The organism is Microbacterium sp. HD4P20 (assembly GCF_019449275.2).
Taxonomy (GTDB): Bacteria; Actinomycetota; Actinomycetes; order Actinomycetales; family Microbacteriaceae; genus Microbacterium.
The window spans coordinates 115,132-170,410 of sequence record NZ_JAHZQZ020000017.1 but is presented as its reverse complement, the minus strand read 5'-3'; the positions used below and the strand labels follow the sequence as shown (position 1 = coordinate 170,410).

General features: G+C 70.2%; 57 protein-coding genes and 1 riboswitch (2 of these 58 running past the window's edge). Of the genes, 25 read left to right on the top strand and 32 right to left on the bottom strand.

What is annotated here, in order from left to right; genetic code table 11:
* Window positions 1-875, bottom strand: the 5' portion of a protein-coding gene (gene rsgA, locus K0817_RS12945; protein ID WP_219981915.1) for a ribosome small subunit-dependent GTPase A. The gene continues 172 nt to the left of window position 1, outside the view; 875 of the gene's 1,047 nt are visible here — the first part of the coding sequence; the start codon lies at window positions 873-875; its stop codon lies off the left edge, out of view.
* A 33-nt stretch (window positions 876-908) separates the two neighbouring features.
* Window positions 909-2,282, bottom strand: a complete 1,374-nt coding sequence (aroA, locus tag K0817_RS12940; RefSeq protein WP_219981914.1) for a 3-phosphoshikimate 1-carboxyvinyltransferase — start codon at window positions 2,280-2,282, stop codon at window positions 909-911.
* A gap of 87 nt (window positions 2,283-2,369) precedes the next feature.
* Between aroA and K0817_RS12935 the strand changes: the two genes are divergently transcribed.
* Both K0817_RS12935 and K0817_RS12930 read left to right on the top strand, forming a co-directional pair.
* Window positions 2,370-3,077: a sigma-70 family RNA polymerase sigma factor gene (locus tag K0817_RS12935; protein WP_219981913.1), complete on the top strand. Its 708-nt coding sequence runs from the start codon at window positions 2,370-2,372 to the stop codon at window positions 3,075-3,077.
* Window positions 3,074-3,316 carry a zf-HC2 domain-containing protein gene (locus K0817_RS12930; RefSeq protein ID WP_219981912.1) on the top strand — a complete coding sequence of 81 codons (243 nt, stop codon included), beginning with the start codon at window positions 3,074-3,076 and terminating at the stop codon, window positions 3,314-3,316. Before K0817_RS12935 ends, K0817_RS12930 begins: the two co-directional genes overlap by 4 nt.
* Window positions 3,317-3,323: 7 nt before the next feature.
* Here the strand turns inward: K0817_RS12930 and K0817_RS12925 are convergent, their stop codons facing one another.
* The 3 genes from K0817_RS12925 to K0817_RS12915 are packed head-to-tail and all read right to left on the bottom strand — an operon-like array spanning window position 3,324 to window position 5,906.
* A complete protein-coding gene (locus K0817_RS12925) occupies window positions 3,324-4,229 on the bottom strand; it encodes a diacylglycerol kinase (protein ID WP_219981911.1) in 906 nt (301 codons plus the stop codon).
* Complete coding sequence (locus tag K0817_RS12920; protein ID WP_253735384.1) at window positions 4,226-4,966, bottom strand: FAD-linked oxidase C-terminal domain-containing protein; 741 nt, start codon at window positions 4,964-4,966, stop codon at window positions 4,226-4,228. The genes K0817_RS12925 and K0817_RS12920 overlap by 4 nt, the downstream gene beginning before the upstream one ends.
* Entirely contained in the window at window positions 4,911-5,906 is a 996-nt protein-coding gene (locus K0817_RS12915) for an FAD-binding oxidoreductase (protein WP_253735372.1), read from the bottom strand. The genes K0817_RS12920 and K0817_RS12915 overlap by 56 nt, the downstream gene beginning before the upstream one ends.
* A gap of 69 nt (window positions 5,907-5,975) precedes the next feature.
* On the opposite strand from K0817_RS12915, the gene K0817_RS12910 reads away from it, so the two are divergent.
* From K0817_RS12910 to K0817_RS12900, 3 genes are all read left to right on the top strand, one after another.
* On the top strand, window positions 5,976-7,097 hold the full coding sequence (locus tag K0817_RS12910) for an FAD-dependent oxidoreductase (protein ID WP_253735371.1): 1,122 nt from the start codon (window positions 5,976-5,978) through the stop codon (window positions 7,095-7,097).
* Window positions 7,094-7,537: a hypothetical protein gene (locus K0817_RS12905; RefSeq protein ID WP_253735370.1), complete on the top strand. Its 444-nt coding sequence runs from the start codon at window positions 7,094-7,096 to the stop codon at window positions 7,535-7,537. The genes K0817_RS12910 and K0817_RS12905 overlap by 4 nt, the downstream gene beginning before the upstream one ends.
* 95 nt (window positions 7,538-7,632) lie before the next feature.
* Complete coding sequence (locus tag K0817_RS12900; RefSeq protein WP_219981910.1) at window positions 7,633-8,982, top strand: APC family permease; 1,350 nt, start codon at window positions 7,633-7,635, stop codon at window positions 8,980-8,982.
* 18 nt (window positions 8,983-9,000) lie between these two features.
* On the opposite strand, the gene K0817_RS12895 is transcribed toward K0817_RS12900, so the two are convergent.
* Window positions 9,001-12,747 carry a multifunctional oxoglutarate decarboxylase/oxoglutarate dehydrogenase thiamine pyrophosphate-binding subunit/dihydrolipoyllysine-residue succinyltransferase subunit gene (locus K0817_RS12895; protein ID WP_219981909.1) on the bottom strand — a complete coding sequence of 1,249 codons (3,747 nt, stop codon included), beginning with the start codon at window positions 12,745-12,747 and terminating at the stop codon, window positions 9,001-9,003.
* A gap of 177 nt (window positions 12,748-12,924) precedes the next feature.
* On the opposite strand from K0817_RS12895, the gene K0817_RS12890 reads away from it, so the two are divergent.
* Window positions 12,925-14,442, top strand: a complete 1,518-nt coding sequence (locus K0817_RS12890) for an IMP dehydrogenase (protein WP_219981908.1) — start codon at window positions 12,925-12,927, stop codon at window positions 14,440-14,442.
* 36 nt (window positions 14,443-14,478) lie between these two features.
* On the opposite strand, the gene K0817_RS12885 is transcribed toward K0817_RS12890, so the two are convergent.
* Window positions 14,479-14,679 (bottom strand): hypothetical protein, encoded by a 201-nt coding sequence (locus tag K0817_RS12885; RefSeq protein ID WP_219981907.1) that lies wholly within the window; start codon window positions 14,677-14,679, stop codon window positions 14,479-14,481.
* 102 nt (window positions 14,680-14,781) lie between these two features.
* Here K0817_RS12885 and K0817_RS12880 point away from each other — a divergent pair, with 102 nt between their 5' ends.
* Together K0817_RS12880 and K0817_RS12875 are read left to right on the top strand one after the other, a co-directional pair.
* A complete protein-coding gene (locus K0817_RS12880) occupies window positions 14,782-16,113 on the top strand; it encodes a hemolysin family protein (protein ID WP_219981906.1) in 1,332 nt (443 codons plus the stop codon).
* Window positions 16,110-17,168 carry a hemolysin family protein gene (locus K0817_RS12875; RefSeq protein ID WP_219981905.1) on the top strand — a complete coding sequence of 353 codons (1,059 nt, stop codon included), beginning with the start codon at window positions 16,110-16,112 and terminating at the stop codon, window positions 17,166-17,168. Before K0817_RS12880 ends, K0817_RS12875 begins: the two co-directional genes overlap by 4 nt.
* 15 nt (window positions 17,169-17,183) lie before the next feature.
* Here the strand turns inward: K0817_RS12875 and K0817_RS12870 are convergent, their stop codons facing one another.
* Entirely contained in the window at window positions 17,184-18,251 is a 1,068-nt protein-coding gene (locus K0817_RS12870) for an NADH:flavin oxidoreductase/NADH oxidase (protein ID WP_219981904.1), read from the bottom strand.
* Between the two features lie 62 nt (window positions 18,252-18,313).
* Here K0817_RS12870 and K0817_RS12865 point away from each other — a divergent pair, with 62 nt between their 5' ends.
* The 4 genes from K0817_RS12865 (at window position 18,314) to K0817_RS12850 (ending at window position 21,991) form a co-directional block, all read left to right on the top strand.
* Entirely contained in the window at window positions 18,314-19,234 is a 921-nt protein-coding gene (locus K0817_RS12865) for an ADP/ATP-dependent (S)-NAD(P)H-hydrate dehydratase (protein WP_219981903.1), read from the top strand.
* 10 nt (window positions 19,235-19,244) lie between these two features.
* Window positions 19,245-20,453 (top strand): hypothetical protein, encoded by a 1,209-nt coding sequence (locus tag K0817_RS12860; protein ID WP_219981902.1) that lies wholly within the window; start codon window positions 19,245-19,247, stop codon window positions 20,451-20,453.
* Window positions 20,454-20,477: 24 nt separating this feature from the next.
* Entirely contained in the window at window positions 20,478-20,795 is a 318-nt protein-coding gene (locus tag K0817_RS12855; RefSeq protein ID WP_219981901.1) for a thiamine-binding protein, read from the top strand.
* Between the two features lie 386 nt (window positions 20,796-21,181).
* A complete protein-coding gene (locus tag K0817_RS12850) occupies window positions 21,182-21,991 on the top strand; it encodes an NUDIX domain-containing protein (RefSeq protein WP_219981900.1) in 810 nt (269 codons plus the stop codon).
* On the opposite strand, the gene K0817_RS12845 is transcribed toward K0817_RS12850, so the two are convergent.
* The 7 genes from K0817_RS12845 to K0817_RS12815 all read right to left on the bottom strand — a co-directional run bounded on the left by K0817_RS12845 (window position 21,988) and on the right by K0817_RS12815 (window position 28,215).
* Complete coding sequence (locus K0817_RS12845) at window positions 21,988-22,350, bottom strand: iron chaperone (RefSeq protein ID WP_219981899.1); 363 nt, start codon at window positions 22,348-22,350, stop codon at window positions 21,988-21,990. The genes K0817_RS12850 and K0817_RS12845 overlap by 4 nt on opposite strands.
* On the bottom strand, window positions 22,347-23,039 hold the full coding sequence (locus tag K0817_RS12840; protein ID WP_219981898.1) for a DUF998 domain-containing protein: 693 nt from the start codon (window positions 23,037-23,039) through the stop codon (window positions 22,347-22,349). Before K0817_RS12840 ends, K0817_RS12845 begins: the two co-directional genes overlap by 4 nt.
* The gene (locus tag K0817_RS12835; RefSeq protein ID WP_219981897.1) at window positions 23,036-23,851 is read right to left on the bottom strand and encodes an SRPBCC family protein; all 816 of its coding nucleotides are present in this window, start codon (window positions 23,849-23,851) and stop codon (window positions 23,036-23,038) included. Before K0817_RS12835 ends, K0817_RS12840 begins: the two co-directional genes overlap by 4 nt.
* On the bottom strand, window positions 23,848-24,408 hold the full coding sequence (locus K0817_RS12830; protein WP_219981896.1) for a helix-turn-helix domain-containing protein: 561 nt from the start codon (window positions 24,406-24,408) through the stop codon (window positions 23,848-23,850). The genes K0817_RS12835 and K0817_RS12830 overlap by 4 nt, the downstream gene beginning before the upstream one ends.
* A 115-nt stretch (window positions 24,409-24,523) precedes the next feature.
* A complete protein-coding gene (locus tag K0817_RS12825; RefSeq protein ID WP_219981895.1) occupies window positions 24,524-25,729 on the bottom strand; it encodes a homoserine O-acetyltransferase in 1,206 nt (401 codons plus the stop codon).
* Between the two features lie 57 nt (window positions 25,730-25,786).
* Window positions 25,787-26,812, bottom strand: a complete 1,026-nt coding sequence (locus tag K0817_RS12820) for a DUF2332 domain-containing protein (protein ID WP_253735369.1) — start codon at window positions 26,810-26,812, stop codon at window positions 25,787-25,789.
* An 80-nt stretch (window positions 26,813-26,892) separates the two neighbouring features.
* Window positions 26,893-28,215, bottom strand: a complete 1,323-nt coding sequence (locus K0817_RS12815) for a bifunctional o-acetylhomoserine/o-acetylserine sulfhydrylase (RefSeq protein WP_219981894.1) — start codon at window positions 28,213-28,215, stop codon at window positions 26,893-26,895.
* Between the two features lie 132 nt (window positions 28,216-28,347).
* On the opposite strand from K0817_RS12815, the gene K0817_RS12810 reads away from it, so the two are divergent.
* Genes K0817_RS12810 through K0817_RS12795 form a run of 4 tightly spaced genes read left to right on the top strand, consistent with a single transcriptional unit; the run spans window position 28,348 to window position 31,407 of the window.
* Window positions 28,348-29,133 carry an SDR family oxidoreductase gene (locus K0817_RS12810; protein ID WP_219981893.1) on the top strand — a complete coding sequence of 262 codons (786 nt, stop codon included), beginning with the start codon at window positions 28,348-28,350 and terminating at the stop codon, window positions 29,131-29,133.
* A complete protein-coding gene (locus tag K0817_RS12805; protein ID WP_219981892.1) occupies window positions 29,130-29,990 on the top strand; it encodes a metal-dependent hydrolase in 861 nt (286 codons plus the stop codon). The genes K0817_RS12810 and K0817_RS12805 overlap by 4 nt, the downstream gene beginning before the upstream one ends.
* A gap of 43 nt (window positions 29,991-30,033) precedes the next feature.
* Window positions 30,034-30,783 carry a uracil-DNA glycosylase gene (locus K0817_RS12800; RefSeq protein WP_219981891.1) on the top strand — a complete coding sequence of 250 codons (750 nt, stop codon included), beginning with the start codon at window positions 30,034-30,036 and terminating at the stop codon, window positions 30,781-30,783.
* Between the two features lie 9 nt (window positions 30,784-30,792).
* Window positions 30,793-31,407, top strand: a complete 615-nt coding sequence (locus K0817_RS12795) for a GNAT family N-acetyltransferase (RefSeq protein ID WP_219981890.1) — start codon at window positions 30,793-30,795, stop codon at window positions 31,405-31,407.
* Here K0817_RS12795 and K0817_RS12790 read toward each other — a convergent pair whose 3' ends face one another.
* From K0817_RS12790 to K0817_RS12755, 8 genes are all read right to left on the bottom strand, one after another.
* Window positions 31,408-31,875 carry a protealysin inhibitor emfourin gene (locus K0817_RS12790; RefSeq protein WP_253735368.1) on the bottom strand — a complete coding sequence of 156 codons (468 nt, stop codon included), beginning with the start codon at window positions 31,873-31,875 and terminating at the stop codon, window positions 31,408-31,410. It abuts the gene before it with no gap.
* Window positions 31,847-32,923 (bottom strand): M4 family metallopeptidase, encoded by a 1,077-nt coding sequence (locus K0817_RS12785; RefSeq protein ID WP_219981889.1) that lies wholly within the window; start codon window positions 32,921-32,923, stop codon window positions 31,847-31,849. The genes K0817_RS12790 and K0817_RS12785 overlap by 29 nt, the downstream gene beginning before the upstream one ends.
* Before the next feature lie 67 nt (window positions 32,924-32,990).
* Window positions 32,991-33,836, bottom strand: a complete 846-nt coding sequence (locus K0817_RS12780) for an ABC transporter ATP-binding protein (protein WP_253735367.1) — start codon at window positions 33,834-33,836, stop codon at window positions 32,991-32,993.
* Window positions 33,833-34,621, bottom strand: a complete 789-nt coding sequence (locus tag K0817_RS12775) for an ABC transporter ATP-binding protein (protein ID WP_219981888.1) — start codon at window positions 34,619-34,621, stop codon at window positions 33,833-33,835. The genes K0817_RS12780 and K0817_RS12775 overlap by 4 nt, the downstream gene beginning before the upstream one ends.
* Window positions 34,618-35,469 (bottom strand): ABC transporter permease, encoded by an 852-nt coding sequence (locus K0817_RS12770; protein ID WP_219981993.1) that lies wholly within the window; start codon window positions 35,467-35,469, stop codon window positions 34,618-34,620. The genes K0817_RS12775 and K0817_RS12770 overlap by 4 nt, the downstream gene beginning before the upstream one ends.
* Window positions 35,470-35,588: 119 nt before the next feature.
* Window positions 35,589-36,539 carry an ABC transporter permease gene (locus tag K0817_RS12765; RefSeq protein ID WP_219981887.1) on the bottom strand — a complete coding sequence of 317 codons (951 nt, stop codon included), beginning with the start codon at window positions 36,537-36,539 and terminating at the stop codon, window positions 35,589-35,591.
* Window positions 36,536-38,047 (bottom strand): ABC transporter substrate-binding protein, encoded by a 1,512-nt coding sequence (locus tag K0817_RS12760; RefSeq protein WP_219981886.1) that lies wholly within the window; start codon window positions 38,045-38,047, stop codon window positions 36,536-36,538. The genes K0817_RS12765 and K0817_RS12760 overlap by 4 nt, the downstream gene beginning before the upstream one ends.
* A 195-nt stretch (window positions 38,048-38,242) precedes the next feature.
* Window positions 38,243-39,208, bottom strand: coding sequence for an alpha/beta fold hydrolase (locus K0817_RS12755; protein WP_253735366.1), 966 nt, complete (start codon window positions 39,206-39,208; stop codon window positions 38,243-38,245).
* Window positions 39,209-39,269: 61 nt separating this feature from the next.
* On the opposite strand from K0817_RS12755, the gene K0817_RS12750 reads away from it, so the two are divergent.
* From K0817_RS12750 to K0817_RS12735, 4 genes are all read left to right on the top strand, one after another.
* On the top strand, window positions 39,270-39,779 hold the full coding sequence (locus tag K0817_RS12750; RefSeq protein WP_219981884.1) for a carboxymuconolactone decarboxylase family protein: 510 nt from the start codon (window positions 39,270-39,272) through the stop codon (window positions 39,777-39,779).
* Window positions 39,776-40,525 carry a tyrosine-protein phosphatase gene (locus tag K0817_RS12745; protein WP_253735365.1) on the top strand — a complete coding sequence of 250 codons (750 nt, stop codon included), beginning with the start codon at window positions 39,776-39,778 and terminating at the stop codon, window positions 40,523-40,525. The genes K0817_RS12750 and K0817_RS12745 overlap by 4 nt, the downstream gene beginning before the upstream one ends.
* Before the next feature lie 73 nt (window positions 40,526-40,598).
* Window positions 40,599-41,075: an SIP domain-containing protein gene (locus K0817_RS12740; protein ID WP_219981883.1), complete on the top strand. Its 477-nt coding sequence runs from the start codon at window positions 40,599-40,601 to the stop codon at window positions 41,073-41,075.
* A gap of 69 nt (window positions 41,076-41,144) precedes the next feature.
* Complete coding sequence (locus K0817_RS12735) at window positions 41,145-41,711, top strand: hypothetical protein (protein WP_219981882.1); 567 nt, start codon at window positions 41,145-41,147, stop codon at window positions 41,709-41,711.
* Here K0817_RS12735 and K0817_RS12730 read toward each other — a convergent pair.
* The 4 genes from K0817_RS12730 to K0817_RS12715 all read right to left on the bottom strand — a co-directional run bounded on the left by K0817_RS12730 (window position 41,687) and on the right by K0817_RS12715 (window position 45,914).
* Window positions 41,687-42,145, bottom strand: coding sequence for a Fe-S oxidoreductase (locus tag K0817_RS12730; RefSeq protein ID WP_219981881.1), 459 nt, complete (start codon window positions 42,143-42,145; stop codon window positions 41,687-41,689). The genes K0817_RS12735 and K0817_RS12730 overlap by 25 nt on opposite strands.
* Entirely contained in the window at window positions 42,142-42,963 is an 822-nt protein-coding gene (locus tag K0817_RS12725) for an arginase family protein (protein WP_219981880.1), read from the bottom strand. The genes K0817_RS12730 and K0817_RS12725 overlap by 4 nt, the downstream gene beginning before the upstream one ends.
* Window positions 42,964-43,051: 88 nt before the next feature.
* Window positions 43,052-43,789 (bottom strand): PspA/IM30 family protein, encoded by a 738-nt coding sequence (locus tag K0817_RS12720; protein ID WP_219981879.1) that lies wholly within the window; start codon window positions 43,787-43,789, stop codon window positions 43,052-43,054.
* A gap of 106 nt (window positions 43,790-43,895) precedes the next feature.
* Window positions 43,896-45,914, bottom strand: a complete 2,019-nt coding sequence (locus K0817_RS12715; protein WP_219981878.1) for a TPM domain-containing protein — start codon at window positions 45,912-45,914, stop codon at window positions 43,896-43,898.
* A 194-nt stretch (window positions 45,915-46,108) separates the two neighbouring features.
* Here K0817_RS12715 and K0817_RS12710 point away from each other — a divergent pair, with 194 nt between their 5' ends.
* From K0817_RS12710 to K0817_RS12690, 5 genes are all read left to right on the top strand, one after another.
* Complete coding sequence (locus tag K0817_RS12710) at window positions 46,109-46,951, top strand: DUF3097 family protein (RefSeq protein ID WP_219981877.1); 843 nt, start codon at window positions 46,109-46,111, stop codon at window positions 46,949-46,951.
* A 64-nt stretch (window positions 46,952-47,015) separates the two neighbouring features.
* A complete protein-coding gene (gene trmB, locus K0817_RS12705; protein WP_253735364.1) occupies window positions 47,016-47,756 on the top strand; it encodes a tRNA (guanosine(46)-N7)-methyltransferase TrmB in 741 nt (246 codons plus the stop codon).
* Window positions 47,756-48,658 carry a CPBP family intramembrane glutamic endopeptidase gene (locus K0817_RS12700; protein ID WP_219981876.1) on the top strand — a complete coding sequence of 301 codons (903 nt, stop codon included), beginning with the start codon at window positions 47,756-47,758 and terminating at the stop codon, window positions 48,656-48,658. The genes trmB and K0817_RS12700 overlap by 1 nt, the downstream gene beginning before the upstream one ends.
* Before the next feature lie 42 nt (window positions 48,659-48,700).
* A riboswitch (guanidine-III (ykkC-III) riboswitch) is annotated at window positions 48,701-48,765 on the top strand.
* Between the two features lie 10 nt (window positions 48,766-48,775).
* Window positions 48,776-49,096: a multidrug efflux SMR transporter gene (locus K0817_RS12695; RefSeq protein ID WP_219981875.1), complete on the top strand. Its 321-nt coding sequence runs from the start codon at window positions 48,776-48,778 to the stop codon at window positions 49,094-49,096.
* Between the two features lie 163 nt (window positions 49,097-49,259).
* Window positions 49,260-50,831, top strand: a complete 1,572-nt coding sequence (locus K0817_RS12690) for a M20/M25/M40 family metallo-hydrolase (protein ID WP_219981874.1) — start codon at window positions 49,260-49,262, stop codon at window positions 50,829-50,831.
* 129 nt (window positions 50,832-50,960) lie between these two features.
* Here the strand turns inward: K0817_RS12690 and K0817_RS12685 are convergent, their stop codons facing one another.
* The 5 genes from K0817_RS12685 to K0817_RS12665 form a co-directional block, all read right to left on the bottom strand.
* Window positions 50,961-51,305 (bottom strand): ATP-dependent DNA ligase, encoded by a 345-nt coding sequence (locus K0817_RS12685; protein ID WP_219981873.1) that lies wholly within the window; start codon window positions 51,303-51,305, stop codon window positions 50,961-50,963.
* Window positions 51,306-51,490: 185 nt separating this feature from the next.
* Window positions 51,491-52,693, bottom strand: a complete 1,203-nt coding sequence (locus K0817_RS12680) for a hypothetical protein (RefSeq protein WP_219981872.1) — start codon at window positions 52,691-52,693, stop codon at window positions 51,491-51,493.
* Window positions 52,694-52,755: 62 nt separating this feature from the next.
* Window positions 52,756-53,757 carry a hypothetical protein gene (locus K0817_RS12675; protein ID WP_219981871.1) on the bottom strand — a complete coding sequence of 334 codons (1,002 nt, stop codon included), beginning with the start codon at window positions 53,755-53,757 and terminating at the stop codon, window positions 52,756-52,758.
* A 98-nt stretch (window positions 53,758-53,855) separates the two neighbouring features.
* Window positions 53,856-54,824, bottom strand: coding sequence for an alpha/beta hydrolase fold domain-containing protein (locus K0817_RS12670; RefSeq protein ID WP_219981990.1), 969 nt, complete (start codon window positions 54,822-54,824; stop codon window positions 53,856-53,858).
* A 158-nt stretch (window positions 54,825-54,982) separates the two neighbouring features.
* On the bottom strand, window positions 54,983-55,279 hold the 3' portion of the coding sequence (locus K0817_RS12665) for a hypothetical protein (RefSeq protein ID WP_253735363.1). The gene runs 870 nt beyond the window's last position; only the last 297 of its 1,167 coding nucleotides appear in the window; its start codon lies off the right edge, out of view — the gene reads right to left on this strand; its stop codon occupies window positions 54,983-54,985.

The window sequence follows — 55,279 nt, the reverse complement described above, 5'->3', positions numbered from 1 at the left end:
AACGCGCGCAGGATGTTGGCGACATCGACATGCCCGAGCCCGAACGAGCGCACACCGGGGGTGTCGATCACCCACCCCTTGCCGTGTTCGCCGACGTAGCGCAGCGAGACGGTGGAGCTCGACGTGTGACGTCCGCGACCTGTGACGACATTGACGTGTCCGGTCGCGCGGTGCGCCTCGGGAACGAGTGCGTTGACGAGTGTCGACTTGCCGACGCCGGAATGGCCGACGAACACGGTCGAGTGCCCGGCAAGGGCCACGCCGATGCGATCGAGGGGCATCTCTTCGCGGCCGCTCGTGAACACCTCGAGATCCAGCCCATCGAAATGCGCAAGGAACTCGGACGGGTCGGCCAGATCGGTCTTCGTCACCACGAGGAGCGGACGGATGCCGGCATCCAGTGCCGCGACCAGATAGCGGTCGACGAGCCTCGGGCGCGGCTCGGGATCGGCGGCGGCGACGACCACGAGCATCTGATCCGCGTTGGCCACGACGATCCGCTCCACCTGGTCGGTGTCGTCCGCACTGCGCCGGAGCAGCGACGTGCGCTCCTCGATGCCGACGATGCGGGCCAGCGTGCCATCCGAGGCCGAGGTGTCGCCGACGACACGTGCGCGATCGCCGGTCACGATAGGCATCTTGCGTAGCTCGCGGGCGCGCGTGGCGAGCACGCTGCGCTCGGCGGGGAGGTCCTCGTCTACGAGCACCGTGTACCGCCCGCGGTCCACGCCGAGCACTCGGGCGGTCTGGGCGTCCGCGTGTGCCGGGCGGCGCTTGGTGCGCGGTCGGTTCGCCTTCGGGTTGGGCCGCACCCGCACATCGGCCTCGTCGAACTCGGGCTCGTCGTCGTCTTCGAGGTCGTCGAGCCAGCTCACAGCATCCTCAAGACAGCACCCGGGCAAGCCTCGTCACGAGGCCTGCATCGTCTCCTCGGTCATCGAGCCCGGCGCCCCCTGGCCGGCCAGCATCCGCTGCCACATCTGCGGGAACTCGGGCATCGTCTTGGCAGTGGTGCCGATGTCGTCGACCTCGACTCCCGGCACGCCCAGGCCGAACAGCGCACCGGTCGTGGCCATGCGGTGGTCGTGATAGGCGTGCCAGGTGCCGCCGTGGAGCGGGCGGGGGACGATACGGATGCCGTCGGGGAGCTCGTGCGCCTCGCCGCCGAGTCCGCGCAGCTCGGCCACGAGGGCCGCGATCCGGTCGGTCTCGTGGCCGCGGATGTGTCCGATGCCGTGCAGCGTCGAGGGAGCGTCGGCGAAGGCCGCCAACGCGAAGATCGTCGGAGCGAGCTCCCCCGCCGCCGAGAGGTCGAGGTCGATCCCCTGGATGCCGGCACCCGCCGTGATCGTGAGCGCTCCGCCGCGGCGCACGGCGCGCGCGCCCATCAGCGTGAGGATCTCGGTGAGCATGGCACCGGGCTGGGTCGAGTGGGCGGGCCAGCCCGGAACCGACACCGAGCCTCCGGCGATCATGGCCGCCGCCAGGAACGGTGCCGCGTTCGACAGGTCGGGCTCGATCGCGACGTCCTTGCCGCGCACCGGTCCTGCGGGCACGATCCATTCGCCGGCGGCGGGCCGCTCGACGTGGACGCCGCGGTGGGCGAGCGTCTCGACCGTCATGTCGATGTGCGGGATGCTGGGCAGTCGCGCGCCCTCGTGGACGAGATGCAGCCCCACATCGAAGCGGGGCGCCGCCAGCAGCAGTCCCGAGACGAATTGGCTCGACGCGCTGGCGTCGATCGTCACCTCGCCGCCGCGGACGTGTCCGTGTCCGCGCACGATGAACGGCAGCGCCCATCGGCCGCCGTCGTCGATGTCGACCCCGACGTCGCGCAGCGCGGTGATCATGGCGCCCATCGGGCGGTGCAGGGCGCTCTCGTGGGCCGTGAGGGTGACGTCGCCGTGCGAGAAGCCGCCCAGTCCGGCGATGAACCGCATCACGGTGCCGGCCTGCCCGCAGTCCACTTCGGTGTCGCCCCGCAGCGGCCACACCGGGGTCACCTCGATGTCGTCGCCGTAGCCGCCCGACCCCGGTACCAGCTCGATGCCGATGCCCAGGGCGCGCAGCGCCTCGATCATGCGCCCCGAATCATCCGAGTGCAGCGGGGCGATCAGCCGGCTGGGCCCGTCGGCGAGGGACGCCAGCACGAGTTCGCGATTGGTCAGGGACTTCGACCCCGGCACGGTGACGGTGGCATGGATCGGACCGTCCGCGACGGGGGCATGCCAGGCTTCGCGCCCTGTCGGCGCGGGAGTGTGGGAATACCCGTCGGCTGTCATCGGGTTCTACCCTACTGAACCCGGCCCACAGCGACCGGAACGCAGCACCTCGAAACCACACGGACCCATCACACGAAGCGGAGCCGGATGTTCGCCACTCTCGATCGCCTCGACCTCGAGGCACCCCTCCGTCACGCCGCAGGAGGCCTGGCAGAGGCCGCCGTAGACTGGCGCGTGATGAGCGACTCGATCGACCAGGCCCACGAGAGCGGCAAGGCCCTGGATCCGCGCACCCAGTTCGAAGAGCAGGCACTGCCCTTCATGGATCAGCTGTATGCCGCGGCCATGCGCATGACGCGCAACCCCGCCGATGCGGCGGACCTCGTGCAGGAGACGTTCGTCAAGGCGTTCGCGTCGTGGAAGACGTTCACGCAAGGGACCAACCTCAAGGCGTGGCTGTACCGCATCCTCACGAACACCTACATCAACACCTACCGCAAGAAGCAGCGCGAGCCTTACCAGGGCACGATCGACGAGCTCGAGGACTGGCAGCTCGGCGGCGCCGAGTCCACGACCGCCACGACCACGCGCTCGGCGGAGGCCGAAGCCATCGACCATATGCCGGCTTCGGTCGTCAAAGACGCCCTGCAGGCCATCCCCGAGGATTTCCGGCTGGCGGTGTACCTGGCCGACGTCGAAGGCTTCGCCTATCAGGAGATCGCCGACATCATGAAAACCCCCATCGGCACGGTCATGAGCCGTCTGCATCGTGGCAGGCGCATGCTTCGTGAACTGCTGGCCGACTACGCGAGAGAGCGCGGCATCACCCCCGCCGCCACGAGGAGCACGAAATGAGCGATTGCGGCTGCGAGAAAGCGCGGCGCGACCTGGAGGAGTACCTGCGCCACGAGGTCTGCAAGACCCAGCATTCCGATATCGCGGAGCACCTCGAGAACTGCCCGGGATGCCGCGACGAGGCCCTGGTGGCGCGCACCCTCACCGAGGTGGTCGCACGGGCCTGCAAGGAGTCGGCACCGGAAGAGCTTCGCGACCAGGTGCTCGCCAGACTGCGCGCGGTTCAGGCCACCCACTGAGGCGGCCTCACTCCGCAGGAGCGAAGACGGTGAGCGCGCCCGGCGCGACATCGACGACCAGCGGCAGCACGCCGATCGGATCGCCGTCGGCGTACGCGGTCACACCGGGAGCCGACAGGCGGACCGAGCGGGCTCGCCGCATGGCGACCTCGGGCACGCTCGCGTGCGTGCCGCGATACACCATCGGCAGAAGGCGCAGCAGACGCAGCCGGCCGGCCGGCCGCACCGTCACGACGTCGAGCAGACCGTCGGCCGGATCGGCGTCCGGGCAGATCGGGATGCCGCCTCCGTAGGTGCGTCCGTTGCCGACGGTCGCCATCACCATATCGCCCCGGTATCGCTCTGTCGTGCCGTCCGGGTCTTCGAACTCGAGGTCGTAGGGGATGCCGCGAAGCGTCACGAACTCGCGCAAGATCGCGATGTTGTAGCGCGAGCCGCCACGCGGCCACCGCATGGCGTTCGCACGATCGTTGACCTTCGAGTCGAATCCACTCGCAAGCACCGACCCGAAGAACGCCACCGACCCGTCGGGGCGGGTGACGCGCCCGAGGTCGACCTGCCTTGTCGCTCCGCTCGCGATGGCGTCTGCCGCGGCGATGACATCGAGTTCGCGCAGGCCCAGGGTCGCTGCGAAGTCGTTTCCCGTGCCCACCGGGATGATTCCGAGCGGGATGCCGGTACCGGCCAGCTGCTGCAGCGCGAGGTTGACGGTGCCGTCGCCGCCCACGACGGCGACGGCGTCGACGCCCGCGTCGATGGCGGTGCGCAGGAGCGAGGCCGACTCGGCCGCGCTCCCGCCGCTGACGATCGCCGTTTGCACGCCTCCCGCGCGCAGGCGCTCCGCTGCCCGGGTGGCTGCCGCGGCGTGGGACCCGGCCCGCGCCGCGGGGTTGGCTATCAGAGCGAGCTTCATGCGCCGGGTGCTGCCGGCCCGCCAGGGGTCGGCGTCGCGCCGATCGGTGGCACCAGGACGCCGGGATTCATGATCCCGCGTGGATCGACGGCGGTCTTCACCGCGCGCAGGATCTCGACCCCGAGATCTCCGATCTCCGCGGTCAGGTACGGGCGGTGGTCCCGGCCGACGGCGTGGTGGTGGGTGATCGTGCCGCCGCCGGCGTCGATGGCGCGGGACGCGGCATCCTTCGCCCTCGTCCACTGGGCTACCGGATCCTCGCCCAGGGCGGCGACCACGGTGAAGTAGAGCGACGCGCCGGCCGGGTAGACGTGCGAGATGTGGCACAGCACGATCGGTTTGGCGCCCGAGGCGGTCAGACTGGCCGTGAGCGCGGCGGTCACGGCGCTCTTGAGGGCGAGCAGGCTGGTCCACGTGGTCGCTGTCTCGAGCGTCTCGGCGAGGACGCCGATGTCGAGGAGGGTGTCGCGCAGCGCAGGCGACGAGAAGCGGCCGCGCTCCCAGGACCGGGCGGGATCCTCGCCTCGTGGCTTCGCGCCGTGTGCGCCGAAGACCCCGTCGAGCGCCGCGCACACGACCTCGGCCTCGGCGGAGCCGGCGCCTTCGACGGTGGCCACGGCGAGGCATCCGCTCATCCGGGTCAGATGTCCGCCCATGATCGCGTGGACGCGCGTCTCGGTCTCATCGCTCAGCCGCAGGACGGTGGGACGGATGCCGCGCTGCGTCGCCTCGCGCAGCGCAGAGGCAGCCGCGCCGAAGTCGGGGAACGTCCAGGCGCGATACGCGGTCGCGGTGGGCGCCGGCCGGCCGGATGCGGACGGTGATCTCGGTGAGGACTCCCAGCGCGCCCTCCGAGCCGAGGAAGACCTGGCGCAGATCGGGACCGGCGGCGCTCGCGGGGGAGCGGCCGAGGGCGAGCTCACCCGCCGGCGCGGCGATGCGCAGCGCGTGCACGAGGTCTTCGAAGCGGCCGTAGCCTCGCGACGCCTGGCCGCTCGAGCGGGTCGCGGCATAGCCGCCGAGCGAGGCGTACTCGAAGCTCTGCGGGAAGTGGCCGATCGTGTAGCCGTGCGCGGCGAGCATCTGCTCAGCCTGCGGTCCCGTGGTGCCCGCGCCGAAGGTCGCCAGCAGCGAGGTCTCGTCGAGGTCGAGAAGGGCGGCGGTGCGCACCAGATCCAGCGCGACGACCGCGCGATGCGCGCCGCGCTCGGGCTCCACTCCGCCCACGACCGACGTGCCACCGCCGAAGGGGACGACCGCGATGCCACGCGCGTCGCAGATCGAGACGACGGCGGCGACTTCGTCGTGGCCGGCCGGCAGAATCACCGCGTCCGGGGCCGGCTGCGGGTCGTCGAGGCGTCGCCGCAGCAGATCCGGGGTGCTCTTGCCGCCGAGGTGAAGAGCGCGAGTGTCGTCGTCTCGTGTCGCATTCCCGGCGCCGACGACGCCGGCGATGGCGGCCAGGTCGTCGTCGGTGAGGCGAGAGCGCGTGAGGCGGGGCCGCTCACGGCGCGCGAGCGGGCGCGCCCTGCCGGGGACGAGCGTAGCGATCAGCGCCTTCGCCCCCGTGGGCAGGCGGGCAGGTTCGGTGTCCCATGCGTCCCACGCCGGCCGCGGTCGCGGAGCGGGCACCGCGAGCGGTCGCGGCGGCGTCGCATCGGGCGGCGTCGTCGGCATCGGGCCAGTATCGCACCGTGGGCACGGCAGGCGTGGCCCGAGTCCGACTCGCTGCGCCATCATGTGAGGGTGCAGACCCACATCATCGGCCGCACGCCGTTCCCCTCCGCCCTCACGGCAGCACGGCGCACCCGCGAGCTCGAGGCGATCGTCGGGGACACCGAGATCGATGTGCTCGTGATCGGCGGCGGCATCACCGGAGCGGGGATCGCGCTGGATGCCGCGAGCCGTGGCCTGCGCACGGTGCTGGTGGAGCGGCATGATCTCGCTCACGGCACGAGCCGTTTCAGCTCGAAACTCGTGCACGGTGGGCTGCGCTACCTCGCCACGGGACAGTTCGGCATCGCCCACGAGAGCGCGAGCGAACGCCACGTCCTCATGACGAGGACGGCTCCGCACCTCACCCGTGCCGTCGCGCAAGTGGTGCCGCTGTATGAGCCCGGCGGCGTCGGCCGCGGCGCGTACGTCGGCCTCGGCTACGGGCTGGGCGATGGCCTGCGCAGGGTCGTCGGAACGTCCGGCACGGTCCTGCACGCGCCGTCGGTCATCGGACCCGCCGAGATGATGCGCCTGGTGCCCGCGGTGCGCGCCGACGCACTGCGTGGCGCCGTGCGCGGCTGGGACGGCCAGCTCATCGACGACGCGCGGCTCGTGGTCGCCGTGGCGCGGACGGCGGCCGGGTATGGGGCATCCGTTCTCACCCGTGTCGAGGCCGTATCGGCGACCGGTGACAGCGCCCACCTGCGCGACACGGTGAGCGGCCGCAGCCTCACCGTGCGCGCCCGTGCGGTGGTGAGCGCGACAGGGGTGTGGGCCGGGGAGCTTGCGCCCGACGTGCGGCTGCGACCGAGCCGCGGCACGCACGTCGTGGTCGAGACCTGCCGCATGGGCGGCTCGGACGCGTCTCTGGCTGTGCCGGTCGCCGGATCGTCGAGCCGCTTCGTGTTCACCCTGCCGGCCGTGCACGGGCGGACGTACATCGGGCTGACCGACGTCCCCGCACACGAGCCGGTGCCCGACGTCGCTCAGCCGACCGAGGCTGAGATCGATACCCTGCTCGACACCGTGAACACGGTGCTCGCCGATCCACTGGGCAGGGAAGACGTGTCGCCGCGTTCGCGGGGTTGCGGCCGCTCCTGGCGGGAATCGGTGACGACGACTCCAGCGACCTCTCGCGTCGGCATGCCGTGATCGAGTCTGCGTCCGGCGTGTTGAACGTGGTGGGCGGCAAGCTCACGACCTACCGGCGCATGGCCGAGGACGCCGTCGACGAGGTCATCCGCCGCGATCCCGGGCTGCCCGCACGGTCGTCCCGCACGCGCGCTGTGCCGCTCGTCGGCGCGTGGCCCCGGCACCGGCTCGCCGAGATCGCCGCGCCGGCCCGGTTCGTGCGGCGCTTCGGCGCGGAGGCGCCATTCGCTGCCGGCCTTCCGGACGGGCCGCCCGCCGCCCGGGGCGTCACCGCGCAGGAGCTCCAGTGGGGTGTCGTCGTCGAGGGCGCGCTGAGCATCGACGACCTCCTGGACCGGCGAACACGGCTGGGCCTGGTCGACGCTGACCGGTGGGCGTCGACGGATGCCGCAGCCGCCGCCTTCGCCCGCGCCGCCGTGGTGCCGCTCGAGACCGGCTGAGCACCCACCCGCGTCGCGCGGGAATGGCAGGAATCCGCGCGAGGACGACGCCGCACGCACGACGGAGCGCGGTCGCCGGCGGCGACACTGAGAGCATGACCTCGCAGACCGATGCGCCCCGTGGCAGCCTGGGCGTCGTCCAGGGCACGGCGCTGTACATCGCGTCGGTGCTGGGCACCGGCCTGCTCGTGCTGCCGGGGCTCGCGGCCGAGGTCGCCGGTCCGGCGTCGATCGTGGCGGTGCTGGCCGTGATCGGTCTGTCGATCCCGCTGGCTGGAACGTTCGCCGTCCTCGCCGCGCGCTACCCCGATCCGGGCGGTGTGGCCAGCTACGTGCGCCGCGCCCTCGGCGGGACGGCGGCGCGGATGACGGGCTACTGGTTCCTGTTCGGCGTGTGCGCCGGTGCGCCCGTGGTCGCCGTGCTCGGCGGCGAATACGTCGTCGCGGTGCTCGGTGTGGATCGGGCCATGGTGCCGGTGATCGCGCTCGTCATCCTCGCACCGCCCTTCCTGGTCAATGCGTTCGGCGTGCGCGTCGCGGGCTGGGTCCAGTTCGTGCTCACGGCGCTCCTTCTCGCCGTCGTCGTCGGCGTCGTCGCCCTGGCGGCACCCGCGGTGGAGACGCAGAACTTCACACCGTTCCTGCCCAACGGGTGGATGGGCGTGGGAACCGCGATCAGTCTGTTCGTCTGGGCATTCGCCGGCTGGGAGGTCGGCACCCACATCTCGGGAGAGTTCCGCGATCCGCGCCGTGCCATCCCGATCGGCACCGCCATCGCGCTCGTCGTGACAGGGGCGTGCTACCTCGTGCTGCAGATCGTGACGGTGGGCGCACTCGGCGAGACGGCAGGCGAGGGCGCCGTGCCGCTGCTCGAGCTGGCTCGCCTGGGCTCTCCGGGTTTCGGAGCCGCCGCGGTCGGCGCGATCGCCGCCATCGTCGCGCTCGGCGTGATGAACGCCTACCTTGCGGCGTTCGCCAAACTCGGGGCATCCCTCGCCGCGAACGGGGATCTGCCGCGGTGGTTCGCCGCCGGAGCGGAGTCCGGGGGAGTGCCGCGCCGGGCCCTTGCCCTCACCGGCGCCGTCGTGATGGCGTACTTCGGCCTGATGCTGTGGGCAGGTCTGGATCTGACGCCGTTCATCCTGGTGCACACCAGCAGCATGGTCGCCATCTACGCCGTCGGCATGGTGGCCGCCCTGCGACTGCTGCAGCGGCGCACCGCCGGGTGGTGGATGGCCCTGGCCGCCACGGTGCTCTGCGCCGGCATGCTGGGCCTGGCCATCGGGTCGCTCCTGCCGGCAGCGGCCCTGGCCGCCGTCGCCGTGGCGGTCACGCTCCGCCGTCGCCGCCGGCGCGCGCAGACGGCCGGCTCGCTCTCCGCTGAGGTGAAGACAGCGGACGACAGCACATCGTCCCTGGGCGCGACGCGCTCAGGGACGATGTGACGGTCGGCGTCGGCGCTCTTAGAGCGTGAGCGCCTTCTGCATGATTGCGGACTGCTCGACCGCGTGAACCTTGGGCGATCCGGTGGCCGTCGATGCGGCAGACGGACGCGAGACGCGCCGGATGGTGCGTCCGTTCAGGTGCTGCATGAGCTCGAGCGCGATGAACGGCCACGCCCCCTGGTTCTCGGGCTCATCCTGCACCCACACCAGCTCGGCGTCGGGGTAGCCGTCGATGACGGCGTTGAGCTCGGCGACGGGCGTCGGGTAGAGCTGCTCCAGCCGAACGAGGGCGATCTCGGGGTTCGGGTTCTTGTCGAGCTCGGCCCGAAGATCCCAGTGGATCTTGCCCGAGTGCAGCAGCACCCGCTTGACGGCCGACTTGTCGAGACCACGGTTGTCGTCGAGCACGGGCTGGAACCGCCCCGACAGGAAATCGTCGACGGGGCTGGTCGCGCCGCGCAGGCGCAGCATCGCCTTGGGCGTGAAGACCACGAGCGGGCGACGGGGACGGGCATAGGCCTGGCGGCGCAGCAGGTGGAAGTACGAGGCCGGCGTCGAGGGGCGAGCAACCGTCATGTTGTCTTGCGCGCACATCTGCAGGTACCGCTCGATGCGTCCCGACGAGTGGTCGGGTCCCTGGCCCTCGTAGCCGTGCGGGAGCAGCAGCACGACGCTCGACTGCTGGCCCCACTTCTGGTCGGCCGACGAGATGAACTCGTCGATGACCGACTGCGCACCGTTCGCGAAGTCGCCGAACTGCGCCTCCCACAGCACGAGGGCGTCCGCGCGCTCCACCGAGTAGCCGTATTCGAACGCCATGGCCGCGTACTCGCTCAGGAGCGAGTCGTACACCCAGAAGCGGCCCTGATCGTCGCTCAAGTTCGCCAGCGGGATCCACTCCTGGCCGTTCGCGCGGTCGTGCAGCACCGAGTGACGCTGCACGAACGTGCCGCGCCTCGAATCCTGCCCGGCCAGACGGACGTTGGTCTTCTCCAGCAGCAGCGAGCCGAACGCGAGCAGCTCGCCGAAGGCCCAGTCGATGGATCCGTTGCGGCTCATGTCGAGGCGCTTGTCGAGCAGCTGCTGCAGCTTGTTGTGCACCGTGAAGCCGTCCGGCTTGTTGACGAACGTGTCGCCGATCAGGTGCACGACCTCACGCGAGACCGCGGTGCTCTCGGGCTCTCCCGCGGCCGGCTCGGTCGGGGCATCCGGCACCACCACCGGCGAGGAGCCGGTCTCGGCCGCGTGCGTCTCGGCGAAGGCGATCTCGAGCCGGTACTGGAAGTCCTGCTTGGCCTTCTCGTACTCTTCCTCGGTGATGTCGCCGCGTCCGACCAGCGCTTCGGTGTAGAGGCGACGGACGGAGCGCTTCGCCTCGATCAGGTTCGTCATGAGCGGCTGCGTCATCGAGGGGTCGTCGCCCTCGTTGTGACCGCGCCGGCGGTAGCACACCAGATCGATCACGACATCGCGGTGGAAACGCTCGCGGTAGGCGAAGGCCAGCTGCGCGACGCGGGTGACGGCCTCGGGGTCGTCACCGTTCACGTGGAAGATGGGCGCCTGGATGGTCTTGGCGACATCGGTCGCGTACACCGAGCTGCGGGCGTCCACGGGCGTGGTCGTGAAGCCGACCTGATTGTTGACGACGACGTGGATCGTTCCGCCGGTGCGGTAGCCGCGCAGCTGCGACATCTGCAGCGTCTCGACCACGACGCCTTGCCCCGCGAACGCGGCGTCGCCGTGCACGAGGATCGGCAGCCATGAGAAGGTGCCGATCGGCTTTCGGTCCTGCTTGGCGCGGACGATGCCCTCGAGTACGCCGTCGACCGTCTCGAGGTGCGACGGGTTCGCGGCGAGGTACACCGGCAGCTCCTGGCCGCCGTCGCCGTCGGCGACGAAGGTGCCCTCGGTGCCGAGGTGGTACTTGACGTCGCCCGACCCGCTCTTCGAGCCGATCGCGACCGAGCCCTCGAACTCGCGGAACACCTGGCCGTACGTCTTGCCCGCGATGTTCGTGAGCACGTTCAGCCGTCCGCGGTGCGCCATGCCGATGGCGGCGCCGTCGAGGCCGGCCTCGGCCGCGCCCTGGAGGATCTCGTCCAGCAGCGGGATGAGCGACTCGCCGCCCTCGAGGCTGAAGCGCTTCTGACCGACGTACTTGGTCTGCAGGAAGGTCTCGAACGCCTCGGCCTGGTTCAGCTTGTCGAGAATGCGCAGCTGCTCGTCGTGGCCGGGCTTCTGGTACTTGACCTCGACATTCTGCTGGAACCAGGTGCGCTGGCCCGGGTCCTGGATGTGCATGTACTCGATGCCGATGGTGCGGCAGTACGAGTCGCGCAGAACGCCCAGGATGTCGCGCAGCTTCATCTGGCGCTTGCCGCCGAACCCGTTCGTGACGAACTCGCGGTCGAGGTCCCAGAATGTCAGCCCGTGGCTCTCGATCTCGAGGTCGGGGTGCGTGCGCTGCATGTACTCGAGCGGGTCGGTGTCGGCCATCAGATGGCCGCGGACGCGGAAGGAATTGATGAGCTCCTGCACGCGCGCGGTCTTGTCGACGCGCTCCGCGGTGTCGACGTTGATGTCGGAGGCCCAGTGGATGGACGCGTACGGGATGCGCAGGGCGGCGAAGATGTCGTCGTAGAAGCCGCGCTGCCCGATGAGCAGCTCATGCACCTTCTTGAGGAACTCGCCCGAACCGGCGCCCTGGATGACCCGGTGGTCGTAGGTGCTGGTCAGGGTGATCGTCTTGCCGATCGCCAGCTCGTTGAGCGTCTTGTCGCTCGCCCCCTGGAACTCGGCCGGGTACTCGAGCGCGCCGGCGCCGACGATGCAGCCCTGGCCCTTCATGAGACGGGGTACCGAGTGCACCGTGCCGATCCCGCCGGGGTTGGTCAGCGAGATCGTGGTGCCTTGGAAATCGGCGGCTGTGAGCTTGTTGTTGCGCGCCCGGCTGATGAGGTCCTCATAGGTCGTGAGGTACTCGCCGAACGTGAGCTGGTCGGCGCGCTTGATGCTCGGCACGAGGAGCGCACGCGTGCCGTCCGGCCGCGGGAGGTCGATCGCGATGCCCAGGTTCACATGCGCGGGGGCCACCACCGAGGGCTTGCCGTCGACCTCGGCGTAGAAGACGTTCTGGCTCGGGAACTCCTTGAGCGCCTGGATGATCGCCCAGCCGATGAGGTGGGTGAAGCTCACCTTGCCGCCGCGCGTGCGGGACATGTGGTTGTTGATCACGATCCGGTTGTCGATCATGAGCTTCGCCGGCACGGTGCGCACGCTGGTGGCGGTCGGCACGGTCAGCGACTCGTCCATGTTCGCCGCGAGGGTCTTGGGCATGCCCTTGAGCACCGTGACCTTGTCGGCGGCGGTGGTCTCGGCGGACGAGGGCTGGGCCTTCGGTGCCTGGGCCGGGATCGGCTGCGGCGACGCGGGACGAGCCGTCGTGCGCGCGACCGGCTGCGTGCCGATCACGGGAATGGGTGCCGTCACCGGACGGGGCTCGGCCGCTGCCGGCTGAGACGGCGGCGGATCGGCTGTCGCGGGGGCCGGAGCGCTTGGCGCCGCGGGACCCGGAGCGCTTGGCGCCGCGGGCGCCGTCGCTGCCTCGCCGTCGACCGGGTGGTAGGCCTCGAGCACCGGCCACCACGCCTTGTCGACGGAATTCCGGTCGATCTTGAACTGCTCGTACAGCTCGTCGACGAGCCATTCGTTGGCTCCGAACTCGCCCTCGTTCGAAACCCCGACGCCCGTCACCTGGCTCGACACGCTGAATCGCCTGCTTTCATCGGTGAAGTTGTGGTCACGCGTCGGGCTGCTGAAGCCCGCGCACGCGCTTGTTAAGCGTAGCCCAGTCTGCGCGCACGGTTCCGGCAGATGGCGGCCTCCGGGCTGAAAGAACGCTCATCGTTATCCGTACAGGAACTGTCACTACCCTTGGCAGTCATGGAGTTCTACGGCGCAGCGCCCGATGTCGACCTGACGTACTCGGACGTCTTCCTGGTTCCGCGGCGGTCGGAGATCACCAGCCGCCTGGATGTCGACCTCTCGCCGGGCGACGGCACACCCGCCACCATCCCGCTCGTGTCGGCCAACATGAACTCCGTCACCGGCCCGCGGCTGGCAGCGACGCTCGCCCGTCGCGGCGGCCTCGGCGTGCTGCCGCAGGATATGCCGCTGCAAGAACTCGATGCCGCGATCCGCTGGGTCAAGGACCAACCCGTGACGTGGGACACGCCGCTCGTGCTCTCGCCCGATGCGACCGTGGCCGACGCTGCCCGCCTGCTTCCGGCATCCGACGGGCACGGCATCGTGGTGGCCGTCCCCTCGCGCTCTCCACGCGCCGCCGGCGGGTCGCACGGCGCCTCCGGGCGCGTGGGCCCGGCGTCGGCGGTCGGAGTCGATGCCGACGGCATCCTCGGCGTCATCCCGGCGACCCGTCTGGCCACGGCCCTGCCCGATGCCAGGCTCGGCGACCTCGCTCGCGGCCGCTCGGCCTCGGTCGACGCCGACGACATCGAGAGCGCCCGGCACGCGTTCGACGTGATCGTCGCCGCCGGCGCCGAGACCGTGTGCGTCCTGCAGCACGGGCACCTCGTCGGCACGCTGTCGCGTCGCAGCGCGCTGCGGTCGACCCTCTATGCCCCGGCCGTGGACGCCTCCGGACGCCTGATCGTCGCGGCGGCCGTCGGGATCAACGGTGACGTCGCGGCCAAAGCCAGGGCGCTCGCCGCCGCGGGAGTGGACGTGCTGGTCGTCGACACCGCCCACGGGCACCAGGAGGGCATGCTGCGCGCGCTGCGCGAAGTGGCCGACCTGGACCTCGGCATCCCGATCGCCGCGGGAAACGTCGTGACGGCGGAGGGCGTGCACGATCTGGTGACGTCGGGTGCCTCGATCATCAAGGTCGGTGTCGGGCCCGGCGCGATGTGCACGACCCGCATGATGACCGCGGTGGGCCGCCCGCAGTTCTCGGCGGTGCTCGAGACGTCCGAGGCGGCCCGCATCATGGGCGCCCACGTGTGGGCCGACGGGGGCGTGCGCTACCCGCGCGACGTCGCGCTCGCGCTGGCGGCGGGCGCCGCATCGGTCATGATCGGCTCTTGGTTCGCCGGCACCATCGAGGCGCCGGGTCAGCTGCAGACCGACGAAGCCGGCCGCGTGTACAAGGAGTCGTGGGGCATGGCCTCGACCAAGGCCGTCCACGAGCGGTTCGGGCGGCTCGACCCCTACGAGCTGGCCCGAAAGGAGCTCTTCGCCGAGGGCATCTCGTCCTCTCGCATCTACCTCGACCCGCTTCGTCCCGGCCTCGAGGATCTGATCGACATGATCACCTCGGGCGTGCGCTCGTCGTTCACGTACGCCGGGGCCGCCACCGTGGCCGAGTTCCACGATCGCGCTCGCGTGGGCCTGCAGTCCGCCGCCGGCTACGAAGAGGGCAAGGCCCTGCGGGTCAGCTGGTAGCCCGTCCGGATGCCGCGGCCGGCCGCATCCGGATGCTCACACCGTGCCGGGGTCGCGGTCGTCGTCCTCGTGGGCTTTGCGAATGCGGCGCCCCTCTTCGATGTCGTCGCGCTCACGGTCCTCCGCGTTGTCGCTCTTGCGCGTGTCGCGCGCCGGGGGCTTGAATCGGCCGGACGCGGTGTGCGTCGAGACCGCGCTTCGTCCGAGGACCGTGCCCCGACATCCGGTCCGTCTCACCGGGAGACGCTGTCATAGACTGGTCCGCACGATGGACGACCCTCCCAGTTGCAGACGCTCGCCCCACCGACCCGCATCCCGCTTGAACGGGGGTGACGCGTGATGGATTACGTCATGTTGGGCGTGGGGCTGCTTCTGACTATCGGCACCGGTCTGTTCGTCGCCAGCGAGTTCGCGCTCGTCAACCTCGACCGCGCCGACCTCGAGGCCCGCCAAGCGGCGGGCGAGAGCCGTCTCGCGATGACGATCAGCGCGCTGCGGATCACGTCGACGCATCTGTCCAGCGCGCAGCTGGGCATCACGCTGACGACGCTGCTCACCGGGTACACGATGGAGCCGGCGATCTCGAACCTGCTGGCGCCCGTGTTCGACGCGTGGGGCATCCCGGCCGGCGTCTCGCGGCCACTCGCTGCGGTCATCGGTGTGTCGATCGCGACCATCTTCTCCATGATCATCGGCGAGCTCGTGCCCAAGAACTTCGCCCTCGCCGTCCCGCGGCAGACGGCAAAGCTCGTGATCCCGTTCCAGGTCGGGTTCACCACCGTCTTCCGTCCCGCGATCGTCGTGCTCAACGGCAGCGCCAACGGCGTGCTGCGCGCCATGGGCATCGAGCCCAAGGAGGAGCTGTCGGGCGCCCGAACGGCCGAGGAGCTCTCGAGCCTGGTGCGGCGCTCGGCGAGCGCCGGCCTGCTCGAGAAGGACACCGCGTCGCTGCTCGATCGCACTCTGACCTTCGCTCGTCTGACCGCGGCCGACGTCATGACGCCTCGCCCCAGCGTGCACGCCGTCGCCGCCGACGACTCGGCCGAGGACGTCATCCAGCTCGCCCGGCGCACCGGGCACAGCCGTTTTCCGGTGTACGACGAGTCCATGGACGACATCACCGGAATCGTTCATCTGAAGGCCGCGGTCGGCGTGCCGCGCGAACGCCGCCGCGACGTTCCCGCCGCGGCGCTCGCCAACGAGCCGGTGCGTTTCCCCGAGGCCGTGCACCTGGACGTTCTCGTGTCGGAGCTGCGGGCGCGGGGTTACCAGATGGCCATCGTCGTCGACGAGTACGGCGGCACGGCGGGCGTGGTCACCCTCGAGGATCTCGTCGAGGAGATCGTGGGCGAGGTGCTCGACGAGCACGACCGACGTCGCGCGGGCATCGTGCGTGTCGAGGACACCGTGATCTTCCCCGGCGAATTGCGACCGGACGAGCTGCTCGACCGCACCGGCATCCACATCCCCGAAGGAGACGTGTACGACACCGTGGGCGGCTTCATCATGAGTGTGCTCGAGCGCATCCCTGTCGTCGGCGACGCGATCGAACTCGAAGACGGCTCGATCGAAGTGCAGCGCATGGGCGGACGGCGTGTGGAGCGGGTTCGCTTCATCCCCAGGCCGATGCCGCACGACGAAGCCGCGACGCAAGGAGGTGAGCGTCGATGAACGACTGGGCCGGAATCGCCTGGCTGGTGGTGCTGCTCATCGCCAACGCCTTCTTCGTCGGCGCCGAATTCGCCGTCATCTCGGCACGACGCTCGCAGATCGAACCTCTCGCCGAGCGCGGATCGCGCTCGGCGAAGACCGCCTTGTACGCCATGGAGCACGCCACGCTGATGTTGGCCACCAGCCAGCTGGGCATCACGATCTGCTCGCTGCTGATCCTGAACGTGTCGGAGCCGGCGATCCATCACCTGCTCGCCGAGCCGCTTCATCTCACCGGTCTGAGCGACGGTGCCGTCGACACCATCGCGTTCCTCATCGCGCTGCTGCTGGTGTCGTACCTGCATGTCGTCTTCGGTGAGATGGTGCCGAAGAACCTGGCGTTCTCGATTCCCGACCGTGCCGTGCTCATGCTCGCGACGCCGCTGGTGTGGGTGTCGAAGCTGTTCCATCCCGTGATCGTGACGCTCAACTGGATCGCCAATCACGTGGTGCGCCTGTTCGGCGTAGAGCCGAAGGACGAGGCCGCCTCGACCTTCACGCTCGAGGAGGTCGCGACCATCGTGAACCAGTCGCGCATCGAGGGCGTCCTGGACGACACGTCCGGCACGGTGGCCGCGGCTGTCGAGTTCACCGACAAGAAGGCCACCGATATCGCCGTGCCGCTGGCCGACCTGGTGACGCTACCGGCCACGACCACACCCGATGAGATCGAGCGCGCGGTGGCCAAGCACGGGTTCTCGCGGTACGTGATCGTCGACGACGCCGGCGCCCCGGTGGGGTACGTGCACCTCAAGGACATCCTGCGGGCAGCCGAGGGACCGGATGCCGCGACCGACGTCGCGCGTCAGATCCCGCCCAAGCGCATCCACCACATGGTGCCGGTTCTCGAGTCCACCGACCTGGAGGACGCGCTCGCGCTCATGCGCCGGACAGGGCGCCATCTCGCGCAGGTTCGCGATGACGCCGGCGAGATCACGGCGGTGCTGTTCCTCGAGGACATCATCGAGGAGCTGATCGGGGAGGTGCAGGACGCGACGCGCCGCCGCGGGTACTGACGCCGGCGGCTGCGCTCAGCGTCGCCGAGCGCGGACGTACTGCGGCGGCCAGTAGTCGATCTCGACGCCGAGCTCGCCGGCGGCGTGCAGACCGTAGTGCGGCTGGCGCAGCCATTCCCGGCCGGCCATGACCGCGTCGGCGTGGCCGGCGCGGAGAACCCGCTCGGCGTGGGCGGCGTCGTCGATCATGCCGACCGCGCTGACGGGGACGCCGGCCTCGGTACGGATGCGGGCGGCGAGGTCGACCTGGTAGCCGGGCCCTGTCGTGAGCTGCTGGTGTGCGACCAGGCCGCCGCTGGAGATGTCGAAGAAGTCGACGCCGCGATCGGCTGCCCAGCGCGCGACCGTCGCGGTCTGGGTGGCGTCCCAGCCGCCGTCGGCCCAGTCGGTCGCCGAGAACCGCACCAGAAGCGGCACGTCCGGCGCGGCATCCGTCACGGCGTCGATGACCCGAAGCAGCAGCCGCGCGCGGTTGGGGAGCGAGCCGCCGTACTCGTCGTCGCGCAGGTTCGACAGCGGCGAGAGGAACTGATGGAGCAGATAGCCGTGGGCGGCGTGGATCTCGAGCACCTCGAAACCGGCGTGGACGGCGCGTCGCGCGGCCGCGGCGAAGCCGGCGACCACCCGATCGATGCCGGCGAGATCGAGCGCGAGCGGCTCGGCGTAGCCGTCGAACGCGACCGCCGAAGGCGCAACCGTCGTCCAGCCGCCCTCCTCGGCGGGCACCGATCCGCGTCGTCCCGACAACGGTGACCATGTCGAGGCCTTGCGGCCCGCGTGCGCGAGCTGGACCGCAGGCACGGCCCCGCGCCGCCGGATGCCGGCGACGATGGGCGCCCAGGCATCCCGCTGGGCGTCGTTCCACAGCCCGGTGTCCTCCAGCGAGATCCGCCCCTCGGGCGAGACGGCCGTCGCCTCGGCGATCACGAGCCCCGCGCCGCCCGATGCGAACTGCGTCAGGTGCGTGTGATGCCATTCCTGCGGCACTCCGTCGACGGCGGAGTACTGGCACATCGGTGAAACCCAGAGGCGGTTGCGCACGGTGATGTCGCGCAGGGTCATCGGGGTGAAGAGTCGGCTCACGCGTGCGGCCTCCGCGGGTCGGGTCGGGATGCGGCGGCGTGTGCCACCAGTACTGTGAGGGCATGACGGGGTCCTGGACGATCCACGACGCGGCACGTGCCTTGCGGAGGCCAACGGCCGCCGACGACAAGTATTCCCGAGGAGTGCTGGGGGTGCGCACCGGCTCGGAGGCGTATCCTGGCGCTGCCGTGCTCGGCGTGGAGGCGGCATGGCGCACCGGCGTGGGCATGGTGCGCTATCTCGGTCCGCCGCGACCCAGCGCGCTCGTGCTCGCCCGGCGGCCCGAGACGGTGACGACGGACGGTCGGGTTCAAGCGTGGACGATCGGATCCGGAACGATCCCCACGTCCCCTCCGGCCGGCGCTGGCGCGCCGGGCGGAGCCTCTGGACGCGTGAGACCAGCCGCCGCCCGTGACGCCGACGAGTCCGACGCGCTGCGTGCCTTGCTCTCTGACACGGATCCCGTCGTGGTCGACGCCGGTGCGCTCGACCTCGCAGCGGGGTCGACCGCACCCCGCATCCTGACGCCGCATGAGCGTGAGCACGCGCGACTTCGCGCGACGATCGGTCTCGCACCTGCCGGACACGACCGGGTCGCGGCGGCACGCGACACCGCCGCCGCGACAGGAGCTGTCGTGCTGCTCAAGGGTGCGACGACCGTGGTGGCCGCGCCGGACGGATGGGCGACGGTCGTCGAGGTTGGGACGCCGTGGCTGGCGTCCGCGGGAACCGGCGACGTCCTGGCCGGCGTCATCGGCGCGCTCGTTGCGGGTGCGGTCGCCGACGGCCGCGCCGGCGATGCCGCGTCGCTCGCCCGGCTCGCCGCATCGGGGGCGTTCCTTCACGCGCGCGCGGCTGCTCTCGCATCGGAGAAGTTCGGGCCGCGCGGTGGTCCGATCACGGCGCTGGATGTCGCCGAGGCGCTGCCCTACGCCGTCGGCGAGATGCTCGCGCTGCCAAGCGGTGAGGGCGGCGCGGCCTAAGATCGGTACCGTGTCGAGGCGAGGCTGGTTGTGGATCGCCTTCGTGGTGGTTCACGTCCTCGTCGCGGTCCTGGGGTACGTGCTGCCGAACATCCCCATGGGCGATGTGTATCTCGTCTACGAGCCCTGGGCGCGCGATGCGGTCGAGGGTCGTGGGGTCGCCGGCATCTCGCACGCGTGGATCTATCCCCAATTGGCGATCCTGCCGATGGTGCTGGCACTGGGGCTGGAGTGGATCGCCGGTTACGAGGTGGCGTGGGCGCTGCTCGTCACACTCGCCGACGCGCTCGCCTTCGCGATGCTCGTCGGTCGCGGCCGTTCGAACGGGCGGATGCTCGCCGCGGCGTTCTGGCTCGGGTTCGCGCTGCTCCTCGGTCCCGTGGGGATGTACCGGCTCGACGGGATCACCGTGCCTCTCGCACTCGCGGGGTGCCTGTGGCTGGCGGGGCGCCCGCTCGTGGCCTCGATCCTGCTCTCGGTCGCGACGTGGATGAAGGTGTGGCCGGCGGCGCTGCTCGCCGCCGCCGTCGTCGCGCTGCGTCGCCGCCTCGTGGTCGTGGGCGGGGCGCTCATCGTGACCGGGCTGACCGCCGTCGCGGTCGTGGCCGCGGGCGGCGGGGCCCATCTGCTGGGCTTCGTCGCCGGGCAGACCGGGCGCGGGCTGCAGCTGGAGGCGCCGATCTCGGCGATCTACCTGTGGCAGGCGGTCGCCGGTGTGCCGGGCGCGCTCGTCTACTACGACCGCGACATCCTGACCTTCCAGGTGACGGGCCCGGGGGTAGACGGCGTCATCGCGGCGATGACGCCGGTGCTCGTCGTGGCAGTGTTCTCGATCGCGGCTCTGGGAGCGTTCCTGGCCTGGCGGGGCGCACGGTTCGTGACGCTGTTCCCGCCGCTTGCGCTGAGTCTCGTGCTGGCGTTCATCGTGTTCAACAAGGTCGGATCGCCCCAGTTCCTCACGTGGTTGATCGCTCCGGTCGCGATCGGGCTCGTGCTCGACCGGCGCCGCTGGCTGCTCCCGGCGGTGGTGGCGCTCGTCGCCGCCCTCCTCACCCAACTCGTCTACCCCGTGTTCTACGACCGGATCATCGTCGCCGACGCCTTCGGCGCGACCGTCCTGGCGCTGCGCAACCTCGTGATGCTCGCGCTCTTCGCGTGGGCGGTCGCGCGTCTGGCTCGCGTGCCGCGCAGTGCGCGGCATCCGTCCACCGTTTCCTGACCCATCCACCAACCGGAGGTTCTCATGCTCGTCGCCTTCTCCGTCGCTCCCAGCGGCACCGGAAACGCCGACGGATCGGTGCACGACGCCGTCGCCGCGGCCGTGCGCGTGGTCCGAGACAGCGGTCTGCCGCACCGCACCACGTCGATGTTCACCGAGATCGAGGGGGAGTGGGACGAGGTCTTCGACGTCGTCCGGCGCGCGACCGAGGCCGTGCAGCCGTACGGGTCTCGTGTGGGGCTGGTACTCAAGGCCGATATCCGCCCGGGCTACTCCGGCGAACTGGACGGCAAGATCGACCGGCTCGAGTCCGCGATCGAGCGCCAGGACGACACCGACTGACCCCTCGCATCCGGTCAAGGGGGACGGCTCCGAACCGATTGGACGGATGCCGCGCCTCGGCGCCTGACCGGGTCCGGAGAATGCCCGACTGACGCCGCGCGCTTGTGTCGCGGCATCCGTCGGCCCCGTCGGCCCCCGTCGGCTGCGTCGGCCGCCGTCGGCTGCGTCGGCCCCCCGGTCAGCTGCGTCTGCCTGCCCACGCCCCCGCCCCTGACACAGAATCGGATCCGCAGGTGCGGAGCCGACGGGCGACACGCCGTCGCGGCCGCCCCGGTCGCGGCGTGTCGTGCCTCACGTCCGCATCTGCGGATCCGACGTTGTGTACGGGCCCTTTCGACGGCGCGGGCGCGGGGCTCCGGTGATCGGGCGGTGACTAGAGTGGGCGGATGCCGCAGCCGACGCCCGCCGACCGTGCGGTGCGGGCGCTCGCCGACGTGGTGGACCAGTCGCGGCCCGGTGTCGCTTCGGAAGCGTCGGATGCCGCGATTCCGGTCGCGGCCACCGTCGTGCTGGTGCGCGATGGCGCGGACGGCGTCGAGGTGCTGCTGATCGAGCGCCCCGATCGCGGCTCGTTCGCGGGCGCGTGGGTGTTCCCGGGCGGCAAGCTCGAGGAGGGTGACCGGCGCAGCGCCGAAGAGGCCGAAGCGGACGCTGCACGTCGCGCGGGCGCGCGCGAGACGTTCGAAGAGACCGGGCTCGTGGTCGACCCGGCCGCACTCGTGACGCTGTCGTGCTGGGATCCGCCTCCCGGGCTGCCACTGCGGATCCGCACGTGGTTCTTCGTCGCTCATGCCCCGAGCGCGCCGCTCGCCCTGGCGGCTGACGAAGCCGTCGCGGCGGAGTGGATCCGGCCGGCCGACGCCATCGCGCGGCACGGCCGCGGTGAGCTCACCCTCTACCCGCCGACGTGGGTCACGTTGCACGAGCTGAGCGTGCACTCCGACGCGGCTTCGCTCGCAGACGCGGTGCGGTTGGCCGGCGTCCAGCGCTTCGAGACGATCGCGCGCCGGGGTGGCGAGGGGCCGATCCTGCTGTGGCAGGACGACGCCGAGTATGATCCGGATGCCACGGCCACGGCCACGGCCACGGCAACGGCCACGGCATCCGGCACCCGCCATCGGCTCGAGATCGGCGCGCTGCCCTGGCGCTACGAGCGCAGCGACGGGATCGGTGGCCGCGCCGGTCCTGATCGCTAGGTCGCGCGAAGGTCGTTCAGCCGTTGAGCCACGACCCACTCGACCAGTTCGGTCGGGAGGGAATGAGCGGGCGTGAATCGGATCGCTCCGCCGGCCGTGTCGTAAGCGCTGAGACGATCCGCGTGGGTGCGTGCGAAGTCGGTGTCCATGACATACAGACTCAGATGCTTCGCCGCGACGCCGAGCGACACGAGAGGTTTCCCGTTCACGCGATATGTCGGGATGCCGTATCCGAGCCCTTCTGCCGCGTCGGGGGCAGCAGCGCGGATGACGGTGCGGAGCCGTTCGAGCTCTGACTTCGCCTCCTCAGGCAAAGCCGCGAAGAACTCGTCCGGCGTCGAAGCCTTCTCGGTGCTCATGCTGCCGCCCCCCGGTGGGATGGCTCCGGCTCGGCGCGCGAGCCGGAGCGGACCTCTCGAAGAAGACCCGCTGCCACGACAGCCGGCCAGGTCCAGATGATCGCACCGCCGGCCAGCACCCATCGGAAATCTCCGAGCGGGAAGGCGGCGAAGCCGAGCACGAGGTACGCGACGGGCGTGGCGATGCAGTACGCCGTCCATCCCCATCGCTTCTCACCCGCGAAGCGTCGGGCGAGCACGATGCACGCGGCCACGAGACTCACGGCGATCAGGGTGGGGGACAGATTGTGCAGCGTTCCGACGAGAGTGGGCTCGGTCATGCCGGATGGCGCGCCGTCGGGGAATCCGAGTCCGGCATCGGTCGGGAAGAGCCCGCCCCAGATCAGCCCGATTCCGAAGAGTCCGATGAGGATCGGCCCCCAGGTCCGGCCGCGTCCCGGCGAGAGTGCGCGGTGGAATCCGGCGACGGAAACGAGGATCAAAGCTCCGCTCAGGATGAAATTGGTCGTCTGGACCCAGCCGAGGTCTCCCAGTGCGAGCATGCTCAGGGCGTGCACGCGCGGGTCGAACCCGACTCTCGTCACCGATTGCACGAGGACGGTGACGACGAACAGCGCGGATCCCGCAATGGCGCAGGCGAGCAGCCCGGCGGTCATAGCTGATCGAGCGACGGAAGGTGCGGTGTTCATGCCGGATTCCCTTCTTCGGCGAGCCAGATCGGTCGCCAGTCGGTCAGTTCGTGGAAGCGGCGAAGTTCTGCGATTCCGCTGAGGACGCCCATCCACGACGTGTACGGAGGCTCGTTCGAGTCGAACCCGCTCTGGGCGATGGTGAGGCGCGTGTGTCCTCCTGACCCTTCCAGGGTCCAGGTGGCGATCCCGGTGCCGGGGAAGTCGACCGACATGCCGCGGTCGGGATCCAGCTCGACGATGCGGCCGGAGCCGAATCGGCCGCCCTCTCGCGGCTCGATCTCGATCGGGAAGCCGAACCACGCGCTGACCTTTTCCGAAGAGATGAGCGAGTCGAACACGGCGTCGGTGGGGGCGGCGATGTCGACCGCCGCCCGCAGCTCCGTGCTGGTCAGGTCGGCGCGCGGGGTGGTGTCCCGCTCCTCCACGAGATCGACGAGATTGGCCAGCGCCAGCGCCCAGAATGTCTGCAGCTGGCCGAGCGGGCCGAGATCGGCGGCATCGAAGCCCTCCTGGGTCACCGTGATGGCCGTCGCGAGATCGTCAAGCGGCTTCAGCTCGATCGTGGCGGTGGTGGGCCGATCGGCGATGAGCCACTGGAAGCGCAGCGAGGTGTCGGTAGCGGCGACGAGGGTCTGGCGGGGCTCTTCGCCGTCGGGAACGTACCGGCCCCAGAACCGATAGTGGTGAGGAAGTTCCACATCGGCGAACTCCGAGAGCCATTCGACCATCGCCGCGGGCTGTGTCAATGCGGCGTGGACGACGCCGGGAGGGCCTTCGGCGCGCACGCTCATCGTGATCGAATCGCTCACGACCGACCCTCGCTCACCGGGTAGCAGGCGATCGCCACCTTGAATGCGTCACCCTCGGCGCCGCCGTATCTTGTGAACAGCTCCGTGAGCGCCCCTTGGAGTGCTGACAGGAACTCTTCCCGCTGAGCGGGAAGCACACGGATGTCGCCCGATATGCCGACGGAGGGCAGACGTGCGGCCTCGCTGTCGAGGGTGGCGATGTCGCGCTGAACCTGCTCGGAAAGGTCGAGCAGCCGGGCGAGGTTCTGGTCGTCGCCATGTCGGGAGGAATCTTCGAGCGTGCCGACGATCGCGGGCGACAGCCAGTACTTTCTGGCTGCAGCTTGATAAACCCCTTCGGTCAGGCCCCTGACTTTGCGTTCGGCGACCATGTGTACCAGCCCCGCGGCTTGGAGCCGTTTGACGTGGTAGTAGATGCGCTGGGGGGACTGGTCCAAGCGGGCGGCCAACTCGCCACATGTGCTCGGTGTCGCCAGCTCCTTCAGCACAGTGAGGCGATGCGGTTTGAGCAACGTTTCGGCTTGCTCGATCCGGTCAAGGTACGCGACTTCTTCCATACAACACAGTTTTTATGTAAGGAAGAATTTTGTCAATAGTGCCTGCGAAGAGGAAGAACGCGCGTCCGGCGTCGCGGCGTCGTCGAGGCGGTGCATGGCTCGACGGCGACGAGGCTCAGCTCTCGAGCAGGCGCCGGATGTGCCCGCCGACGGCGTGCGTCTCGATGAGGAACCCGTCGTGGCCGAAGTCGCTCGTCAGCACGACCGAGCGGTCCCCGTCGAGCGTGTCGCGGATGCCGCGCGCGATGCGATGCTGGCCGTCGATCGGGAACAGGCGGTCGCTGTCGATGCCCAGGACGAGGGTCGTCGCGGTCACCTTCGCCAGGGCATCCTCGATGCCGCCGCGATCGCGGCCGACGTCGTGCGAGTTCATCGCTTCGACGAGCGTGACGTACGAGTTCGCGTCGAAACGGCGCGTGAACTTGTTGCCGTGGAAGTCCAGGTACGACTCGACGGCGAACCGGCCGCCGTCGCCGAGCGGGCTTACGCCGGACTGCCACGTGCGCTGGAACCGCTGGTTCAGCTCGGTCGGTGAGCGATAGTTCAGCAGCGCCATACGGCGCGCGAGAGCGAGGCCGCGAGTCGGGCCGTCGCCGTCGGGGGAGTCGTAGTACCCGCCGGACAGGAACCGCGGATCGATGCGGATCGCCTCGATCTGCACGGAGTTCAGCGCGATCTGGTCGGCTGTGTTGACGGGAGGTGTCGAGAGGATGCCCACCCGCGCCACGCGCTCGGGCAGCCCGGCAGCCCACTCCAGCGCATGCATGCCGCCCATCGAGCCGCCCACGACGGCCGCCCACACGTCGATGCCGAGCGCGTCGGCCAGCCGTACCTGCGCGGCGACCTGGTCGCGGATCGTGAGGTACGGGAAGCGCGCGGCCCACTCGTAGCCGTCGGGAGCGATGGATGCCGGACCCGTCGACCCCTGGCATCCGCCGAGCATGTTCGGCGCGATCACGAACCACCGGTCGGTGTCGATAGGAGCGCCGGGTCCGACGATGTCGTCCCACCATCCGGACGTCGCGTGCCCCGCGCCGGCAGGGCCGCGCACGTGGCTGTCGCCGGTCAGAGCGTGCAGCACCAGCACCGCGTTGTCGCGCGCGGAGTTGAGCTCGCCCCACGTCTCGTACGCGAGGCGGTAGGCGGGAAGCTCGCTGCCGCCCTCCGTCCGGAACGATCCGAATGCGGCGAACTTTCGGTCACCCGGCGGGTCGCCGTCTCGCCACGCGCCCGTGGCCGGCGGGCGGCCCAGCAGCTGGCGGGCGTCGGCCTCCGTCACCGGCGCGCTGGGCACCGTGTCTTCGGAGGTCTGCCAGTCCATCCGCCCATTCTCTCGTCTTCCCTCTGGAGAAAGGGGTCTGTTACGCGGGGCGGCGAGTCACGTTCGGAACGGCGTGGTGTCGTAGACCGCTCCGTGGGGGCCCACCAGCGCGACCGGAGCGCCGTCGCGGGACTGCACGAACCGCGGACCCACGTCCGATCCCGGTGGCAGCAGCGCGTCGATACGGGGGAAGACGCCTGTCGATTCGTTCGACAGCCAGACGACCTTCCGCCCGATCGCATCCCCGAGCCCTCGCATGATCGTGGCGAACGCCTCGCGACCGTCGGCGTCGAGGTAGAGCAGCACCGCGCTGTGGAACACGACCAGCGTGGCACCGGCGGGTGCGGTGGCGGCGGCATCCGTCACCGTCTCGATCAGGTCGCCGCGGATGATCTCGGGAGGGTCGGATGCCGCCACCGCGGCGGCCGCGCGCAGGCGGGCGACCCGCGCGTCGTGGTCGGGGCCCGGCCAGATCAGCGTCGCGAGCCAGTCGATCGCCTCGGGGTCCCGCACATCGATGGGCGAGAGGTCGATGCCGCGACGCCACACCACGTGCGGCAGCCGCTCGGGCACCGACGAATCGTCGTCGACGCGACACTCCAGGCGGACGGGTGAGGGGCCGTCCTCGGGCTCGATGCGACGGACGCCACCAGGAGCGTCATAGGCGTAGCCGTAGCGGTCGGGGTACAGGCACAGGCCTGCAGCCGTGCCGACCTCGAGGAGGGCGACCGGCCCGTCGATACGCGAGAGCTGTGGCAGGAACGTCGCACAGCGGTTGGCCTCGTTGGTCTGGGTCGCGCGCGAGGAGCCGATCTGGATCACCTCGTCCCAGTGCGCGTCGAGCCACTCGCGCCACTGCGTGAAGGGCGCCAGGGGAGCACCGGCCCACCGTGCGGCGGCGAACAGGAGGTTCGGCTGCTGCTGACGCCGCGGGAGGGTTGCAAGGCGGCCCGGCAACGAGGGGTCGGCGCCGATACCGATGGACCACTCCTCGTACAACGGTGAGGTCCCGTGCGCCCAGCTGCGGCCGAAATCGTCGTAGATTCGCGCGATGCGCGCAGCGTCGTCGTCGTGTGCGGCCACGTCTTCACCTTATTCCGACACGCAGAACGACGGATGCCGCAGCCCGTGCGGGCTGCGGCATCCGTCGTCGATCGCACGAATCAGGCGCGCGCGGCCTCCGACACGCGACGGGCCACCTCGAGCGCCTGCTCGAGGTCGGCCTTGAGGTCGTCGATGTTCTCCAGACCGACGGACAGGCGCACGAGACCCGGTGTCACGCCCGTGGTCAGCTGCTGCTCGGGCGTCAGCTGCGAGTGCGTCGTCGAGGCGGGGTGGATGACGAGCGAGCGCACGTCGCCGATGTTGGCGAGGTGGCTGAACAGCTCGAGCGAGTTGACGAACTCACGGCCGGCCTGGACGCCGCCCTTCAACTCGAACGACAGGACCGCACCGACGCCCTTGGGGGCGTAGTTGTTCGCGGCCGCGTACCACGGCGACGTCGGCAGGCCCGAGTAGTTCACCGAGGCGACGTCGGGCTGGTTCTCGAGCCACTCCGCGATTTCCTGGGCATTCTGCACGTGACGCTCCACGCGCAGCGACAGCGTCTCGATGCCCTGGATGAGCAGCCACGCGCTGTTGGGCGAGATGGCCGCACCGAGGTCGCGAAGCAGCTGCACGCGCGCCTTGATGATGTAGGCGAGGCCGTCGCCCACGGCGGCGGTGTACGACGCACCGTGGTAGGACGGGTCGGGCTCGGTGAGGCCGGGGAACTTCTCGACGTTCTTCGACCATTCGAAGGTGCCGCCGTCGACGATGATGCCGCCGATCGTGGTGCCGTGGCCGCCGAGGAACTTGGTGGCCGAGTGCACGACGATGTCGGCGCCGTACTCGAACGGGCGAATCAGATACGGCGTCGCGATCGTGTTGTCCACGATGAGCGGCACGCCGCTCTCGTGCGCGACATCGGCGACACCGCGGATGTCGAGCACGTTGATCTTCGGGTTGCCGATCGTCTCGGCGAAGAAGAGCTTGGTGTTCGGGCGCACCGCGTGGCGCCACTCCTCGAGGTCGTCCTGGTTCTCGACGAAGGTGACCTCGATGCCCAGCTTGGCCAGGGTGTACTTGAAGAGGTTGTACGTGCCGCCGTAGATCGAGCTCGACGAGACGAAGTGGTCGCCGGCCTGAGCGATGTTGAGGACCGCGAACGTCGCCGCCGCCTGGCCGCTGGCCAGCAGCAGGGCACCGGTGCCCCCCTCCAGGGCCGCGAGGCGTTCTTCGACGACCGCCTGTGTCGGGTTCTGGATGCGGGTGTAGATGTTTCCGAACTCGGCCAGCGCGAAGAGGTTGGCCGCGTGATCGGCGTTGTCGAAGACGTACGACGTGGTCTGGTAGATCGGCGTCGCGCGAGCCTTCGTCACCGGGTCGGGCTGGGCCCCCGAGTGGATCTGCTTGGTCTCGAAACGCCAGTTCTCGGGTGCGGACATGGCCTTCTCCTGCGTGATCGGATGCCGGAGGCACCTGCCCCCAGCCGTGTCCGAGGTTACGGAGCGTGCCAGGCCATGCCAAGGCCGTGGACATGCGGCGTAACGTCACATCGGACGGGCTACCGTGGAAGCATGGCGACCAGACGTGCAGTGGTGACCGGAGCGAGCTCAGGAATCGGCGAAGCCGCGGCGCGGGCGTTGCGCGGCTCGGGATGGGACGTCGTCGCGGTCGCGCGGCGCGCCGATCGGCTCGCGGCACTCGAGGCCGAGGTCGGCGCCGTCGCCTACGCAGCCGACCTGACCTCCGACGCCGATGTCCAGGCGCTCACGGCGTTCCTGGCGGGCGGGCCGGTGCACGCCCTCGTCCACGTCGCCGGGGGCGCGCGCGGCGCCGACCGCGTGGAGGACGGCCGGGTCGAGGACTGGCAGTGGATGTTCGACGTGAACGTGCTGTCGGCTCAGCGCCTCGTGGCGGCGCTGCTGCCGCAGCTGCGCCAAGCCGCGGCATCCGACGGTCACGCCGACACCGTCTTCGTCACCTCGACCGCCGCGCAGACCGCATACGCCGGCGGTGCCGGCTACAACGCGGCCAAGGCAGGGGAGTCGATGCTGGCGCACGCGTTGCGCCTCGAGCTCAATGGGGAACCCATCCGGGTCGTGGAGGTCGCTCCGGGCATGGTGCACACGCCCGAGTTCACCGTCAACCGGCTCGGCGGCGACGCCGTCGCGGCCGAGCGCGTGTACGAAGGCGTCGAGTCGCCGCTGACGGCGGAGGACGTGGCGGATGTCATCGCTTACGCCCTCAACGCGCCCGGACACGTGAACCTCGACCTCATCACCATGCGCCCGGTGGCGCAGTCGGCGCAGCATCTGCTGGCACGCGGACCGCTGCGCCCTCGCGGCGTGGAGGCTTCGTGATCCCGGCGACGGTCGTGACCTACCCGGGCGGCGCGACCACCTCGCGGGGCACCGTGCTGCACGTCGCGGATGCCGGCGACGGCCGCACGGCGGTGGTGCTGGACACGACCGCCTTCCACCCCGTCGACACCGCGTGGCCCGACCAGCCCGCCGATCGCGGCGCGCTGGTGGCGGGGAGTGTCGAGATCCCGGTCGTCGATGCGGTCGTGGGCGCGGTTCGCGACGGGGAGCTGCTGATCGGACGTGACGTTCCCGTGCGTACCGGCACGCCGGGATGGACGTTCGTCGTCGCGCACGTGGTGGACGGGAACCCCGTCGCTGCGGGCGACGAGCTCGAGGTGCGGGCGGACGCTGCCTTCCGTGGGGAGCTCTCGGCCGGACACACCGGATGCCATCTCGCCGCTCTCGCCCTCGATGCGGCGCTGGCCGGCGCGTGGCGCAAGGACGTTCCGGTCGATGCGCTCGGTGCCCCGGGCTTCGACGCGCTCGCGATCCAGGAGTCGCGCATCCTGCCGCTCGGTTCGCGAGATGTGTACCGCATCGGCAAGTCGCTGCGCCGCAAGGGATTCGACCCCGCGGCGCTCGACGACCTCGACGGCCTCGCCGCCGGCGTGAACGGCCGACTGGCGGAATGGATCGCCACGGGCGCGCCGGTGCGCATCGAACCGGACGGCGATACGCTCGCGGACCGCCGCACGTGGGTGTGCGAGCTGCCCGGCACCGCTGCACGCATCCCGTGCGGCGGAACTCATGTGGCCTCGTTGGGCGATCTCGATGCGGTGACGGTGGCGTTCACCTCGACCGCGGTCGACGGGGCAGTGGAGCTCGTCATGACGACCATGGTGACGCGGGCATGACGCACGCGGCAGGGGGTCGCCGGCGAACTGCGGGAGCGCGGCCGTGGCGATGACGCTTGCGGAACTGGCCGAGGCGGGCCTGATCGATGAGGGCTGGGCCGATGCGCTCGCGCCCGTCGCCGCCGACATCGCAGCGATCGGCGAGCGACTGCGCGCCGAGGTCGCCGCCGGCAGGCGCTACCTACCGGCCGGTGACCGGGTGCTGCGTGCGTTCCAGCGGCCGCTGGACGACGTCAAGGTGCTGATCGTCGGGCAGGACCCGTACCCGACGCCGGGGCATCCGATCGGACTCTCGTTCGCCGTGGACGCTCACGTGCGCCCGCTGCCGCGCAGCCTCGCCAACATCTACCAGGAGCTCGAGGCCGACCTCGGCATCCCGCGAGCGCCGCACGGCGACCTCTCGGCCTGGAGCGATCAGGGTGTCATGCTGCTCAACCGCGTGCTGACGGTCGCGCCGGGGGCCCCGGCATCCCACCGGGGCTGGGGCTGGGAGAAGGTCACCGAGCACGCGATCCGCACGCTGGTGGCGCGCGACAGGCCGCTCGTCGCGATCCTGTGGGGGAGGGATGCCGCCGGCCTGCGCCCGCTTCTGGGGTCGACGCCGATCATCGAGTCGCCGCATCCGTCGCCACTGTCGGCCAGTCGAGGGTTCTTCGGGTCGCGGCCCTTCTCCCGTGCGAACGCGCTGCTCCTCGAGCACGGCGGCGACCCCGTCGAGTGGACGCTGCCCGCCCTGCCCGACCCGCGGGAAGCGCCCGCGGCCACACCCGTCGTCGGCGTGCCGCCCGCGTAGGCTGACGGCATGCTCGAGGAGGAATACGACAGGGACCGGCGGTCGCTGCCTCGCCACCTGCGCCGGCAGCCCGAACCCGAGCGGCCGTTCGCATTCGCGATCCGTCCCGTCGAGGACGCCGACATCCCCGACATCCGCGAGATCTACAACCACTACGTCACCAACTCGGTCGTCACGTTCGACGAGGACATCTGGTCTATCGCGCAGTGGCGGGACAAGCGCGACCAGCTGCAGCGTCTCGGTCTGCCGTTCCTCGTGGCGCACTCGCCGGCCGGTCAGGTCCTCGCCTACGCCCTCGTCCAGCCGATGTCGAGCAAGTCGGCGTACCGGTACTCGGTCGAGAACTCGATCTACCTGGGCCACGCGGCCACCGGCAAGGGCTTGGGCCGGGCGCTGCTCGAGGCGCTGATCCGGGCGTGCGAAGAGGCCGGAATCCGTCAGATCGTCGCTGTCATCAGCGACAAGGGCGCCGAGGGCTCGGTCGCGCTGCACGAGAAGCTCGGCTTCGTCGAGGTCGGCCGGATGGGACGCGTCGGTTTCAAGTTCGGCCGGTGGCTGGGCACCATCTACCTGCAGAAGTCGCTCAAGCCCGCGAAGAAGAAGTCGGGCCGATCGGGTCGCTGATCAGCGCTCGCGCGACTCGGGGCCCTCGTCGCGTCGGCCCCATTCGCGCACCGCGTCGACCAGCTCGCGCCACGCGCCGGTGATGGCGTCGTCGGGCAGTTCGGCCTCCTTCGTGAACGCGCCCGACCAGCTGGCGCGGATCCACCACACGAAGCCGTCCGGCACCGGATCGCGGTCGGCGGCGATGGGTGAGGGCGTGACGGGCTCGCCGGTGGATGGCGCCGGCGCTTCATCCCACGGGCAGCGATCGAGGAGAGAGATCCACTCGGATGCCTTCTCCGGCGGCGGCTGGGCCGTCCAGTGCCGCGTCATGCCGGCGAATCCGCCGGTGCGCGCGACGTCGACCTCGATCGGCGCCGCGGCCTTCGTGGCGTTCGAGTCCGGTGCCTGAGAGGGTGTCGCGTCGCCGTTCGGCGCGTCGCCCTCTGGCGGCTCGCCCTCAGCTCGGGGTGTCTGGTCGCTCCTCATCGTGCATCACGCCGACGCCTGTCCACCCGGCGCGGACGGCGTCGACCTCCTCCGACTCCTCACCGTACTCCGCGACCGCCGCCGCCACGGTGGCCCGTGCGAACGCGGCGAAGTCGGCGGTCGACGAAAGGGTGCCCGACGTGATCGTGCGGTACCAGATCAGTCCTGCCCGCTCCCACGCGCGGCCGCCCAGCGCGGTGGCGGTCAGATAGAACGCGTGGTTCGGGATGCCGGAGTTGATGTGCACGCCGCCGTTGTCGTCGCGCGTGTCGACGTACGCGTCCATGTGGGCCGGTTGCGGATCCTTGCCGAGCACGTCGTCGTCGTACGCGGTGCCGGGCGCGGCGAGCGAACGCAGTGCGGCGCCCTGGACCGCATCGGTGAAGATGCCCTCGCCGATGAGCCACGACGCCTCCGACGTCGTCTGGCCGAGGTGATGCTGCTCGGCCAGCGCACCGAAGACATCGGCGACCGACTCGTTGAGCGCGCCGGACTGGCCCCGGTAGAGCAGGCCGCCCTCATCTTCGATCACCCCGTGCGCGAGTTCGTGCGCGATCACTGTCAGCGAGCCGGTGAACCCCGAGAACACCTCCCCGTCGCCGTCGCCGAACACCATGCGCTCGCCGTTCCAGAACGCGTTGTCGTAGTCGCGGCCGTAGTGGACCGTCGCCAGCAGGGTGCCGCCGACGCCGTCGAGACTGTTGCGTCCGAACGCATCCCAGAGGAGATCGAACGTGGCCCCCAGGCCGTCGAACGCCTGGTCGGCGGCGGTGTCGCCCGTCGGCGGACCGTCTTCGCCGCGAACGCGGACCCCGGGCAGGACTTCGAGCCGCTGCGCGTCCGAGATCTCCCGGTCGGGTGCCGGCGTCGTCTCGGCCACGAGCGTGCCGGGGTCTTCGATCGACAGCCGCAGCCGCGACCTGGTGGGTCGGTAGTCGCGAGGGGTTGCGAGGGTCGAGCGTGCGGCTGCGGCGGCGCGTTGCCATCCTGGCTCCTGCACGGCGGCGATGCGGGCGAGGAGGTAGGGAGGGACGATCGCGGGGGCCATGCTCCGAACCTAGCGCCGGCCGCCGACGCCCGGCATCCTCTCGGCAAGAGGAGGCGGAAGGGGCGGTTCAGGCGGATGCGCCGGGGTCGATCACGGGGATCGAGGCGAGCAGCCGCCGTGTGTACGAGACCTGCGGCTGAAGCAGCACCTTCTCAGTCGGGCCCTCCTCGAGGATGCGGCCGTCCTTCATCACGACGACCTCGTCGCACAGGTTCTGCACCACGCCGATGTCGTGCGAGACCATGAGCAGCGTCAAGCGGTCGCGTGCGCGCAGCTCACCCAGCAGCTCGAGGATCTGCGCGCGCACCGTCACGTCGAGGGCGGACAGCGGCTCGTCTCCCACGAGCAGTCGCGGCCGGTGCACGATGGCCCGCGCGAGGGCGATCCGCTGCCGCTGACCGCCCGAGAACTGGTGAGGGAACCGCTCGGTCATGCCGGCCTCCAGGCCGACGTCCTCGAGCACTTCGCGCACCCGTTCGCGCCGGCCGTCGCCGCCCTCCTCGCCGTCGCCGCCCAGCCCGAGCGCCCACAGCGGCTCGCCGACGATGCGGCCCACGCTCATGCGCGGGTCCAGCGACGCGTAGGGGTCCTGGAACACGATGCCCGTCTGCCGCCGCAGCCAGTGCAGCGAGCGGGCTGGGGCAGAGGCCTCGACCACCCGCCCGTCGAACTCGACGGTTCCCGCGGTCGGGGCATCCAGTCCGAGCAGCAGCCGCACGAGGGTCGACTTGCCCGACCCGGACTCGCCGATGACGCCCACCGCCGTGCCCTCCCGCACGTCGATGTCGGCGTCTTCGAGCGCGGTCGTGTGGATGCGGGGTCCGAGCAGTCGAGCCTTCGGCGCGGGGTACCGCCGTGTCAGCCCGCGCGCCCGCATCAGCGGCGGTCGTGCACCGGGATCGAAGGCACTCATACCGTGCCTCCCGGGCGCCAGAGCGTGGCCGTGGCATCGCGGAGCAGACCTTGCGTGACGACGGATGCCGGAGCCGTGAGCAGCTGCGACACAGCGGCGTCCTCGACGACACGGCCGTTCTCGAGCACGATGCCGTGCGTCGCGATCTGCGACAGCACAGCCAGGTCGTGGGTGATGAAGACGAGCGACATGCCGTCGTCCTCGACCAGCGAGAGCAGGAGGTCGAGAATCTCGGCCTGGATCGTGACGTCCAGCGCCGTGGTGGGCTCGTCGGCGATGAGAAGCCGCGGCCGGCACGCCAGTGCCATGGCGATCGCGACCCGCTGGCGCTGTCCGCCGGAGAGCTGATGGGGGTAGCGCGCGACGACCCGCTCGGGTTCGGGCAGCGCGACGCGCGCGGCCTCGGCGACGGCGCGAGCCGCGGCATCCCGTTTCGACAGGCCCTCGTGAATGCGGACGGACTCGGCGATCTGCCGGCCCACCGTGCGGATCGGGTTGAGCGCCGTGCGCGGCTCCTGGAACACGATGCCGACCTCGTCGCCGCGCAGCTCGGCGAGCTCTCGGTCGGGCAGGCCGAGGATCTCGCGGCCGTTCCAGCGGACGCTGCCGGTGGCGTGGGCGCCGTCCGGAAGGAGCCCCAGGATGGCCAGAGCCGTCACCGACTTGCCCGAGCCCGACTCCCCGATGAGGCCCACGCGCGCGCCATCGGGCACCGCGAACGACACGCCGTCCACGACACGGCGGCCGCCGATCTCGATGGTGAGATCCTGCACCTCGAGGCTCACGACACGACCTCCGGGATGTGCAGGCGCGCGCGGCGCGTCGCGAACGGGCTGCGCGAGAGCGTGGGGTCGGTGGCCTCGCGGAGGCCGTCGCCAAGAAGGTTGAGCCCCAGCACGGTGAGCGTGATCGCAAGACCCGGCCACACGACAGAGAGCGGATGCACCGTGATGAACTGCTGCAGCTCTGCCAGGAGCAGTCCCCACGAGGGCTGTGTCACGGGGGCTCCGAAGCCGAGGTAGGACAGTCCCGCCTCGGCGAGCACGGCCACGGCCATGCTCCACGACAGCTGCACGATGAACACCGGCGCGACGTTGGGGAGCAGATGACGCACGAGGTTCTGCGCCGGCGTCAGGCCCGACGCCCGCCCGGCCAGCACGAAGTCGCTGTGCAGCACGCGGCGCAGCTCGGGGCGCGTCACGCGGGCGATGTTGACGCCGAAGCCGATGCCGACCGACCAGATGACGACGCCGAGCGAGCCGCCCCACACCGCCGAGATCATCATCGCGATGATCAGCACCGGGAACGCGATGAGGATGTCCACGAGCACCGCGACCGATTCGCGGACCCACCGCACGGTGAGTGCGCCGAGGGCTGCCAGGGCGACGCCGATGATCGTCGCGACGATGCCCGAACCGACGGCGACCAGCACCGTCGTGCGGGCGCCCGCTATGAGCAGGCTCAGGATGTCGCGGCCCGACGCGTCGGTGCCGAGCAGGTGCGGCGAGCCCGGCGGAGCCCAGCGGTTGGAGATCTCGACCTGCTGCGGATCGAACGGCGTCCACACCACGGCGATGGCGGCCGTCACCAGCACGACGGCCACGACGATCAGCCCGAACCGCCCGGTGGACATGCCCCACAGCCGGCGCAGCCACGCCGCGCGGGTGCGTCGACGGGCGGGTCGGCGCGGAGCGGAGGCATCCGTCCCCGTCGTTTGCGCGTCGACGGCACCGGAGGTCGTGTGCGCCCGGGTCATGCGGCCTCCCGCTGCCGGGGGTCGATGACGCGGTGCACGAGGTCGACCACGAAGCCGACGATCAGCACGAAAGCCGTGAGGGCGAGCAGCTCGCCCTGTACCTTCGGCAGGTCGCGGGCACTCACATCGGCGACCAGCATGCGGCCGATGCCGGGAAGGGAGAAGAGCTGCTCGATGACCACCGCGCCCACGATGATGCCCGCCACCTGCAGACCGAGCACCGTGATGATCGAGAGGCCGACGACCGGCAGACCGTGCCGGATGAGCGCGGTGTTGCGGGTCAGGCCCTTCGCCGCCGCGGTGCGGACGAAATCCTGGCCCACGGCCTGCAGGGTGGCACTGCGCACGAAGCGCAGCAGCATCGCTCCCTCCACGATCCCGATCGTGAGCGCCGGCAGCAGCAGTGCCCGCAGGGCCGCCCACGGCTCCTGCCAGCCGGCACGGGGAAAGCCCTGGGCGGGCAGCCACCCGAGCCACACCGCGAACACGACGACGAGCATCATGCCCGCCCACACGACCGGCACCGCGGCGAGGGTCTGCGCCCCCACGCTCAGCGCGGTGCCGTCGCCGCGGCCGCGGCGCAGGGCCGACAGCACGCCGAGGGGCACGCTGATGAGCACGGCGATGAGGAGGGACAGGATGCCGAGCGGCACGGTCACCTGGGCCTTCTCTGCCAGCTGGTCGACCACGCGTGATCCGGTCAGGAGAGAGGTGCCGAGGTCGCCGCGCAGCACACCGCCGATCCAATCGAGGTATTGCGTGGGGAGTGGCCGATCCAATCCGAGCCGTTCCCTCACGGCGGCGAGCTGTTCGGGCGTGCTGTTCACGCCCGCGATCAGCTGCGCGATGTCGCCGGGCAGCACACGGAGGGTGAGGAAGATCACCACGCTGGCGACGAACAGCCCGAGCAGAAGCAGGGCGAATCGAGTCAGCGCGTACCGGATCACCCGTCGCTCTTGGCGATCTCGGCGAGGTTGAGGCGCTCGTTCACGTTGATCGCGGGCATACCCGAGATGTTAGTCCCGACAGCCACGACCGAGGCGCCGTTGTAGAGCCAGTCCGCCGCGGCGTCCTCCGAGACCAGTCGCGCGGCCTCGGCGAGGAGGTCCGCCGCCTCGGACTCGTCCGTCGCGGCGAGGGAGTCGGCGTACAGCTCCTGAACCTCGGGGTTGTCGTAGGTGAAGTAGTAGTCCGGGTTCGCCCAGTTCTCGAAGTCGCGCGCCTCGGTGTGCAGGACGAAGCTCAGCTCGTAGTCCTGGTTCATATAGACGTCGTTGAGCCAGGTCGGGAAGTCGACCGACTCGACTTCGAGCGTGATCCCCACCTCGTTGAGGTCCGACACGAGAACCTGCGGGATCGTGGTCGGGTAGAAGTTGGGGATCGTGAGGGTCAGCTCCAGATCCTCTTCGCCGGCCTCCTCGAGAAGAGCGCGCGCCGCCTCGGGGTCGTACGGGGCCACGTCCTCGAGATTCTCATGGCCCGGATCGAGTTCGGGGATGGGGCCGTACAGGGTCTGCCCGGCGCCGAGCGCCTCGACGAACGAGTCGTGGTCGATGGACTGGCGGATGGCCTGCCGCACGCGTTGGTCGGCGAGTGGGCCGGAGGTCTGGTTGAAGGCCAGCGTGCCCTTGTCGGTGGACTGACCGAGCACGAGCGCGAAGTCGCCCGTCTCTTCGATCTGCTCCTTCAGGGTCGCGTCGAAGCCTGTCACCACGTCGATCTCGCCCGCGAGAGCCGCGTTGAGGGCTGCCTGATTGTCAGGGATGTAGTCGAAGACCACCTCCGCCACGCCGGCCGGCTCGCCCCAGTACGCGTCGTTGCGCGCGAAGACGATGCTGTCGCCCTCTCGCCAGTCATCGAGCACGAAGGGCCCGGTGCCGTTGGCGCCGGTCTGGTAGTCGACGGTGTCGCCCTCTTTCAAGATGATCCCGGCGCGACCGGTGAGATTCCACAGCAGGCTCGAGTCGGGTTCGGCAAGAGTCAGGGTGATGTCCTGGCCTTCGGCGGCGATCGTCGTGACGTTCGCGAGGCGCGCCGAGTCGCGCCACTCCGGCGTGTTCTTGCGGGTCGTCAGCGACCAGACCACATCCTGCGGCGTCAGCGCCTGGCCGTCGTGGAAGGTCACGCCCTCGCGCAGGGTGAAGGTGTAGGTCAGTCCATCGGGCGACACGTTCCAGTCGCTCGCGAGGGCCGGCACGATGTCCTGCTCGGGCGTGCGCGCGACCAGGCCCTGGTAGATGTTGTCGACGAGGATCTGATCAAGCGCCGCGCCCGCGGTCTGACGGATGTCGAGGTTGCTCGGCTCGAGGACGAGCCGGATCGCGACGGATGCGTCGGGGTCGGGTTCGCCGGTCGGAATGGACGTGCTCGGCTCCGTCCCGCCGCTGCAGGCGGTCAGGGCGAGAACGCCGGCGGCGAGGAGGGCGGTCGCGGAGAGGCCGGTGCGGCGGAGCATGGGGGTCCTTTCGAACGGATCCCGCGGGCTGAGCGGGAACGGGTGCACGCGATGGGACGTCGCGGCGGCCGGTGCGATAGTCCAGCCTAGGGATATCGCGGCCGGGTTCGGGTGCGTGCGACGTGGAACGCAACCGAAGCGTTAGTGGGCCCTTGCGCGTTCACGGGCGCGCCGCGTGGTCGCAGGCACTGCGCGTCATTGCCTGCCGGGTGCGCTGGCGACCGTGCGCAGGCGTTCCCCGAGCTCGACAGGGATCTCTTCCTGCACGTTGTGCCCGGCCGGGACGGCGACGATGGATGCCCCGGGAATGCGTCGCGTGAACTCCTCGGCGTCGTCGTCGGTGACATAGCCGCGCTCGCCGCGGATCAGAGTCGTCGGCGCGGTCACCGCGGCGAGGTCCTGCCAGCCCGCCTCTCCTAGGACAGCCGAGACGGCGTCGTCCTGAGTCGGCTGCTCCGTCGGCCCGCCGGCGGCCGCACCGGCCGCCGCGTTGGCCAGGTGGGCGAAGTGGTGCTTCCACTCGACCCGCCCGTCGGGGCGGACCCGGGAGTTGAAGTACACGCCGCGCTCGACCTTGCGCCGGGTGCCGCCGCCGAGACCGAACGCCAGGGCCCGATCTACGAGCTCGTCACGGGATGCCCAATCCACCGGCCCGGCGAAGAACTCGCGGATCTGCGTCGGCCCCGCGTTCGAGTCGAGTCCGGGCGTGATGTCGATGACGACGAGCTCGCGCACGAGATCGGGTCGCGCGGCAGCCACCGCCGCCGCCGTCAGGCCGCCGAGGGACTGCCCGACGAGCACCTGCGGCGCCCGGGTCCAGGCATCCATTCCCGCTGCCACATCGGGGGCCATCACGCGGCCGACGTAGGCGGCGTCCTCCCGCCACGACGAGTCGCCGTGGCCTGGAAGGTCGATCGCCAGCGCCGGCAGTCCCAGGGCGAGGATCGTGGTGTCCCACGTGTGGGCGTTCAGCCCAGCGCCGTGCAGAAACGTCACGACCGGCTCGTCGGGCCCGGAGGGAGGTGAATAGCGCAGGGCGCTCAGCGTTCTGCCGTCGGACAGCGGCAGCGACAGGCGCTCCCCACGGGGGACCGGGCGGTCGATGCCGGCCTCCGCTGCCTGATCCGCAAGAAACGAGAACTCATCGGTGGGTTCGCTCACCCGCTCATTGTCGCTCACTCGCCCACGCCCCAGGCCACCGTTGCGTGGGTAGTCTGGCGCCATGACGGAAGAACACCGCGTCCATCTGTCGCGTTCGGCGCCACCGGCCTATAAGGCGCTCGCGGCCGTGTCGAAGACCGTGGGTGAGCTCGCCGCGGGCAGCGGAGTGGACGATCGGCTCAAAGAGCTCGTGCAGATCCACACTTCGCAGCTCAACGGCTGCGCGTACTGTGTGCGCGTGCACGTCGAGCGGGCGACGGCGGCCGGCGTCTCGGCGGACGTGATCGCGCAGATCGCGGTGTGGCGCGACTCCGGTGTCTTCTCCGAACGTGAGCGCGCGGGCCTCGAGCTCGCCGAGGCGTACGTGTACATCCACGAGGACGGCATCCCCGACGACGTGTACGACCGCGTCGGAGGAGTCCTGAGCGAGCAGGAGTACGTGGCGCTCAGCTGGATCCTCGTCGCGATCAATGCGTTCAACCGCATCGCGATCGCCGGCCGGTACAGCGTCCCGCCGCGCGACGACCTCGCCGGCGAGGACCGCGACGCCGCATCGGGTGCCGCCTGGTGACCGACCTCTCCGCTGCGGCCGGCCCGCCGGTGGACCCGGTGGTGCCAGGAGCGGTGAATCTGCGCGACGTCGGCGGACTCCCCGCCGGCGCGGCCATGACCCGTCACGGGGTTCTGTATCGCTCCGGCAACCTGGCACGACTCGATCCTCACGGCACCCGTGCGCTGGGCGAACTGGGATTGCGACGCATCATCGATCTGCGTGCCGACGACGAGGTGCGCTACGAGCCGAGCCGCATCGACGGCATCGAGGTGGTGACCCAGCGCGTCCCGCTCTTCCTGGGGTCGGTGGAGTCCTTCTTCCGCGATGACATCAGCCTCGATGAGATGTACCGCCGGCTCATCGAGGACTCATCGGCCGGCGTGGTCGAGGTCGTGCGCGGCATCCTGGCCGACCAGCCCGTGCTGGTCCACTGCACGGTGGGCAAGGATCGCACCGGTGTGACCGTCGCCCTCGCTCTCGCCGCGGCGGGGGTCGATGCCGAGGCGGTCGTGGGGGACTACGCGCGAACCGAGGCGCTCCTGCCCCAGGCTCGCAACCGCCGCATCGTCGAACTGCTCCGATCGATGCATCCGGAAGCCGTGCACCTCGAGGATCTCGCCACGCGCTCTCCGGCCCCGGTGATGCGCGCACTCCTGGACGGCGTGGTCACCAGCTATGGCTCGGCGGCCGACTACCTGCGCGCGCACGGTCTCACCGACGACGAGCTCGCCGAGCTGCGCCGTGTGCTGCTGCGCGATGCGTGAGCCTGCCGCGGAACGTTACCTCTTTTGACGATGAGGTAAGGCAACCCTTCATCGCGGGTATAGTGGAATCGTCATGGCCCACATCACCGAGCTTCAGAAGGTCGAGCACAGCGCATCGGCGTGCCGCTCGTCGCGGCACACGCGCGTGCAGCACCTGATCACCGCCGACGAGTCCTCGCTCGCCGAGCTCGAGGCGATGCTCGCGACGCTGCCGATCTGCTCGACGGGACGCGTGTTCGTCGAGATCCCGGATGCCTCGTGGCAGGGCGAGATCACCGCTCCCAGTCGCATGGTGGTGACGTGGCTCGACCGCTCGCAGCGCAGTGGTGCGCCGGGCACAGGTCGTGGCTGCGCGTCGGGCGAGGCGCTTTCTCGCGCGGTGACAGCGTGGGCGGACGAGATGCTGTGTGCCGAAGACGACGAGACCCGCATCCACCTGCTGGGCGGCTTCCTCGGCACCGCCGACATCTTCGATCACCTCGTCGGCATGGGGATTCGCCGCGACGCGATCAACTCTCCCGAGCAGTACGGCCTCACGATCGCTCACTGATCCGCGGCGGTCCGCAGGGAATCCGCGTCGATCCGCAGTGTGGGCTGGCGAGTCGATACAGTCATGCCCATGACGCAGTCCGCTGCCCTCTCGCCACCGTCCGTCGCCGATCCCCGGGATCTGCGCATGCCGACGTGGGTCATCGTGTGGCTCGCGATCTCGGCCGTCATTCAGACCTACGACGCCTGCTATGTGCTGCTGGGTCCGCTCTCGCACGCGGGAGGCCCTCTCGAGCCGCTCTGGCCCGGTCACGTGTTCTACGGCACGTTCGACCACCGCTACGGGCAGTTCGACGCTTTCGGCAGTGCCCAGAGCTGGGCGAACCTCGTCGAGGTCGTCGTGATCGTGTGGGCGCTGTTTCACGCCAAGCGCTGGTCGGGTGTCGTGGTCGGGCTGATCGTGACGGTCGCGACCTTCTGGAAGACGGTCATCTACTTCCTCGTCGAGGCCTCCAGCGGGCTCGAGATGACGCGCCAGTCACTCGAACGCGGCGACATCCTCGGGTTCCTCTTGGTCGCGGTGCTGCCGAACCTGCTCTGGATCGCCTTCCCGCTCGCTGTCGTGATAACTCTCGGACGGCAGGTGTTGCGGGTCGGGCGCGTGATGCAGAATCAGGCCGTGCCGCGCGGCACGTAGTTGCCGTCCTCCAGGCCCGCCTCGATCTCGAACCGGTTGCGCAGCGGGTTGCGCCCGGCGAGCGTGTACAGCAGCGGCATGAGGATGCCGTAGCGCTGCCATTGCCGCTTGTGGACGGCCTCGTGCCGCAGCAGGCCTCGCGAGATCCGGCCATCGCCGGTGAGGAAGCATCCGCCCACGCAGACCCCGCCTCGCGGGTACGTCCAGCGCGGCATCCCGCGGAAGACCCATAGGCCCTCGCGCTTCTCGACGCGGCCGGTGCTCCACATCGACCCCCACACCCAGCCGACGGTGCACCCGTACCAGTACCCCACGCGGCTGATCGGGGAGTCCAGCAGTAACGGCGGGATGAGCCGGTCGATACGGCGGCCGCGCTCGAGAGCTCGCTCCGCGACGGCACGCCAACCCGGGGGTGGAACGGGCAGCGGACTCACGCCAGTGCTCCGACGACGCGCAGGATCGCCCCCAGGTCGTCCGTCGCCGATGCCGGTGACGCCGGCGAGTAGCCGGCCAGCGAAGCTCCCACGAGGGGCACAAGCGCCCTCAGTGCCGCGATCGCGGCAGTGAGCTCCGACACCGTGATGCCGAACGGCTCGGGATGCGCGTTGCCCGCGAGCTCGGCAGGATCGAGCGCGTCGACGTCGATGTGGATGTACACCGCATCCGCGCCGGTCGCGGCCACCGCGGTGGCAAGCGCATCGGGATCGCGCAGAGCGTCGACGGTGAGCGCCGCGATGCCCAGGCTCGCGACCGCCTCGAGCTCGGCCTCGTCATACGACCGCGCCGCGCCGATGATGACGCGGTCGGATGCCACGGTGCCCGGCTCGAGCAGCAGCCCGGGGTCGCCTTCGCCGAGCACGGCGCGCAGCACCATGCCCGCGAACGCGCCGGACGGCGAGGACTCGGGGGAGTTGAGGTCGGGGTGGGCGTCGATCCACACCACGGCCAGGCCCGGGGTGCGCCGCGCGGCATGCGCGATAGGCGCGAGCGCGATGCCGCAGTCGCCGCCGATCGTGAGCACCGGCTCCTCGTGTCCGTCCAGCGCCTCGGCGACGAGCGAGCGCACGCGCTGCAGAGCGCTGAGGCGATGGATGCCGCTGCCCAGTCCTTCACCGGCCTCCATCGGCACGTCGAGGATGGTCGTGGCCGAGCGTGGCAGGTCACCGGCGATCGCCTGTGCACCGTCGATCAGCTGCATCGCACGCGACGAGGGACTGCCCTGCCACTGCGGCACCACGAGGTATCGCGTCATCTCCTCATCCTCCCGTACGCCGAACCGCCGCGGAACGCATCGGGGCGCCGCGTCCGAAGACGCGACGCCCCGATGGGGTACGCACGGCTCAGTTGCCGATGGCCGCCTGCGGCGTGCCGCCGGTCTTCAGCGCGGCCAGCCGCGCCTCGACCTCGGTGAGCTCGCCCACGTCCTCAAGCTGGTTGAACTGCGCGTCCAGCGACGACGCCGCCAGCTCCTGCTTGCCGGTCGCCAGTGCCTCCTGGCGACGCACCTTGTCTTCGAAGCGCCCGAGCTCGCTCGTCGGGTCGAGCACGTCGATCGACCGGACGGCGTCGTGCACCTTGGTCTGCGCCTCAGCGACCTTGGAGCGCGCGAGCAGCTCGGTCCGCTTGGACTTGAGCTGCTCGAGCTTCTGCTTCATGCCGTTGAGGCCGTCTTTGAGCTTGGCGACGACCTCGTTCTGCGCGGCGATCGTCGGAGCGATCGCCTTCGCCTCGTTCTCTTCGCTGATCTGACGCTGCAGCGCGATCTTCGCGAGGTTGTCGAACTTGTCGGCGTCGGTCGTGTTGCCGGCCGTCCGCAGCTCGTCGGCCTTGCGGCTCGCGGCGAGAGCCTTGCTGCCCCACTCGCTCGCCGCCTGGAGGTCTTCCTGGTGGTCGCGCTCGAGCAGGCGCAGGTTGCCGATCGTCTCGGCGATCGCCGACTCGGCGTCGGCGATCGAGTTGGTGTAGTCGCGGACCAGCTGATCGAGCATCTTCTGCGGGTCCTCGGCAGAGTCGAGGAGCGCGTTGATGTTCGCCTTCATGAGGGTCGAGATGCGACCGAAGATGGACTGCTTCGCCATCGTATTTCCTTCCTTGTCGGACAGAGTCGTGGTGTTGAGGTTCAGGATGCCGCGGCCTGCGCGGCGGGATGGTCAGGGGCGTGTGCGCCTCGTCGTGCACGCAGGTTCAGAAGCGACCACCCCCACGACGGGCGCGTGTGCCGCCGCCGCCGAAGCTGCCGGGACGGAAGCCGCCGCCGCCGGACGAGCCGCCGCCGAACATGCCGCCGAGGCTGCCCGAGCCGCCGGACGAGCGTCCGCCGCCGAGCATGGAGTTCAAGACGATTCCGCCGAGCACGGCACCCAGCATGCCACCCCCACCCGATGACTGACCGCCGCCGAACATGCCGCCGCCCCCCGCGCCGCCGAACGCGCCGACATCGCCCTGTGCGAGCTGGATCGCGAGCCCGGCGAGCTGGTCGGCCCGCTGCGCGTGCTGCATCGCCTGCTCGGGGTCGCCCGACTGCAGTGCCTGCGCGCGGGCGAGCGAGGCGCCGGCCTCGGCGAGCCGCGTGCGGGCCTCGGCGCCTACCGCACCGCGCCGGGCCGTGATGTAGTCCTCGGCGGTCGACACCTGCGCCTGCGCCTGCAGGATGACCTGCCCGACCATCTGGCGCGCGCGGTGCGATTTGGCCTCGGCATCGCGCACGCCTTGCGTGAGTGCGTCGATCTGCGTGTTCGCCGCTTCGAGGCTCTGCAGTGCCACGAGGGGGCGCTTCGCCGTGCCCGTCAGTTGCGCCCGCGCTGCGTCGAGCTGCTGGCGAGTCGCCGCGAGGACGCCGGCGACGCGGCCATCGGAATCGGGGAGAGCGGATGCCGCTGCGATGTCGCTCTCGAGTTCGGCGACCAGCGCCGCAGCGCTGCGTTCACCCTCTGCCAGGTCGCTCGCGAGCTTGCTGATCGCATTCTCGAGCAGTTCGGCCTGACCGACCGCCTCTTCGGCGGCGCGGATGCCGACGGCTGCCTGCCCGCCGTCACCCGTGCCGATCGCGGCTTGCGCGGCGGCGAGCTGCTCATCGGCGAAAGCGAGCCGCTGGCGCGCCTGCTCGGGGTTGTCGGCGACCGTGGCCAACGCCTCGGGTGCGTACGAAGACTGCAGGGACTGCAGGCGTGCGGCGGCCTCGTCGAGCGCTTCGGCCGCCTTCTGGCGCTCCGCGTTGACGTGCGCGAGGGCTTCGGGGGCGTTCTGCTCCAGCTTGCGCAGTTCGTCGAAGGCAGCAGCCCTCTCGTCGAGGAGGGCGTTGGCTGCCTCGCAGAGTGCGATGATCTGCCCGTTCCAGGCGCGCGTGTCGGCCTCGGCGTCGGGTGTCGCGTCATCGAGCTGCTGCTTGATCGAGAAGGCCTCATCCAGGCTCTGTCGTGCGGTGGCGAGAGCCGCCTCGAACTCGGCGGTGGCGGCATCGCCGAACTGCGCCTTGGCGAAGCCCAGCTCCTGGGCGCTGGTCTTGAGCGCATCGTCGGTCTCGACCAGAAGGGACGCGGCGCGGCGCTCCAGGTCTTCGATGCTCGGCTGCGGCGCGCCGCCGGGACCGGCGGGGACGGCCTTGCGCCGCCGTCGCAGGAACATCACGAGCAGCACGATGCCCACGATCACGACGACGATCACGAGTAGCCACGTCAGCCACGAACCGCCCCCTGTGGCGTCGGATTCGTCGCCTCCCGACGCGCCGCCCGCGGCGGCGGTGATGCCGTCGGCTGCGGCGGTCGCCGCACCCAGCCAGTCGTCCTGCTGCAGGGCGGGCTGGACCCGCTCCTGCTCGATCGCGCCCAGTTGCTCCTCGGTGAGGGGCCCGGCGGAGTCCCCGGAGAGGTAGTACTGGCGGCCATCGGTCGACACCGCGAGCAGGTACTGGGTGACGCCGAGCCCGTTGTCTTCGGCCGTCTTGTTGGCCCAGTCGGCCGAGTTGGCCGGGTCGGTGAACTGATCCACGTACACGACCCACAGGTCGAGGCCGGTATCGGCCTTCAGGCGTTCCAGGCGTCCCTGAGCCGCGGATTCCTCGCCGGACGAGAGCACTGCGGCGTCGTCCAGCACGTAGCCGGAGCCGAGCGCCACGGGGGGAGTGGCCAACGCAGCCGAACTGCCGAAGATCATCGCGGTGACCACCGCAGCGACCATCAGCGCTGCAGCTCGTCGCCGTCGCATCGATCCCCCTCTGGGAAGCCCGTTCCCCTCCCGCGAGTCTATTCAGACGCGGTCATACGACGGTAGCCTGCCCCTCCCTCCCGGGGTGTGTGTTCGCCGAGAACGTACCTGGTCGGCGGGTTTCGCTGGTCCGAGCGGGTCGCTCCCGCTGCCCCGCACCATGGCGGGTAAGGTTTCCGATCCGGAGGATGACGATGAAAGACCGCTACGGTGTCGATGTACTGGCGACCGGATGGCAGGGCCACGGCCGGCGGGAGCTCCCACGGGTCGCAGCATCCGGCGAACTCGTCGTCGAGGTCGCCGACGACGGATTCTGCGGCGCCGTCGTGGGCGTGTCGTCTGGTCTGGTCGAGCTCGAAGATCGCCACGGCCGGCGGCGCATGTTCCCGCTGGGTCCCGGGTTCCTGGTCGAGGGCAGCGATGTCGTGCTGGTGGCGCCGTCGGCCGCACCGGTTCAGAGCGGACCGCGGCGCACGGCATCCGGATCGTTCGCCACGGCCGACGCCCGTGCCCGCACGGCGCGTGCGAGCCGGATCCTCGTGGAGGGGCGTCACGATGCCGAGCTCGTCGAGCGCGTGTGGGGCGACGATCTGCGTGCCGAGGGCGTCGTCGTGGAGTACCTGCAGGGCATCGATCTGCTGGATGCCGCGCTCGCGGAAGAGCCGCCCTCTCGAGAGCGCCGGTACGGCGTGCTCGTCGACCACCTGGTGCCCAACTCGAAGGAGTCCCGCATCGCCGACGCGGTCTCGCGCGGGCCGCACCGCGCCCACGTCCTCATCGTCGGTCACCCGTGGATCGACGTCTGGCAGTGCGTCACCCCGCGCGCGGTCGGCATCGAGCGCTGGCCCGAGGTGCCCCGCGGGATCGAATTCAAGGTCGGCGTGTGCCGTGCGCTCGGCTGGCCGGCGCGCGATCAGGCCGATCTCGCCCGCGCGTGGCAGCGCATCCTCGCCTCGGTGAAGTCGTACCGCGACCTCGAGCCCGCCTTCCTCGGTCGCGTCGAAGAGCTCATCGATTTCGTGACCGCACCGGCCTGACGCACCCGCCGCCGTCGTCGTCGCCGTGGCGGGCGTCGGCGGATGGCCTCGGTAGCCTGGTGATGTGACAGACCCCGCCCCGCCCTCGCCCGGCACCTTCCGCGACAAGCCGGTGTCGTTCGTGCGCAGGAGCGGCCGGATGACCGAGGCGCAGGAGCGCGCGTGGGTCGAACTCGCGCCCCGTTACGTCATCGATGTGGCACGCGGCTCCGGGGCCACGAGCATCCTGCCCGGTAGTGCCATCGACCCCGCCGCGGTATGGGGACGCCAGGCACCACTGGTGGTCGAGATCGGCTCCGGGCAGGGCCACGCCATCGTCCATGCCGCGTCGTCGGCTCCTGAGACGGACTTCCTCGCGATCGAAGTGTTCAAGGCCGGGCTGGCGCGCACGATGCTCGACGCCGAGCGGGCCGGCGCGCGCAATCTGCGCCTCGTCGAGGCGAACGCGCCTGAGGTGCTGCAGCACCTGCTGCCCGAGGCATCCGCTGACGAGATCTGGGTGTTCTTCCCCGACCCATGGCATAAGAACAAGCACACCAAGCGCCGCCTCGTGACGGCGGAGTTCGCGGCGATCGCCGCGAGGGCCGTGAAGGACGGCGGGATGCTGCGTCTGGCCACCGACTGGGAGGACTACGCGCTGCAGATGCGCGCCGTCCTCGGCGAGTCGCCCGACTTCGAGCCAACCTTCGAGGGCGAATGGGCACCTCGCTTCGATGGACGCGTGCTCACCGCCTTCGAGCGCAAGGGCGAGCGCGTGGGTCGCGAGATCCGAGACCTGTCGTACCGTCGGCGGGGGCGCAGCTGATGCCGGCTCATGCCGCCGCCGCCCCGGTCCTCGACCGCCCCGCCTGGTCGTGGGGTCTCGCGCCGGCGCTGCTGGTGTGTCTGGCCGCCCCCGCGTTCTTCGTCGCGCGGATCCCATGGCTGGGCTGGGCGCTGCTGGCAGCGGGGCTGCTGGCCGCGGGGCTGCTGGCGCGCGGCGACCGTCCCGGCACTGATGCGGCGCGCGTGCGGATCGCGGATGCCGCAGTCACCGGCATCCGTCCCCCCTCGCTCGTGCGAGATCTGTCGCTCATCGGCGTCGGACTGCTCATCGTGAGCGCGATCCCGCTCGAGGCCCAGCTCGACAACCTCGCGATCCTGCGGTTCGCCGTCGCGCTCGGGGGAGCGGTCGCCGTGCCCTACGTCATCTCGCGGTGGGTGTATCGCGACCGTGCGATCCGGTTCCCCTGGCGTGGGGGCGGGCGCTGGACGACGTTCCAGTGGACGTGGCTGGTTGCGGTGCTCGTGCTCGGGTGGCTGATCCTGCCGTTCTATTTCATCACGTCAGGCGTTTACCAGAACTGGCCGGTGGTCGACACTCCCGACCTCATCGCACGGCTGTTCGTAGGCGTCGGCGCTGTCGGCATCTGGGATGAGCTGTTCTTTATCTGCACGTGCTTCGCGCTGCTGCGGCGGCACTTCCCGGACTGGCAGGCCAACGTGCTGCAGGCGATCGTGTTCGTGTCGTTCCTGTGGGAGCTGGGGTATCGCGAATGGGGGCCGTTGCTGACGATCCCGTTCGCGCTGCTGCAGGGATTCATCTTCTTCAAGACCCGCTCGCTCGCCTATGTCGTCACGGTGCACCTGCTCTTCGACGCTGTCGTGTTCCTTGTGCTCGTCCACGCGCACAACCCCGGGCTGCTGGACGGACTGTTCCTGGTGTGACCCGCTGCCCAGGCCCCGCCCAGGGCCCTCGGGTAGCGTGAACACCGGATTCCGACAGGATCCCCGGACGAGGGTTCAGTACCCGGTGAGCGACAAGACTGGCCAGGAGGCACAGTCATGTCGTGGATCATCCTCATCGTCTCGGGCGTCCTCGAGGCCGTCTGGGCGACTGCGCTCGGAAAGTCCGAGGGCTTCACCAAGCTCTGGCCGAGCGTCTTGTTCGGCATCGCGCTGGTCACGAGCATGGGCGGGCTCGCGTGGGCCATGCGTGACATCTCGACGGGCACCGCATACGCGGTCTGGGTCGGCATCGGCGCGTCGCTCACGGTCGTCTACGCGATGATCACCGGTGACGAGGACTTCTCGATCGTCAAGACGCTGCTCATCCTCGGTCTCGTCGGCTGCATCGTGGGGCTCAAGCTCGTCAGTCACGACTGACTCAGGGGGCGGATGCCGGACTCTGCGCTGCGCTTCGTCCATGCCGACGCAAGATGAGGCCTGCATGAAGGTCGCGCGGCGGGTCTGGCGCTGACGCGCGGGCTGTGGAAGCATCCCGCGCAGAGCCGACGCCATCGGGGTCGTCGGCGGAGAGGGCATAACCATGCCGATCAGGAACAGGCGCACCCTGGCCATCGCCACCGCGGCGGCACTCGGTGCGAGCGTCGTACTCGCGACACCCGCCTACGCCGGGCCGAACAACAACTCGGTCGACAAGATCACGAAGGCGGTGACGCTCGACGGGGTGATGCAGCATCTCGAGGCGTTCCAGGCCATCTCTGACGAGCACGGAGACCGTGCCTCGGGGCGACCCGGGTATGCGGCATCCGTCGATTACGTCGTCGAGCAGCTCGAGGCCGCGGGGTACACGCCGGAGGTGCAGGAGTTCGAGTTCGAGTACTTCGACGAGAACAACGCGCTCATCCGCGTCTCGCCGAACCCGAGGACCTTCGTCGACGGTGACGACTTCGTACGAAACGAGTTCGACACCGGCAGCCCCGAGGGGACGGCCACAGCGCCCCTGGTACCTGTCGACCTGCCCTCGCCCGACAACACGGGCGGCTGCACGGCCGCTGACTTCGCCGGATTCCCGGCGGGCTCGATCGCGCTGATCCAGCGCGGCGGCTGCGGCTTCGCCGTCAAGGCCGTGAATGCCCAGGCGGCAGGCGCGGCGGGCGTCATCATCATGAACAGCACCGGCGACGACAGCCTCGTGGGCATGATCGGCGACGCGACGGGCCTCACCATCCCCGCCGTCTTCGCGACGTATTCCGCGGGCGCCGACCTCGCCAGCACGCCGGGAGCCACGGTCACCGTCACGGTCGACTACGACGCCGACATCCGCACGACCTACAACGTATTCGCCGAGACGACGGCAGGCGACGACTCGAACACCGTGATGGCCGGTGCGCACCTCGACAGCGTTCAGGACGGCGCGGGGATCAACGACAACGGCACCGGCAGCGCCGGACTGCTCGAGACCGCGATCCAGATGAAGAAGGTCAAGCCGAACAACACCGTGCGATTCGCCTGGTGGGGTGCGGAAGAGAGCGGGCTGCTCGGTTCGGAGCACTATGTGGCCAACCTGTCGGAAGAGCAGATCGCCGACCTCGCGCTGTACCTCAACTTCGACATGATCGGGTCGCCGAACTACATCTTCGGGGTCTACGACGGCGACAACTCCGGCGGAACCGCGGAAGAGGGCTTCATCCCCGAAGGGTCGGCCCAGATCGAGGACGTCTTCGAGCAGTTCTACACCGACCGTGGCGAGCCGTTCCAGGACAGCGAGTTCTCGGGCCGGAGCGACTACGGCCCCTTCATCGCCGTGGGTGTCCCCGCCGGCGGCCTGTTCACCGGCGCGGAGGTCCAGAAGACCGTCGCCGAGGCCGCGCTGTACGGCGGCGTCGCCGGCGCCTCGTACGACCCGTGCTACCACTCGCCGTGCGACAACCTGACCGGCGAAGGCCAAGACGAGGCACTGTACGCGCAGCTGGCCGAGGACTACGACCTCGTCGGCAACGTCAACACGCATGCGCTGGATGTGAACGCGGATGCCGTCGCCGCTGCGGTGCTGACGTTCGCGTTCGACACCTCCACCGTCAACGGGGTGTCGGCACCGGGCAAGTCACACGGGAATGCTAACGCCAACGCGATGAAGAACCGGTTCGCGGAGTGATGCGACCGGAACGGTGACCACACGCCGATCGCCCCGGTGCCACGGCACCGGGGCGATCGATCCGCGGCCGCACGGGTGTCAACCTTCGCGCGTCGCGCCGGGGGGCTAGGGCATGCGCCCCGGTCTCCCTCAGGCCAGAAGGTCGCGCTCCGGAATACGCTCCTCGAGGTTCGCGGGCGGGGCCGGCTCCGGCACGACGTACAGACCCGCCGGCGAGTTCGCCGTGTGGGCCAGCGCGTCGATCCATGCCGGATTGAGCCGTGGCATCCTGCTCCCGTAGTACTTGTAGACGAGCGAACAGCGCGGGTGCACCCACACCGTGGTGCGCCCGTCGCCGATGCTGGCATCGTCGCGCCACGTGAAGTGGAACGGCTCGCCGCGGCGCAGCTTCGTCCCGATGACGAGCTGCAGGTGCGCGAGTGTTCGGTCGTCGAAATCGACCTTCACGGTCGTGTCGTAGATCAGCTTGCCCATCGCACGCCTCTCCGAGGCCGCCGGACGCGAGAAGCCGGTAATTTGGGAACGCCCGGGTGGGTCTCCTTCTTCATCATCCTCCCGTGCGTCCCGGGTCGCCAGGCCTTCTCATTCCCTTGACACCGGGTGGCTTGGCAGGTAGGCGGCCTCCGGGCGAAGCCGCCGGACCGGAGGCGGGAGGAGGTTCAGCGGCAGGTCGCGGCGAGGTCGATCATCGCCTGGGACGGGTGGCCGTAGGCCTGAACTCCATTTCCTTCGGCCGTGTGACCCATGCTGATCGCCCACGCCGTGGCCCACTCCTCGTTCGCGGCCGGGTCCTGCGAGTCGAACAACTCGTGGCATTTCGCGGTGATCGAGTGTCCGACCTCGTGCGTGACCAGTGCGCGTGCGTCCGCCGATGGCCACCACTGCGCGACCGAGTGAGAGAGCGTGATGGTCGAGGAGCCGCCTCTCGATGAGTCCCATGTCGCGGTACCTCCGATGCCGGCGTTGCCGCCGGTGCCGGCGACGATCCCCGCCCAGTCGAAGTCCAGGAGCACACCGCCGGAGATGGATCGTGCGTACGCCTCGATCTCGAGCCGGGTGCTCAGCAGCGGGCCCGCCTTCTCGGCCAGCTCCTGCTGTGCAGACTCCTTCAGGGTGGTCGCTCGTGCGGCGTAGACCGAGAATGCCGCCGCGGCGTCGGCGCCTGCTCGTGTCTGCTCCGCGACACGGGCCGCGGCATCGCGGAAGTCCTGCACAGCGCCGGTCTGAGCCGACACGTTGGCAGCTTCCAACGCCGCCGAGGCTGGGCTCGTCGACGTGAAGAGGGCGCCCGCCGCTTCCGAGACCGCATCGAGGGCTCCCTCAAGGGTCGCCTCGATTCCGCTCAGATCCGCGGCATCGGTGGTGGCGTCGGCTGCGCGGTCGGCGAGAGCCGATGCCCCGGCGAAGAGTTCCCACGTCCAGAACGGCTTGCGTGCGATCGCGTCGTCGACATCATTCTCGAGCGCCGCGGACGCCTCGTCGCGTGCTGCGGCTGCTGAGCCGGCGCTCTCGGCCAGCGCGGTGCGTGCTGCCGGGTCTGCCAGATCGTCGGCCGCTGACGCCACGATCTGCTCGGACGCGGTGAGGGCGGCATCGGCGGTGCTCGCCGCGCCGTTCAGCGACCGCTGCGCCTGCCGCTCGACGACGGATGCCTCCGCCAGCTGTCGTGCAGCCGCGTCGAACTCCCGATGCGCCGTGGTGTGCACGAAGCCGACCGCGACGGCGAGGAGGGCCGCCAGCCCGACGCCGACGAGCCATCCGATGATCCTCGCTCTGCCGGGCCGCCGTTGCTCACGTGCAGCGGCGTCGTCGTCGGTCGGCTCCGGGAACGGATCCGGCACGGCGGCATCCGAGTGTTCCATGCCAGCACTCTAGGTCGTCGCATCCCGCCCGAGGTCCGGTCCGCTCAACGAGTCGAGGGCTTCTACGCGGTCAGGCCGGGGTGTGAGAGCTGCAACAGGGTGCGGGCCAGGGAATAGCGGGTGCGCCCAGCGGTCGTGCGAGGGTCGTAGCCCAGATCCTGGGCGAGGGCCGTGATCTTCTCTTGAACGCTGGAGTGGTGTTTGCCGAGCTTGGTCGCGGCGGCGCGGACGCTGCCCGTGTCGGCGAACGCGTCGAGCACGTCGATCGCCCGCTGGTCGAGCGTCGCCAGGGCGGCCGCGTCTGGGTGGAGTCCGGAATGCCCGTCGGCGACTTCGGCCAACAGGAGCACCGCGCCCAGCTCCGACGCGTCCACGATGGGGTTCGCGTCGGTGGTCAGGCGCAACGCGAAGAGCGCGGATGCCCACGACTCAGCCAGCCGGTCGGGTGGGAGCGGGATGCCGAGACCCGCCCGCCTGTCGAACTGCAGGCTCTGCCCGGCACGGCAGAGGAGCGCTCGCGCGAGACCGCGCGGCGTCACGACGATTGCGGAGGGACCGCGATCATGCACATCCGCGTCGGGAGGAAGAGCGACCGCGCGCATGAGAGGTTCGGTGTCGAGATGCAGACGGGCCAAAGCCGTTCCGCGCTCCTCGTCGGTCGCGTGAGTGCTGAGCGCGATCTCCATCGCCCCGGCGCCGTCGGAGGCACGGCGGGCGGTGGTGATGGCCAGCGCGAGCGCGAGCCGTTCAAGGACCATTGCATCGTTCGCGTGCGGGGCGCCGTCGCGCTCGATCCACACGATCGCATCGTCGCCGGCGTCACGCGAGAGCCAACCGTGCGATGCAGCAGGTTGCGGTGCAAGGGAACGGCCGTCCGAGCCGACGCGCACCATACGTCCCCGCATCCGTAGGCCGACAGGAACGCCTGTGAGTGCGGCGGCGCTGCGCACGAGGCTCTCCGCACCGACCCCCGAAGCCACAAGCGCATCGAAGTACGAGACGACTTTGAGTGTCTCGCTTGCCTGGGGGTCGAGCGCCGTCAGGCGCCCCAGAAGCTCCTGCATGGTCCCGGCTCCGTCGCACGTGTGCGGTCAACGATAGCCGCGTCGGCCAGAGAATGCCCCGGGGTCGCGGGCACTCGGCGCCGCGACCCCGCGACACCTCAAGAACCGAGGATGCGGTCGATCCAGGTTTCTCGTGCCGCCACTGCAGCACGCGACACGGCCGCGTGCGGAACCATCTCGAAGCCGTGAAATCCGCCGGCCCATACATGCAGTTCGGCCTGGACGCCCGCCTCCCACAGCTTCGTCGCGTATAAGACATCCTCATCACGGAAGACTTCAGCACTCCCGCAGTCGATGTACGCCGACGGAAGTCCGGACAGATCCGCCGCACGTGCGGGGGCGGCGTAGATCGAAACGTCGTCGGTGCCCTTGCGGTCTCCCAGCAACGCCGTCCATCCCGTGACGTTTGAGGTGCGGTCCCAGACGCCGATGCCGTCGATCTGCCGCGTCGAGACGGTCGCGTCGCGATCGTCCAGCATCGGGCACATCAGAAGCTGGCCGATCAGGCCGGGCCCTTGCCGGTCGCGGGCGAGCAGAGCGGTGCCGGCCGACAGGCCACCGCCGGCGCTTCCCCCGCCGATCAGGATCCGGCTCGCATCGATGCCGAGCTCGTGCGCGTGCGCCGCGGTCCAGACAAGCCCCGCGTAGCAGTCCTCGACGGGATACGGGTCGGGGAACTCCGGAGCCAGACGGTACTCGACGCTCACCAGCACCGCGTCGTGACGATCGATCGCACTGAAGAAGCCTTCGACGCCGTCCATCCGTCCTCCGATGACCATGCCTCCGCCGTGCGTGTGGTAAATGCCCGGACCGTGTCCCGTGTGGCCTTCCTTCGCGATCACCGTGACCGTGATGTCGTCGCCGCGATAACCGGCGATGGTCACGTCTCGCCGTGAGAGGCCCAGCGCCGTCATCCGCGCCCGAACCGCCTCCGGGTCGGTGAACGAGGTCTCCCGGAGTACCGGGATCAGGTCAGGCGTGAATGTCGCCGGCAACTGCTCGTGCAGAACCGTCAGCGCCGCCTCCAGTTCCGGGTCGAACGGCGGGCGTACAAGGGTCTGTGTCATGGTGAACTCCATCGTCCGATGCCACTGTCTCATGGCAGTTGCTCACCATGCTGACCGCCCGGACGCCGGTGCGGCACCCGCCGCTTGGGACCGATTCACGGGTGAGGACCCGCCAGACGTCGGTTCACGCGACCGATGAAGACGTTGCTGTCTCCGGCTCATCCGATGTGGAGGGGGCGTTCGAGATCCACGTCGATCGGCGGGTTGTACAGAATGTCGGCCACGCTGGCGGGGCCTGCGTATCGGACGAGTCTGCCGCCGGTCTCCACACCGTCGGCAAAGGTCCGTCGCATCTCGAGTACGCATCCGTTCGCCAGTTGGACTCGATCGCCCGCGATGGGCAACAGCACGCTGATCGGTCCGCGCCACATCTCGCCGATGACCTCGTCCGGCTGCAGGGCGTGCACCGCCGGTTCGAGGCGCTCCACCAGGTAACCGGCATCCGTTCGAGTACT

Bases quoted from the DNA above. Each gene is read 5' to 3' on its own strand.
- K0817_RS12900 (WP_219981910.1), top strand. From the start codon at position 7,633: ATGACCTCGCAGACCGATGCGCCCCGTGGCAGCCTGGGCGTCGTCCAG.
- K0817_RS12780 (WP_253735367.1), bottom strand. From the start codon at position 33,836: ATGAGTGCCTTCGATCCCGGTGCACGACCGCCGCTGATGCGGGCGCGC.
- K0817_RS12760 (WP_219981886.1), bottom strand. From the start codon at position 38,047: ATGCTCCGCCGCACCGGCCTCTCCGCGACCGCCCTCCTCGCCGCCGGC.
- aroA (WP_219981914.1), bottom strand. From the start codon at position 2,282: ATGACAGCCGACGGGTATTCCCACACTCCCGCGCCGACAGGGCGCGAA.
- K0817_RS12840 (WP_219981898.1), bottom strand. From the start codon at position 23,039: ATGAACACCGCACCTTCCGTCGCTCGATCAGCTATGACCGCCGGGCTG.
- K0817_RS12850 (WP_219981900.1), top strand. From the start codon at position 21,182: ATGCCGCAGCCGACGCCCGCCGACCGTGCGGTGCGGGCGCTCGCCGAC.
- K0817_RS12845 (WP_219981899.1), bottom strand. From the start codon at position 22,350: ATGAGCACCGAGAAGGCTTCGACGCCGGACGAGTTCTTCGCGGCTTTG.
- K0817_RS12695 (WP_219981875.1), top strand. From the start codon at position 48,776: ATGTCGTGGATCATCCTCATCGTCTCGGGCGTCCTCGAGGCCGTCTGG.
- K0817_RS12865 (WP_219981903.1), top strand. From the start codon at position 18,314: ATGACGGGGTCCTGGACGATCCACGACGCGGCACGTGCCTTGCGGAGG.
- K0817_RS12790 (WP_253735368.1), bottom strand. From the start codon at position 31,875: ATGAGGAGCGACCAGACACCCCGAGCTGAGGGCGAGCCGCCAGAGGGC.
- K0817_RS12785 (WP_219981889.1), bottom strand. From the start codon at position 32,923: ATGGCCCCCGCGATCGTCCCTCCCTACCTCCTCGCCCGCATCGCCGCC.
- K0817_RS12890 (WP_219981908.1), top strand. From the start codon at position 12,925: ATGGAGTTCTACGGCGCAGCGCCCGATGTCGACCTGACGTACTCGGAC.
- K0817_RS12710 (WP_219981877.1), top strand. From the start codon at position 46,109: ATGAAAGACCGCTACGGTGTCGATGTACTGGCGACCGGATGGCAGGGC.
- K0817_RS12810 (WP_219981893.1), top strand. From the start codon at position 28,348: ATGGCGACCAGACGTGCAGTGGTGACCGGAGCGAGCTCAGGAATCGGC.
- K0817_RS12740 (WP_219981883.1), top strand. From the start codon at position 40,599: ATGGCCCACATCACCGAGCTTCAGAAGGTCGAGCACAGCGCATCGGCG.
- K0817_RS12825 (WP_219981895.1), bottom strand. From the start codon at position 25,729: ATGGACTGGCAGACCTCCGAAGACACGGTGCCCAGCGCGCCGGTGACG.
- K0817_RS12690 (WP_219981874.1), top strand. From the start codon at position 49,260: ATGCCGATCAGGAACAGGCGCACCCTGGCCATCGCCACCGCGGCGGCA.
- K0817_RS12855 (WP_219981901.1), top strand. From the start codon at position 20,478: ATGCTCGTCGCCTTCTCCGTCGCTCCCAGCGGCACCGGAAACGCCGAC.
- K0817_RS12725 (WP_219981880.1), bottom strand. From the start codon at position 42,963: ATGACGCGATACCTCGTGGTGCCGCAGTGGCAGGGCAGTCCCTCGTCG.
- K0817_RS12930 (WP_219981912.1), top strand. From the start codon at position 3,074: ATGAGCGATTGCGGCTGCGAGAAAGCGCGGCGCGACCTGGAGGAGTAC.
- K0817_RS12670 (WP_219981990.1), bottom strand. From the start codon at position 54,824: ATGACACAGACCCTTGTACGCCCGCCGTTCGACCCGGAACTGGAGGCG.
- K0817_RS12875 (WP_219981905.1), top strand. From the start codon at position 16,110: ATGAACGACTGGGCCGGAATCGCCTGGCTGGTGGTGCTGCTCATCGCC.
- K0817_RS12830 (WP_219981896.1), bottom strand. From the start codon at position 24,408: ATGGAAGAAGTCGCGTACCTTGACCGGATCGAGCAAGCCGAAACGTTG.
- K0817_RS12815 (WP_219981894.1), bottom strand. From the start codon at position 28,215: ATGTCCGCACCCGAGAACTGGCGTTTCGAGACCAAGCAGATCCACTCG.
- K0817_RS12735 (WP_219981882.1), top strand. From the start codon at position 41,145: ATGACGCAGTCCGCTGCCCTCTCGCCACCGTCCGTCGCCGATCCCCGG.
- K0817_RS12935 (WP_219981913.1), top strand. From the start codon at position 2,370: ATGTTCGCCACTCTCGATCGCCTCGACCTCGAGGCACCCCTCCGTCAC.
- K0817_RS12750 (WP_219981884.1), top strand. From the start codon at position 39,270: ATGACGGAAGAACACCGCGTCCATCTGTCGCGTTCGGCGCCACCGGCC.
- K0817_RS12715 (WP_219981878.1), bottom strand. From the start codon at position 45,914: ATGCGACGGCGACGAGCTGCAGCGCTGATGGTCGCTGCGGTGGTCACC.
- K0817_RS12680 (WP_219981872.1), bottom strand. From the start codon at position 52,693: ATGGAACACTCGGATGCCGCCGTGCCGGATCCGTTCCCGGAGCCGACC.
- K0817_RS12720 (WP_219981879.1), bottom strand. From the start codon at position 43,789: ATGGCGAAGCAGTCCATCTTCGGTCGCATCTCGACCCTCATGAAGGCG.
- K0817_RS12915 (WP_253735372.1), bottom strand. From the start codon at position 5,906: ATGCCGACGACGCCGCCCGATGCGACGCCGCCGCGACCGCTCGCGGTG.
- K0817_RS12675 (WP_219981871.1), bottom strand. From the start codon at position 53,757: ATGCAGGAGCTTCTGGGGCGCCTGACGGCGCTCGACCCCCAGGCAAGC.
- K0817_RS12700 (WP_219981876.1), top strand. From the start codon at position 47,756: ATGCCGGCTCATGCCGCCGCCGCCCCGGTCCTCGACCGCCCCGCCTGG.
- K0817_RS12685 (WP_219981873.1), bottom strand. From the start codon at position 51,305: ATGGGCAAGCTGATCTACGACACGACCGTGAAGGTCGATTTCGACGAC.
- K0817_RS12770 (WP_219981993.1), bottom strand. From the start codon at position 35,469: ATGTCCACCGGGCGGTTCGGGCTGATCGTCGTGGCCGTCGTGCTGGTG.
- K0817_RS12880 (WP_219981906.1), top strand. From the start codon at position 14,782: ATGGATTACGTCATGTTGGGCGTGGGGCTGCTTCTGACTATCGGCACC.
- K0817_RS12925 (WP_219981911.1), bottom strand. From the start codon at position 4,229: ATGAAGCTCGCTCTGATAGCCAACCCCGCGGCGCGGGCCGGGTCCCAC.
- K0817_RS12795 (WP_219981890.1), top strand. From the start codon at position 30,793: ATGCTCGAGGAGGAATACGACAGGGACCGGCGGTCGCTGCCTCGCCAC.